This window comes from Vagococcus sp. QWL-13, assembly GCF_058683555.1.
Genome location: NZ_CM178746.1, coordinates 431,029 through 488,699 on the forward strand (window position 1 = coordinate 431,029; position 57,671 = coordinate 488,699).

The 57,671-nt window shown below is 40.1% G+C and carries 48 protein-coding genes and 1 pseudogene (2 of these 49 only partly in view); 31 read left to right on the top strand and 18 right to left on the bottom strand.

Annotated elements, in window-relative coordinates; all coding sequences use genetic code 11:
* Positions 1-162: the start of a beta-phosphoglucomutase gene (pgmB, locus tag AC4PHI_RS02135; RefSeq protein ID WP_492200683.1), read on the bottom strand. It extends 510 nt beyond the left edge of the window; only the first 162 of its 672 coding nucleotides appear in the window; it begins with the start codon at positions 160-162; its stop codon lies beyond the left edge, outside the window.
* 12 nt (positions 163-174) lie between these two features.
* Complete coding sequence (locus AC4PHI_RS02140) at positions 175-2,811, bottom strand: glycoside hydrolase family 65 protein (protein ID WP_492200684.1); 2,637 nt, start codon at positions 2,809-2,811, stop codon at positions 175-177.
* Positions 2,812-3,044: 233 nt separating this feature from the next.
* On the opposite strand from AC4PHI_RS02140, the gene treP reads away from it, so the two are divergent.
* The 4 genes from treP to AC4PHI_RS02160 all read left to right on the top strand — a co-directional run bounded on the left by treP (position 3,045) and on the right by AC4PHI_RS02160 (position 8,851).
* The gene (treP, locus tag AC4PHI_RS02145) at positions 3,045-4,997 is read left to right on the top strand and encodes a PTS system trehalose-specific EIIBC component (protein ID WP_492200685.1); all 1,953 of its coding nucleotides are present in this window, start codon (positions 3,045-3,047) and stop codon (positions 4,995-4,997) included.
* A 315-nt stretch (positions 4,998-5,312) separates the two neighbouring features.
* Positions 5,313-6,131, top strand: coding sequence for a Cof-type HAD-IIB family hydrolase (locus AC4PHI_RS02150; protein WP_492200686.1), 819 nt, complete (start codon positions 5,313-5,315; stop codon positions 6,129-6,131).
* Between the two features lie 606 nt (positions 6,132-6,737).
* Positions 6,738-8,075 carry an NADP-specific glutamate dehydrogenase gene (gdhA, locus tag AC4PHI_RS02155; protein ID WP_492200687.1) on the top strand — a complete coding sequence of 446 codons (1,338 nt, stop codon included), beginning with the start codon at positions 6,738-6,740 and terminating at the stop codon, positions 8,073-8,075.
* A 389-nt stretch (positions 8,076-8,464) separates the two neighbouring features.
* On the top strand, positions 8,465-8,851 hold the full coding sequence (locus tag AC4PHI_RS02160) for a GNAT family N-acetyltransferase (protein ID WP_492200688.1): 387 nt from the start codon (positions 8,465-8,467) through the stop codon (positions 8,849-8,851).
* A 35-nt stretch (positions 8,852-8,886) separates the two neighbouring features.
* Here AC4PHI_RS02160 and AC4PHI_RS02165 read toward each other — a convergent pair whose 3' ends face one another.
* Both AC4PHI_RS02165 and AC4PHI_RS02170 read right to left on the bottom strand, forming a co-directional pair.
* Positions 8,887-9,210, bottom strand: a complete 324-nt coding sequence (locus tag AC4PHI_RS02165) for a hypothetical protein (protein WP_492200689.1) — start codon at positions 9,208-9,210, stop codon at positions 8,887-8,889.
* Positions 9,211-9,222: 12 nt separating this feature from the next.
* On the bottom strand, positions 9,223-9,630 hold the full coding sequence (locus AC4PHI_RS02170; protein ID WP_492200690.1) for a helix-turn-helix domain-containing protein: 408 nt from the start codon (positions 9,628-9,630) through the stop codon (positions 9,223-9,225).
* Positions 9,631-9,849: 219 nt separating this feature from the next.
* On the opposite strand from AC4PHI_RS02170, the gene AC4PHI_RS02175 reads away from it, so the two are divergent.
* The 4 genes from AC4PHI_RS02175 (at position 9,850) to pepF (ending at position 15,525) form a co-directional block, all read left to right on the top strand.
* Positions 9,850-10,860 carry a YeiH family protein gene (locus AC4PHI_RS02175; RefSeq protein WP_492200691.1) on the top strand — a complete coding sequence of 337 codons (1,011 nt, stop codon included), beginning with the start codon at positions 9,850-9,852 and terminating at the stop codon, positions 10,858-10,860.
* Positions 10,861-11,019: 159 nt separating this feature from the next.
* Positions 11,020-12,294: an NCS2 family permease gene (locus tag AC4PHI_RS02180; RefSeq protein ID WP_492200692.1), complete on the top strand. Its 1,275-nt coding sequence runs from the start codon at positions 11,020-11,022 to the stop codon at positions 12,292-12,294.
* A 189-nt stretch (positions 12,295-12,483) separates the two neighbouring features.
* Positions 12,484-13,656 carry a competence protein CoiA gene (locus tag AC4PHI_RS02185; protein WP_492200693.1) on the top strand — a complete coding sequence of 391 codons (1,173 nt, stop codon included), beginning with the start codon at positions 12,484-12,486 and terminating at the stop codon, positions 13,654-13,656.
* Positions 13,657-13,698: 42 nt separating this feature from the next.
* Entirely contained in the window at positions 13,699-15,525 is a 1,827-nt protein-coding gene (gene pepF / locus AC4PHI_RS02190; RefSeq protein ID WP_492200694.1) for an oligoendopeptidase F, read from the top strand.
* 188 nt (positions 15,526-15,713) lie between these two features.
* On the opposite strand, the gene AC4PHI_RS02195 is transcribed toward pepF, so the two are convergent.
* Together AC4PHI_RS02195 and AC4PHI_RS02200 are read right to left on the bottom strand one after the other, a co-directional pair.
* Positions 15,714-16,337, bottom strand: coding sequence for a DsbA family protein (locus AC4PHI_RS02195; RefSeq protein WP_492200695.1), 624 nt, complete (start codon positions 16,335-16,337; stop codon positions 15,714-15,716).
* Between the two features lie 4 nt (positions 16,338-16,341).
* On the bottom strand, positions 16,342-16,944 hold the full coding sequence (locus AC4PHI_RS02200) for a CYTH domain-containing protein (protein ID WP_492200696.1): 603 nt from the start codon (positions 16,942-16,944) through the stop codon (positions 16,342-16,344).
* A gap of 159 nt (positions 16,945-17,103) precedes the next feature.
* Here AC4PHI_RS02200 and yjbM point away from each other — a divergent pair, with 159 nt between their 5' ends.
* From yjbM to mgtE, 4 genes are read left to right on the top strand one after another with little or no spacing between them, the layout of a single operon-like run.
* Positions 17,104-17,769 (top strand): GTP diphosphokinase, encoded by a 666-nt coding sequence (gene yjbM, locus AC4PHI_RS02205; RefSeq protein ID WP_492200697.1) that lies wholly within the window; start codon positions 17,104-17,106, stop codon positions 17,767-17,769.
* Between the two features lie 24 nt (positions 17,770-17,793).
* Positions 17,794-18,621 carry an NAD kinase gene (locus AC4PHI_RS02210; protein ID WP_492200698.1) on the top strand — a complete coding sequence of 276 codons (828 nt, stop codon included), beginning with the start codon at positions 17,794-17,796 and terminating at the stop codon, positions 18,619-18,621.
* Entirely contained in the window at positions 18,621-19,520 is a 900-nt protein-coding gene (locus AC4PHI_RS02215) for an RluA family pseudouridine synthase (RefSeq protein WP_492200699.1), read from the top strand. The genes AC4PHI_RS02210 and AC4PHI_RS02215 overlap by 1 nt, the downstream gene beginning before the upstream one ends.
* Positions 19,521-20,876 (top strand): magnesium transporter, encoded by a 1,356-nt coding sequence (gene mgtE, locus AC4PHI_RS02220; protein ID WP_492200700.1) that lies wholly within the window; start codon positions 19,521-19,523, stop codon positions 20,874-20,876. It begins immediately after the preceding gene.
* A 247-nt stretch (positions 20,877-21,123) separates the two neighbouring features.
* Here mgtE and AC4PHI_RS02225 read toward each other — a convergent pair whose 3' ends face one another.
* The gene (locus AC4PHI_RS02225; protein WP_492200701.1) at positions 21,124-21,756 is read right to left on the bottom strand and encodes a copper homeostasis protein CutC; all 633 of its coding nucleotides are present in this window, start codon (positions 21,754-21,756) and stop codon (positions 21,124-21,126) included.
* Positions 21,757-22,065: 309 nt separating this feature from the next.
* Here AC4PHI_RS02225 and AC4PHI_RS02230 point away from each other — a divergent pair, with 309 nt between their 5' ends.
* The 5 genes from AC4PHI_RS02230 to nadE all read left to right on the top strand — a co-directional run bounded on the left by AC4PHI_RS02230 (position 22,066) and on the right by nadE (position 26,714).
* Positions 22,066-22,974, top strand: coding sequence for a methyltransferase domain-containing protein (locus AC4PHI_RS02230; RefSeq protein WP_492200702.1), 909 nt, complete (start codon positions 22,066-22,068; stop codon positions 22,972-22,974).
* A 149-nt stretch (positions 22,975-23,123) separates the two neighbouring features.
* A complete protein-coding gene (trmL, locus tag AC4PHI_RS02235; RefSeq protein WP_492200703.1) occupies positions 23,124-23,642 on the top strand; it encodes a tRNA (uridine(34)/cytosine(34)/5-carboxymethylaminomethyluridine(34)-2'-O)-methyltransferase TrmL in 519 nt (172 codons plus the stop codon).
* A 106-nt stretch (positions 23,643-23,748) separates the two neighbouring features.
* Positions 23,749-24,141: a GtrA family protein gene (locus tag AC4PHI_RS02240; protein WP_492200704.1), complete on the top strand. Its 393-nt coding sequence runs from the start codon at positions 23,749-23,751 to the stop codon at positions 24,139-24,141.
* Positions 24,142-24,168: 27 nt separating this feature from the next.
* Entirely contained in the window at positions 24,169-25,662 is a 1,494-nt protein-coding gene (locus tag AC4PHI_RS02245; protein WP_492200705.1) for a nicotinate phosphoribosyltransferase, read from the top strand.
* 221 nt (positions 25,663-25,883) lie between these two features.
* Positions 25,884-26,714, top strand: a complete 831-nt coding sequence (gene nadE, locus AC4PHI_RS02250) for an NAD(+) synthase (RefSeq protein ID WP_492200706.1) — start codon at positions 25,884-25,886, stop codon at positions 26,712-26,714.
* 107 nt (positions 26,715-26,821) lie between these two features.
* Here the strand turns inward: nadE and AC4PHI_RS02255 are convergent, their stop codons facing one another.
* From AC4PHI_RS02255 to AC4PHI_RS02265, 3 genes are all read right to left on the bottom strand, one after another.
* Entirely contained in the window at positions 26,822-27,346 is a 525-nt protein-coding gene (locus AC4PHI_RS02255) for a hypothetical protein (RefSeq protein ID WP_492200707.1), read from the bottom strand.
* A gap of 70 nt (positions 27,347-27,416) precedes the next feature.
* Complete coding sequence (locus AC4PHI_RS02260; protein WP_492200708.1) at positions 27,417-28,169, bottom strand: hypothetical protein; 753 nt, start codon at positions 28,167-28,169, stop codon at positions 27,417-27,419.
* Positions 28,170-28,295: 126 nt separating this feature from the next.
* Positions 28,296-30,425, bottom strand: coding sequence for an LTA synthase family protein (locus AC4PHI_RS02265; RefSeq protein WP_492200709.1), 2,130 nt, complete (start codon positions 30,423-30,425; stop codon positions 28,296-28,298).
* Positions 30,426-30,635: 210 nt separating this feature from the next.
* On the opposite strand from AC4PHI_RS02265, the gene AC4PHI_RS02270 reads away from it, so the two are divergent.
* From AC4PHI_RS02270 to ybaK, 3 genes are read left to right on the top strand one after another with little or no spacing between them, the layout of a single operon-like run.
* Positions 30,636-31,820 (top strand): class I SAM-dependent rRNA methyltransferase, encoded by a 1,185-nt coding sequence (locus tag AC4PHI_RS02270; RefSeq protein WP_492200710.1) that lies wholly within the window; start codon positions 30,636-30,638, stop codon positions 31,818-31,820.
* A 20-nt stretch (positions 31,821-31,840) separates the two neighbouring features.
* A complete protein-coding gene (gene aroD / locus AC4PHI_RS02275) occupies positions 31,841-32,587 on the top strand; it encodes a type I 3-dehydroquinate dehydratase (RefSeq protein ID WP_492200711.1) in 747 nt (248 codons plus the stop codon).
* An 11-nt stretch (positions 32,588-32,598) separates the two neighbouring features.
* Entirely contained in the window at positions 32,599-33,090 is a 492-nt protein-coding gene (ybaK, locus tag AC4PHI_RS02280; protein WP_492200712.1) for a Cys-tRNA(Pro) deacylase, read from the top strand.
* A 141-nt stretch (positions 33,091-33,231) separates the two neighbouring features.
* On the opposite strand, the gene AC4PHI_RS02285 is transcribed toward ybaK, so the two are convergent.
* Positions 33,232-34,656: an AcpB/EbpR/MafR family transcriptional regulator gene (locus AC4PHI_RS02285; RefSeq protein ID WP_492200713.1), complete on the bottom strand. Its 1,425-nt coding sequence runs from the start codon at positions 34,654-34,656 to the stop codon at positions 33,232-33,234.
* A 249-nt stretch (positions 34,657-34,905) separates the two neighbouring features.
* Here AC4PHI_RS02285 and AC4PHI_RS02290 point away from each other — a divergent pair, with 249 nt between their 5' ends.
* The 8 genes and pseudogenes from AC4PHI_RS02290 (at position 34,906) to AC4PHI_RS02325 (ending at position 47,288) form a co-directional block, all read left to right on the top strand.
* Entirely contained in the window at positions 34,906-38,430 is a 3,525-nt protein-coding gene (locus tag AC4PHI_RS02290; protein WP_492200714.1) for a SpaA isopeptide-forming pilin-related protein, read from the top strand.
* Positions 38,431-39,873 carry a SpaH/EbpB family LPXTG-anchored major pilin gene (locus AC4PHI_RS02295; protein WP_492200715.1) on the top strand — a complete coding sequence of 481 codons (1,443 nt, stop codon included), beginning with the start codon at positions 38,431-38,433 and terminating at the stop codon, positions 39,871-39,873. It abuts the gene before it with no gap.
* The gene (locus AC4PHI_RS02300) at positions 39,870-41,720 is read left to right on the top strand and encodes a SpaH/EbpB family LPXTG-anchored major pilin (protein ID WP_492200716.1); all 1,851 of its coding nucleotides are present in this window, start codon (positions 39,870-39,872) and stop codon (positions 41,718-41,720) included. The genes AC4PHI_RS02295 and AC4PHI_RS02300 overlap by 4 nt, the downstream gene beginning before the upstream one ends.
* Positions 41,721-41,798: 78 nt before the next feature.
* A pseudogene (locus AC4PHI_RS02305) lies at positions 41,799-42,620 on the top strand (class C sortase); the annotation flags it as partial.
* Positions 42,621-43,314: 694 nt separating this feature from the next.
* On the top strand, positions 43,315-44,193 hold the full coding sequence (locus tag AC4PHI_RS02310; RefSeq protein WP_492200717.1) for an AraC family transcriptional regulator: 879 nt from the start codon (positions 43,315-43,317) through the stop codon (positions 44,191-44,193).
* 73 nt (positions 44,194-44,266) lie between these two features.
* On the top strand, positions 44,267-45,478 hold the full coding sequence (locus tag AC4PHI_RS02315; protein WP_492200718.1) for an MFS transporter: 1,212 nt from the start codon (positions 44,267-44,269) through the stop codon (positions 45,476-45,478).
* 1 nt (position 45,479) lies between these two features.
* The gene (locus AC4PHI_RS02320) at positions 45,480-46,352 is read left to right on the top strand and encodes an alpha/beta hydrolase (protein ID WP_492200719.1); all 873 of its coding nucleotides are present in this window, start codon (positions 45,480-45,482) and stop codon (positions 46,350-46,352) included.
* A 24-nt stretch (positions 46,353-46,376) separates the two neighbouring features.
* Positions 46,377-47,288, top strand: a complete 912-nt coding sequence (locus AC4PHI_RS02325; RefSeq protein ID WP_492200720.1) for an ROK family protein — start codon at positions 46,377-46,379, stop codon at positions 47,286-47,288.
* Positions 47,289-47,820: 532 nt separating this feature from the next.
* Here the strand turns inward: AC4PHI_RS02325 and AC4PHI_RS02330 are convergent.
* The 4 genes from AC4PHI_RS02330 to AC4PHI_RS02345 form a co-directional block, all read right to left on the bottom strand.
* Positions 47,821-48,030 (bottom strand): cysteine-rich KTR domain-containing protein, encoded by a 210-nt coding sequence (locus AC4PHI_RS02330; protein ID WP_492200721.1) that lies wholly within the window; start codon positions 48,028-48,030, stop codon positions 47,821-47,823.
* Between the two features lie 41 nt (positions 48,031-48,071).
* Positions 48,072-48,320, bottom strand: coding sequence for a hypothetical protein (locus AC4PHI_RS02335; RefSeq protein WP_492200722.1), 249 nt, complete (start codon positions 48,318-48,320; stop codon positions 48,072-48,074).
* Positions 48,321-48,399: 79 nt separating this feature from the next.
* Positions 48,400-48,621: a hypothetical protein gene (locus AC4PHI_RS02340; RefSeq protein WP_492200723.1), complete on the bottom strand. Its 222-nt coding sequence runs from the start codon at positions 48,619-48,621 to the stop codon at positions 48,400-48,402.
* Between the two features lie 15 nt (positions 48,622-48,636).
* A complete protein-coding gene (locus AC4PHI_RS02345; protein WP_492200724.1) occupies positions 48,637-49,230 on the bottom strand; it encodes a TetR/AcrR family transcriptional regulator in 594 nt (197 codons plus the stop codon).
* Between the two features lie 451 nt (positions 49,231-49,681).
* On the opposite strand from AC4PHI_RS02345, the gene AC4PHI_RS02350 reads away from it, so the two are divergent.
* Positions 49,682-49,957: a hypothetical protein gene (locus tag AC4PHI_RS02350; protein WP_492200725.1), complete on the top strand. Its 276-nt coding sequence runs from the start codon at positions 49,682-49,684 to the stop codon at positions 49,955-49,957.
* Positions 49,958-50,137: 180 nt separating this feature from the next.
* Here the strand turns inward: AC4PHI_RS02350 and pbp4 are convergent, their stop codons facing one another.
* The 3 genes from pbp4 to AC4PHI_RS02365 all read right to left on the bottom strand — a co-directional run bounded on the left by pbp4 (position 50,138) and on the right by AC4PHI_RS02365 (position 54,252).
* On the bottom strand, positions 50,138-52,147 hold the full coding sequence (gene pbp4 / locus AC4PHI_RS02355; protein ID WP_492200726.1) for a penicillin-binding protein PBP4(5): 2,010 nt from the start codon (positions 52,145-52,147) through the stop codon (positions 50,138-50,140).
* Positions 52,148-52,361: 214 nt separating this feature from the next.
* On the bottom strand, positions 52,362-54,035 hold the full coding sequence (gene rnjA, locus AC4PHI_RS02360) for a ribonuclease J1 (protein WP_492200727.1): 1,674 nt from the start codon (positions 54,033-54,035) through the stop codon (positions 52,362-52,364).
* 1 nt (position 54,036) lies between these two features.
* Positions 54,037-54,252, bottom strand: coding sequence for a DNA-directed RNA polymerase subunit epsilon (locus AC4PHI_RS02365; RefSeq protein ID WP_492200728.1), 216 nt, complete (start codon positions 54,250-54,252; stop codon positions 54,037-54,039).
* 338 nt (positions 54,253-54,590) lie between these two features.
* On the opposite strand from AC4PHI_RS02365, the gene AC4PHI_RS02370 reads away from it, so the two are divergent.
* Together AC4PHI_RS02370 and AC4PHI_RS02375 are read left to right on the top strand one after the other, a co-directional pair.
* Positions 54,591-56,324: an ABC transporter ATP-binding protein gene (locus tag AC4PHI_RS02370; protein WP_492200729.1), complete on the top strand. Its 1,734-nt coding sequence runs from the start codon at positions 54,591-54,593 to the stop codon at positions 56,322-56,324.
* Positions 56,317-57,671, top strand: the 5' portion of a protein-coding gene (locus AC4PHI_RS02375; protein ID WP_492200730.1) for an ABC transporter ATP-binding protein. 400 nt of this gene lie beyond the right edge of the window; the window shows 1,355 of its 1,755 coding nt (coding positions 1-1,355); it begins with the start codon at positions 56,317-56,319; its stop codon lies off the right edge, out of view. Before AC4PHI_RS02370 ends, AC4PHI_RS02375 begins: the two co-directional genes overlap by 8 nt.

The window sequence follows — 57,671 nt, forward strand, 5'->3', positions numbered from 1 at the left end:
AATCAGATTTAAAGAGTCCATCCGGCTGATGCCTTTTAACTGTTCATTAAACTTTTCATCGATGACAATATTTATTTGCTCCCCAAGCTGTTTCCATGCTTGGTAATGATATTTTGCGGTATCCGTTATGACACCGTCTAAATCAAAAATAAATCCTTTCAAATTTTTTCCCTCCTAATAGGCGATCCTTTTTTCTTTTCCTTGCTCAAGATTGATTTTTTTATCATTCACTTCTATTATTGCCCCATCTTCTGCCGTAATAGCAATTTCTTCATGGGTGACTTTTATTTTGTACTTAACAGATCTGATTTTGATAAAAAATTCAATCGATTTCCAATGTTTCGGCAAGTCAGGTGCAAAGCTTACAATATCTTTTCGAATATCTAAACCGGCAAAAGTAGTCAGCGGAATAAATAAGGTGGCTGCCATTACTCCTGCGTGAATACCTTCTGCCGTTGTGCCTCCTTGGATATCACGATAATCGGAATACAAGGCTTCTTTGTATAAATTCCACGCCATTTCTTTTTCATCGATCATTGCCGCAAGTTGTGCGTGTACGATGCGCGACAAAGTGGAGCCATGAGAAGTTCTTGCCAAATAGTAATCAAGATTTCTCTTAACATAATCCTCGGGTAAATTGTAGTTCAAATCCTCTAGAATTGTGTCCACTTGTTTTTTCGAAAGATTATAGAAAATCATCAGGCTGTCAGCTTGTTTAGCAACCTGATAATCATCTGCATTTTTTCCTTCGGCATTCAAAATTCTGTCCATTCGGTAAATATTGCCATATTTCTTTTTGTAGTAATCAAAGTCGATTTCTTTTAATTTGAAATAATCTTGATACTGGGCAATGACTCCGGCATTATCTATTTCCAACCCTAACAGATGTTGGATGTCCTCCATCCTTTCAAAAGTAGCTGGGTCTATTTTAACCTTTGCCTGAACTTCTGAAAAAATCTGTTCACTTATTTCTTGCCGTATTTTTGAGATTTCCTCAAATAACCAAATAACCATCATGTTTGTGTAGGCATTATTTTTGAATCCGCCTTTTTCAGACCATGGGTAACTTTCGTGGAATTCATCCGGTCCCATGACACCTTCAATGAAGTAGCGCTGTTCAGATTCATCCCATTTAGCCAGACCCTCCCAAAAATGGGCGATTTCTAACAGCAGCTCCAATCCGTATTGACTCAAAAATTCAATATCTTTTGTGTTGTTCCAATATAGCCAAACGTTGTAGGCGATTGCCAAAGAAACATGTCTTTGCAAGCGACTGTGATCTTCTTTCCACTCACCGCTGATGGGGTTCAAATGAAGCACTTGTGATTGCTCGCTGCCGTCTAAACCAGATTGCCAAGGGAACATCGCCCCTTTATGACCTTCCTTTTCCGCCGCCCTTTTTGCCGACCCAAGTCTGCGGTATCTGTAAAGCAATAATTCTTTCGCAGTCTCTGGAAAGTGGATGATATAAAAGGGGAGAATGAACAGCTCGTCCCAAAAAATATGTCCCCGATATGCTTCCCCGTGCAAACCCCTTGCGGTCACTGAAACATCACTATCCTTATTGCCATTAGGAGAAGCAGAAACCAATAGATGATAGGTGTGCAAATTGAGCAATTTTTGCGACATGAAGTCGCCTTCGACTTTAATTGCTGATTCATTCCACAGTTTATCCCATTCTTCCGCGGATTGAGCAAAACTAGTTTTAAAACTTTTAAAAGTCACATCTTCCAGCGTTTTGTCAGGGACTTCCTCTTCTTTGCGAAACTGTTCAACGTTTACGACACGTTCAATTTGATAAGTTGTTCCTTGAATCACATTAAGAGAAACGATTTGTTTCACATTTTTTGGATTTCTCTCAATTGCAAGATTCGACAAGTCGATTGTATCGCTGTCGATTATGGAACTCTGACGAATCATAATTTTCGACTGCTTTGTCTTACATGACAAGATGACTTTTTTATCATTCACTAAATAATTGATTTCATCCAAATGTCGGTTCGTAAGTTTTCTATATCTTTCGACATTATAATTGTAGACATCACCATCTGAACAAATAACTAATTCTATTTCGCCTGAAAAATTGACCGGTGTAAACGAGTAGCTCAAATTATATTGGCTTCTATCATACATACTCACAAATTTTTCAAATTCAAATTTAATTCTTTTCCCAAGATTTGTTTCCAATTCATACCATGCTTGAAACAATCCATGTTTTAAATTTAAATTCCGTTTGAAATAGAGGATAGAGCATTTGGCAAAATCAACCTTCTCACCATCAACCACCAGATACATTTTTTGCATATTTGGAGCATTCACAAAATCTTCATTGTAAATGTCCCTGCCATTAACATTCGAGACGGCAGTATTGTACAAACCGGCGAGATAAGTAGCCGGATAAGTCTCGTTTGATATCTCCATTTCAGGTGTTGTTCCCCTAAGACCGATAAAACCGTTCCCTACAGTAAGAAGAGACTCATGAGAATATTCGTTTTTTCCTGGTTCAAACCCGTGGTAAGCAATAGCCCATTTTTTCGTTTCAACATTTTGTTTGTACGCATCCAGAGTGCCGTAAACAAATGGAATATTTAGTTCTTCAGTCAACCAATCAGACAACTCATACAGACTGCTGTCATCTGAAATAATTATTTCACCATCACTAGAAATAATTCCACCGGTTAACTCATATTCTGACAGCTTTTTTTTCAAAGCTAATAGATCGTCTAAGCAATCCATTTTGTCAATAGAAAACTTGCTATGATTCACGGTGAGTTTATATTCATTTTCTGTTACGTGTATTTCCAAAAACATTTCTACTCCTCCAGTCTTGTATATACATGGTAAATTATAAACTATCTCATGAATAACTACAAGGACTAAATATAATCTATGATTAGTACTTGAAAATGAAATATAAATAAATTTTTGTAAAAAAACAACTTAATATTTTTAATTTTTTAATAAAACCGTTTGCAATCTGTTTGTTTTTATTGTATCATTGCAATATCTCGAACATATATATACAAGTTGAAGGAGGTTTTTTTATGGGCAAGTTCCAAAAAGATGCTGAGAAACTGTTGGAAAATATTGGTGGAAAGGAAAATGTGGCCGCTGTGACACATTGTGCCACAAGAATGCGTTTTGTTTTAAATGATCCGGATAAAGCTAATGAAAAGGAAATCGAAAATATTTCCAGTGTTAAGGGCATGTTTACTAATGCCGGTCAATTTCAGATTATCATCGGGAATGAAGTTTCTGTTTTTTACAATGACTTTGTAGCGGTATCGGGCATTGAAGGTGTTTCAAAGGAACAAAGCAAATCGATTGCAAAGCAAAATCAAAATCCAGTCCAGCGGGTTGTAGGAGTGCTGGCAGAAATTTTCACCCCAATCCTGCCTGCGATTATTATCGGGGGGCTTATCCTCGGGTTCAGAAATATTTTAGAAGCTGTAGATTTTGGTGGGGGCACGATTGCTGCAAATTCAGTTTTTTGGAACGGCGTCAATGAATTTCTTTGGTTGCCTGGCGAAGCGATTTTCCATTTTCTTCCTGTAGGTATCACATGGAGTATCACAAGAAGAATGAAGACCACGCAAATTTTAGGGATTGTTTTAGGGATTACTTTAGTTTCACCGCAATTATTAAATGCTTATTCTGTCGGTTCTACTGCAGCGGCTGATATTCCTTTCTGGGATTTTGGTTTTATGCAAATTGATAAGATTGGCTATCAGGCCCAAGTGATTCCAGCTATGCTGGCTGGTTTTATGTTGGTATATCTTGAAAAATTCTTTAGAAAACGAATTCCAGAAGCTGTTTCCATGATTTTTGTTCCATTGTTTTCATTGATTCCAACTATTATTGCTGCCCACGTTCTACTAGGACCTATTGGCTGGACGATTGGCGGCTGGATTTCAAATATCGTTAACTTTGGTTTGTCCTCTTCTGTCAACTGGCTGTTCAGCTTTATCTTTGGTGCACTCTATGCGCCTTTGGTTATTACCGGATTACATCACACCACACTTGCAATTGACTACCAGCTAATTGCAGATTTTGGTACGACGAGTTGGTGGCCGATGGTATTCATTTCAAATATTGCCCAAGGTTCAGCTGTTTTAGCTATTTATTTCTTACACCGAGGTAATAAAAAAGAAGAGCAAATTTCTATTCCTGCTACGATTTCTGCGTATTTGGGTGTTACTGAACCGGCGATGTTTGGGATTAACTTGAAATATGTTTATCCTTTTGTCGCAGCTATGATTGGTTCAGCATGTGGTTCCATGTTTATTACTGTCACCAACACGCAAGCGCTTAGTGTGGGTGTTGGCGGACTTCCAGGGTTTTTATCATTTCCATTCCAAAAATGGCCGACGGTATTTATTGCAATGGCGATTTCAATATCAGTGACCTTTATATTGACCTTTGTCCTGAGGAAAGTGTCTTTCTTGAATAAAGTTGAGCCTTTAGAAGCACGGGTTGATGATGCAATAAGTGTGGAAGCAACAAAAGAAAACAGCAATACTATCAATCAAGAAATCTCAAAAACATTAAATTTTTATTCTCCGGCAAAAGGAGAGCTTATCCCCATTGAGAAAGTTGATGACCCTGTATTTGCTCAGAAAATGATGGGAGACGGATTCGCTGTGATACCGGCTGCCCCGACGATTTACTCTCCAATTGACGGAACCATTGTCAGTATTTTCCAAACAAAACACGCCATCGGGTTACAGGCGGATAATGGTGTAGAGGTGCTGGTTCATATGGGACTGGACACAGTTGCTCTAGAAGGAAAACCATTTGATGTTTTGATAAAAGAAGGGGATAAAGTACTTGCAGGTACACCGATTGCCACGATGGATATACAAAAAGTGATTGAGCTTGGTAAAAAAACAGATGTTGTGGTTGCAATCACAAACTCTGAAATCGTTCAGGAATTTGATTTTTCTTCAACAAATCTTGTAGATTCAAAACAGCCTGTTGGCACCATCATTCTGAAATAGTATAAAAAATCTCTTTTGTCTCTACTTTGAGACAAAGAGATTTTTAAAATACAAAGGGAATGATTGTGTCGTCAAATAGAAAATCAATTTGTGGGAAATAGCAGCCATCTGTGTGGAAATATATCAAAAATTTCAAGATGCTAGTAACGATAGAATTAGTAATCATCAGAGAAAACTAATTTCTATAATTATTTCAAAATCCTCACCAAGTAGGATAAACTTAGAGTAGGAGTAAATAGTCATTAAATCCAAATCAAGGGGGGTTAACAGTTCCCCTGATTTACATAAATATTGATATAGAATGGAGAGGTTGTAATGAGTGCTAATCCACACAATATTAAGTTGGTTGCAGTAGATGTGGATGGAACCTTTGCCCGCAGTGATTATACCTATGACATTGAAAGATTTAAGTCTGTTTTGTCTAGGATGCAAAAGGCGGGGTGTCAATTTGTCGTTGCCAGTGGCAATCAGTATTACCAACTGCGTTCTCTTTTTCCTGATTACTACAATGAGCTGAGTTTTGTAGCTGAAAACGGTGCTTTCGTGAAGGATAAGGAAGAGCTCGTTTTTACAGCGGATATTCCTCAGCAGACGGTTTTATCCGTTTTAGAGTTGTGCAAAAGATATCCTCAAGTAAAAAATGTTATGTGCGGGCTGAATAGTGCCTATTGTGAACGGGGGACCGTGAGCGAGGATTTTTTTAAGATGACAAACATCTACTATCACAAATTAAAATGGGTGGATGATTTTTCACGAGTCGAAGACCAGATTTTGAAATTTGCTCCCACAGTTCCAGTGGAAGAAACAGAGTATTACTGCGATGTGTTTCGCGATGAATTAAACGGGTTGCTAGTTCCTACCAGCAGTGGACATGGCTCAGTTGATTTGATTATCCCCGGTTGCCATAAAGCATCAGGCTTGAAAAGATTAATTCAGCGTTGGGGAATTACTCCTGAACAATGTGTGGCTTTCGGTGATGGGGGAAATGATTTGGAGATGTTGGGATACTGCGGTATCGGCTACGCTATGGCTAACGCGCCAGATAATGTTAAGACGGTTGCGGATTATGTTTGTCCGTCAAATGATGATGACGGAGTCCTGGTAATGTTAGATCAGTTATTTCCGCTGAAATAAACAACAGATTTTTTTAAATGCACATTTAAATGGAAAAAATGTGTTGATATCAAAAAATTCTCAATAAATGCATGCGCAAAAACTGTTGAAGCATCAGATGTTTAAAGGGATGTTTTTTGTGATGTGCAAGGAAATATTTATTACAAGCTAATTTGACAAATCATATTTTTAAAAAGTGACCGGTCAAACACAGAGATTCATTTTTCCGTGTTTACCCGGTCATTATTTTTGACTCAACTTCAAAGAACAAGGCCACGGATTGAAAATATTAAACTAAATTAATATCAAAATAAATAGACTTATTTTTTTAAAATTATTTTTTAGTTGTTTTATTTTGTGAAAAATAGGGTATAATGGCAAGAAATAGTCAAAATAAGTAATACTAAAAATTCCTGAAGTTTTAGCTCTTAAAGGATACGACATAAAATCTCTTATTCGATACATTAACCTGCTTGTCAGGCAGAATAATCAAAGAAAAAAAGGTAGTTAGATTTTCTGGGGGATTGGAGGAGCGATCATTTACCGTTTCTTAAATAAACGGGAGATGCTTTTTGATTTTCAAGGAGAAGTTTTGCTTATTTTCGAACGTACAAATGGAGGTATGTTATGGTGTTAAATGTGGAAAAATTCATGGAAAACTTGGTTGAAAAAAATCCTTATGAGGTAGAGTTCCATCAGTCGGTGCGTGAAGTGTTGTATTCGATCGCCCCATTTATTGAAAAAAATCCAAGATATGCGGAAAATAGTTTGCTGGAAAGATTAGTGGAACCTGAAAGAACAATTATGTTCCGTGTGCCTTGGGTAGACGACCAAGGTGTGGTCCAAGTGAACCGGGGATGGCGAGTGGAATTCAACAGTGCCATCGGGCCTTACAAAGGCGGCATACGTTTTGCGCCTGACGTGACTTTAGGAACCGTTAAATTTTTAGGTTTCGAAATGATTTTCAAAAACGGTTTAACCACACTTCCATTGGGAGCAGGAAAAGGCGGTGCCGATTTTGATTGTGTAGGTAAATCTGATGGAGAGGTTATGCGTTTTTGCCAATCTTATATGAGTGAATTATTCCGCCATATCGGTCCGAACACAGATATTCCAGCGGGTGATATAGGTGTGGGTCACCGCGAGATAGGTTATATGTTTGGCCAATATAAACGTTTGACTAACGAATTTACAGGAGTGCTGACCGGTAAAAAATTCTCCATGGGAGGCAGCTTGATTCGTCCAGAGGCGACGGGGTATGGTGTCACATATTTCGCAGAAGAAATGCTGAATACAATCGGCAATTCTTTGGAAGGTAAAACAGTAGCAATTTCAGGTTACGGTAATGTTGGTGCATTTACCGCAGAAAAAGTCGCTGAAATGGGTGGAAAAGTTGTCACAGCTTCCGACCAATATGGTTATATTTACGACCCGGAAGGTATCGTTGGAGAAAAATTGGCATTCTTGAAAGACTTATGGGTAGTTCACCGCCGTCCAATTAAAGATTATGCTGATAAATTCGGTTGCCAATACATTGAAAACAAACGTCCGTGGGAAGTTCCTGTGGATATCGCAATCCCTACGTCTAGACAAAATGAGTTGGACGAAACAGATGCGGCAAAATTATTGAAAAATGGCGTGATTTGTGTGGTGGAAGCTGCCAATATGCCTTGTACAGAAAAAGCGATCAACTTATTCCATGAGGCGGATATTTTGTTTGCACCGGGGAAAGCAGCAAATGCTGGCGGTGTGGCAGTATCTGGTTTAGAGATGGCGCAAAACAGCATGCACTACAGCTGGTCAGCTGAGGAAGTGGATCAAAAATTGCGGGAAATCATGGGCTTGATTCATGACACTTGTATCGAATTTGGCAAAACAGATCAAGGAGTCAACTATGTCAATGGCGCAAACATTGGCGGTTTCGTTAAAGTGGCAGATGCCATGATAGATTTAGGCGTTATTTAAGAAAATCGGAACAAAATCATAAAAAGTAAAACCGCATGAAATCTGGTGTTGCGAACACTGGATTTTTGCGGTTTTTTACTATCTTTTTATCTTGAGTCGTGATTGAAATAACTAATGTTTTTATTGCAGCATACTTTGACGACATGTTATGCTCAAGTTGACAAAAATGCCATAGTATTGTTATCAAGAGGAATGGCGGAGAGCTGTAACGTGGTAATTTTTTTGAAATTAAAAGGGAGAGGAAAAGATGACGATTAAACAATTAGTTATTAGAGAAGCATTGCCTGAAGATGCACCGATGATTTTGAGCTTTTTAAAAACCGTTACAGCTGAAACAAGTAACACCCGATGATATTTTAAATATGAGTCTTTATGATGAAGAAAAGATATTGAAAAAATCACTGGAAAGTCCCAGTGATATAATTTTAGTTGCTATCAAAGATAAAGAGGTGATAGCAACTGCAAACCTGCAATCTTTTTCCAGAACAAGAATTCAGCATAGAGCTACTTTTGGAATGGCAGTTTTTGAAAAATACTGGGGAAAAGGGATAGGACGTCAATTATTGAACGAGATAATCAGGCATGCCCAGTCTAATCATTTAGAAATATTGGAATTAGAAGTGCGGACCGATAATCTTTCAGCCATTCATCTCTACAAGAAATCTGGATTTAAAGAATACGGTTTGTATAAAAATTTTATGTTGGTAGATGGTCAATATTATGATGGCGTTTTGATGAGTTTAAATTTAAAGGATGAATCTGAAAATATTTATTAGTTGAATTTTTCCAGTAGATATAAACGCAGCTCCGTTTATCCCCGAATAAAAATAAAGTCGGCAATCAGCAATAGTCCCATAATCAACAGTGCACTAAAAAAAGAGAGAGTGGTTTTTTTCCTTCTATCCATCAATTCTTGATCAGAAGTTCCCATGTTGAGGGGATAGTTTCTTCTGCCAATCAAATACAGCAGAAGCCCGCTGCCGTTTTGTCCGCCTGACGAAAAAACAGCCCAAAATCTTGGATGTTTTAATCCTCTATTTTTTGCATCTAATTCAATCATTTTATACATTTGATACCAAAGTGAAATGACAGTTCCTAAAATCAAGACTATCAGAACGATTTCATACCATGTCATGGGTATTCCTCCTTAGATTTTTTTAATCAGTTGATAAAATACAGCTCCTGAGTTCAAAAAAATAATGGTGAAACAAATAAAAAGTAATGTTTTATTTTCAGAAATAGGACTGTTGAAGATGATAAACAATAGGATCATCAAAACGTTTAAAACAAGGGCTGTCAGCAATTTTTTGTTGCTTTTGATGATATTGGTACTTTCATCTAGATGTTTCATCATTTTATCATCTCCTTTCAATAAAACATCCAAACTGACACCATAGAGATCACTGAGAAAAATGACACTCATGATATCAGGAAGATTCTTTTCATTTTCCCAATTTGAGATAGTTTGTCTTGATACCCCGATTTTTTCTGCCACTTCTTCTTGTGTCATGCCTGAATGCGAACGGGCAGTTTTTAATTTTTTTCCAATGTCCATGATAACCTCCTCTTGGTGTCTAATTTCAGTGTAGCATGTTAGAAGGGCATGTCTATCGAAAAAGTTTTGCAACTGCGTGAAATAGCCTGTCAAACTTTTTTGACAGCAGTAAAATGTCCGACTGTAAGAGAAACAAGAAAGATAAGCAAAAAAAATAAATTTTTTGTTTATTTTTTTTGGTCTTGTTCTATAATAGAATGAGATGAAAGAAGGGGTTTTGTGGAAAAATTAAAACAAATTTTACCGGGATTTATTAGTTGTCTTTTGATTGCTGTCGTTGCACAATTTGTCGGTCAATTCATTCCTCAGCTGGGGAGTGCGTTCATCGCAATTATTTTGGGCATTGTTTTAGGGAATACGGTGCTGGTCCATCCTAACTTGGGCACAGGCGTGAAATTCTCGGAAAGCAAGCTGCTGGAAATATCCATTGCTTTAACCGGACTGACACTAAATTTGCAAGACGTGATGTCTATCGGTTGGCAGGGGATTTTATTTATCGCAGCACAAATGACGCTGACGATTTTATTCGTTTACCAACTGGGAAAGATGCTTCAATTTGACAAATCTTTTTCACTGTTGATGTGTGCCGGAAATGCCGTGTGCGGGTCTTCCGCCATCGGGACTGTGGCACCAATCATTGAAGCAGATGAAAAAGATAAGGGAATTTCCATCACGACGGTAAATTTGACCGGCACGGTGTTGATGATGGTACTGCCTATTTTAACCGGCTGGGTCTATCACCATCAGTTATTGCCCACAGGAGCTATGATCGGGGGGACTTTGCAATCCATCGGACAGGTCGTGGCTGCAGGGAAACTGGTAAACGATGATGTGACTCAGGTGGCGACTATCTTCAAAATTTTGCGTGTCGTCTTTTTAGTGGCGGTGGCATTTGCCTTTTCAAGGATGAATTTGGCAGAAGGACAGGCATTATTTGAAAAAAATACTCAACAAAAACATATGACTAAACAGGCGGGGATACCTTGGTTTATCATTGTTTTCTTTGTCTGCAGTCTTTTTGTTACCTTTATCGTGTTGCCGACAGTGATTCCACACACAGCTAAAGCTATCAGCAACCAGTTGGAAGTAATTGCTTTGGCGGGAATCGGTATGCGGGTGAAGTTTTCTGATTTGATTAAAGAAGGACCCAAATCCATGCTGTATGGTTTGCTGACCGGTACAGGACAAGTTCTTCTTGCAGTTGTGCTGATACGGTTATTGCTGCTCTGACGGCAATGTTTGTTGCATTAGACGTGAAAACGTGGTAGAGTGGCATGAGTAGAGCAACACATTGACAATCAAATAAAAAAAATCGTTATGTATAGGTGGGTGGGCGCAATGCTACCCGTCTGTACTTTTTTTGTGTTCGGGGCAGAAAGGAGACAGAAAATGTTGAACCAATGGAAACACGTAGATTTAAAAAAGGAAATAATCGGAGGGGTGACATCATTTTTTGCGATTTCTTATGTGATCGTGGTCAACTCTCTCATCTTGGCCGAAGCAGGCATCCCGCCGGAATACAGTGTCTTTGGAACTATCTTTATCTCTGTGATTGGGTGTCTGGCCATCGGTTTGATTGGGAATGCTCCTATTGTCATCACCACAGGGATGGGAGTGAATTCGTTTTTTACCTATACGCTGGTAGTCAGTTTGAAGCTGACATGGCAACAGGCTTTGGCAGTCAGTTTTACTGCCAGCTTAATTTGTTTGCTGATCACATTGACGCCCATCGTCGATAAAATGAATGATGCCATTCCGGATAGTTTGAAACACGGCATTACTTCAGGTATCGGTATTTTTCTTGTGCTGGTAGGCTTGGAAAAAGGAGAAATCATTGTCCGCGGCGAACAAACATTTATGACCTTGAATAATTTCAGTTCGCCGGGGTTGTTGTTGACCTTGGGGGCGCTGACCGTCACATTGTTTTTATTTTTAAATAAGATTCAAGGAAGTTTTTTTATTGGAATCATACTAGCAACAGTGGTTGCTAATCTGCTTCAACTCGTGGATCCGAAACAAAGCAATTTCAGCTTGTCAGTCATCAATGATTATGGTTCTATTGTGGGCAAACTGGACTTTTCAGCATTTTTTTCCATCGAATTTTTTCTAGGCGTTTTTTCTTTAGCTATGATTTTGATTTTTGAATCGATTGGTTTGTTTAACGGTTTGCTGCCCGGTTTGACGAAGCAGCAGTTCAGGAAAATGTTTGTGGTCAACAGTGTGGTGATGATGTTGTCCAGTGTTTTGGGTACCAGTCCGACAATTCCGGCTGCTGAAAGTTCTACCGGGATTCAAGAGGGCGGGAAAACTGGCATCATGGCTGTCACGGCCGGTCTGCTTTTTTTTGCTGCCACATTTATGATCCCGCTCCTTGGTTTTATTCCTTATTCAGCGTTGGCCCCTGCCATCATCATCACCGGGTGTCTGATGATGGGGAATATCGGACTGATTGATTTGACAGACTTTACAGAATGGTTCCCGTCATTTTTAATGATCGTGATGATGGCTTTTTCCATGAGCATTTCCGACGGACTGGCTTTCGGGTTTGTTGCCTATCCAATCGTAAAGTTGTTTGGCGGAAAACGCAAAGAAGTGTCCGCCATTGTTTGGGTCATCTCTCTTTTATTTGCTTTTTATTTGCTGGCAAAAGTTTGGATATCTTAATGGCAATCAGAGAGATTTGTGTTTAGTACCTATTATTTATTCAATGAAGTTAAGCGACCCAATAAAAGGGGAAAATAAAATATTCCCCTCATTAATTTTTTCCGATTTCTCACTACCAGAGAAGTGCTTGATAGTTTCGAGCACTTCTCTTTTTTTATCGAACTTTGTTTTAAAAAGGGGATGAGTTTTATGCTGGTAGGAAAATCTGCTGACGGGAGAGTCGTCAACTTGTTAAACCACACTAAGGATGAGGCAGAGCTATTGCGGATTCAGAATTTCTATTGTCCCAGTTGCGGCTCGCTGTTAATTTTAAAAAATGGGGCGGTCATGCGGCCCCACTTTGCCCACAAACATTCGATGGATTGTTCAAGTTTTAGTGAAGGGGAAACGGAGGAACATTTGCGGGGGAAAAGCTTGATTGCTGAATGGTGTGAGGGTTGGGCGATTGACTATGAATTAGAAGCTTATTTGCCAAACTTGCAGCAGCGTTCGGATGTTTTGCTTGAAGGGAGACGTGCCATAGAATTTCAATGCAGTCCTTTACCGCTGGCACGGATGCAGGAACGAACAGAGAATTACCAGCGGCATGGGTATCAAGTTTTTTGGCTGCTGGGCAGCCGATTTTTTCTAAAAAATAAAATGACCGGTTTTCAACGTTTATTTTTAAATAGAAATACCAAACTGGGGTTATTCCTTTGGGAGTTAGATGTGGCACAGTCCAGTCTGAGATTGTCCTATCACATTGAACAGCTGTCTTTTCTCCCAGAAGTGTATCATAGTCAAAAAAGCTGGAGAAAAAACAACGGCTCTTTGTTAGAAATTCTCTCCTATCCAGAAAAAGCAAAACTATTTCTCCAGCGGCATTATGAGTTGCTACCCCTTTACGAAAAACAAAAGAGTATTATTCAAAAAAATTTGATTGCTAAAAATCCTTTATTTATGAAAACACAGGAACAACTCTATATGCTTGGGACCAATTTTTCTTTGCTGCATCCGATTTTTTTCCTGCCTCCTGTAAGTTTTGGTCTAGAGAACGGGGGTGTGTTGTATTGGCGAGTCAAGTGCTGGCTTTGTCTGTCAGACTGCCAAACAATCAACTATAAAAAACTCGTCAGTCAGCTTTTAGCAGAAAAAAATAGCATGTATGGAGTAGATCATCAAATAGTGCAAGAAGAATGGGAAGAGATGATTTATACTTGGCTGAAAGTGTTGGCGGCGTTCAACTATATTTCAATAAAAAATGGTTGCATCCGCTGTTTGAAAATGTTGGACATCAATAGCGATGAAGAATCACAGAGTACTTTTATTGAAAAAATGATGAGAAATAAGACTTACATCAGCCGTCTGCCTAAACAAATATGATATCATGAATATGTATCAAAATGGAGAGGGGTTTTATACAATATGAGTACACCAAAACAATTACCAAAGCGTGAAGAATTACCCGAAGCCTTCACATGGGACTTGACTAAAATTTTTGAAAATGACGAGGTCTTCGAAGAAAAAGTTGCTCGTTTTGAAAATGACATCCCAAAGGTCAAAGAATTTCAAGGAACCCTCGCTGAAGGACCGGAAAAATTTTTACAAGCAATCGAAGGTATGCTGGCTTTGATGCGTGAGCTGGAAACGATGTATGTGTACGCCCATTTAAAAAACGATCAAGACACAGCAAATACAAAATATCAGGGCATGTATGGCAAGATGAGCAGTCTGGCAGCAAAAGCTTCAGAGGCGGTATCTTGGTTTGAACCGGAGTTGCTGCAGTTGTCAGATGAAGCCGTTTGGTCCTATTTCGACCAGGAACCTAAACTGGAAGTTTATCGTCAAATGATACGTTCTGTCTTGGAGGAACGTCCTCACGTGTTATCAGAAAAAGAAGAAGCTTTGCTCGCTGGAGCAGGAGAAATTTTCGGTGCTGCAGGAGATATCTTTTCAATTTTAAATAATGCTGATCTGAAATTCCCGGTAATCGAAGGAGAAGACGGTGAGCCGGTTCAACTGTCCCACGGTGTTTATGGCAAGCTGATGGAAAGTGTCCAGCCAAAAGTCCGTGAAGAAGCCTTTAAAGGTCTTTACAGTGTGTACGAACAATTTCAGCACACCATGGCAAGCACTTTGTCCAGTGATGTGAAGGTTCATAATTTTCGGGCGTCTGTCCGTAATTATCCGTCTGCCCGGGCTGCTGCACTGGCGGGCAATCGTATCCCTGAAGCAGTTTACGACACATTGATTGAAGTAGTGCGTAAACATTTGCCTTTGCTTCACCGGTATGTGGCACTGCGCAAAAAAATTCTTGGTGTAGAAAAATTACATATGTATGATATGTATACGCCGATTTTGGGTGAAGCACCTATCCGCTATTCTTACGAGGAAGCAGTGGAGAAAGCAAAAGTTGCATTGAAGCCGATGGGAGAAGAATATGGTGCCATCGTAAAGGAAGCTTTTGAAAACCGCTGGATTGATGTGATTGAAAATCAGGGGAAACGAAGCGGTGCTTATTCTTCAGGAGCTTATGACACTGCGCCTTACATTTTAATGAACTGGCACGACAGTCTGGATCAGCTCTATACATTGGTGCATGAGATGGGACATAGTGTTCACAGCTATTTTACCCGCAACAATCAGCCTTATGTCTACGGTGATTATTCCATCTTTTTGGCAGAAATCGCATCCACGACCAATGAAAATATTTTGACAGAACATCTCTTGGCAACAGAAACGGAACCAGAAGTGCGCGCTTTTATTTTAAACCGCTATTTGGACGGCTTTAAAGGAACGATTTTCCGCCAAACTCAATTTGCCGAGTTTGAACATTTTATGCATGTGGAAGATGCTAAAGGCACACCGTTGACAAGCGACTTTTTGAATGAGAATTATGCTAACCTGAATGCTGAGTACTACGGTTCAGAGGTAGAAAAAGATCCGGAAATCGCACTTGAATGGTCGCGCATCCCGCACTTCTACCTGAATTACTATGTATTTCAATATGCCACAGGTTTTGCTGCCGCTTCAGCCTTGGCAGATAAAATCTTAAAGCAAGAAGAAGGGGCATTGACCGCCTATTTAACGTATTTGAAAGCTGGGCGCAGCGATTATCCAATCGATATCATGAAAAAAGCAGGCGTGGATATGACCAAGCCGGATTATTTAGAAGATGCCATGAGCGTGTTTGAAGCACGTTTGGATGAATTCGAACAATTGATTGATACATTGAACTCATCAGAAAAATAGTCGCAAAAATTGAAAATTTTAAGCAAACTAAAAAGAGTCAACCGTGATTAAGAGGTTGACTCTTTTATGTTACCCGAAAACAGTTATGACGGTGCATACGTTTGACGACCATTCCTGTGTTTTTCTTATAATTTCTGTTAAGTGTTTTTACAGCTTAAACCAGAGTTGTTTTCGCGCAGGCCACTCTTCTAAGAATCAAATAAGTCATTGTAAAAAATATCAGAAGTCACTTGATGCAGATACTGATTTAAGTTGTCAAGATTATGGAACAGTTTTTCCACCGAGTTGCTGGATGGATTTACCACTAATACGCCAAAATCTTCATCGTTGCCATAATTGAATGTTACGATAGAAGGACGTTCCACCACACCCATTTCGAGAGCCAAGTGCTGCTCTCGTAAAAATATATTTTTGACTTGTTCGGAAGAGCGGTCAGAATAAAACATGTCAACATTTGCCTCTACTTTGTTTAAAGATTCCAAAACCATTTCTTTTGAATATGGTTGTTTGTCTAGTAAAATAGCTTCCTGTAAATTTAAAAGAAAATCCATTCCTTTTTTCTTTCCTTGAAGCTGAACGGCTTTATAGTCCATTGCTGTAGAGTAATTGATGCTAAAAAGATCGTTCCTTGCAGCCAAATTGGAAGGAAGCTGGGTCAACTGGATAAATCGCCTGAAACTTTTTAAGTTTAGTAAAGGGATAAAACTTAAAGTGATACGTCGTTCATGTTGATGGATTAGTTCCATGATTTTTTTTTCTACTTCTAAACAGTTGAGGCAGAGAGGATGCATAAAAAAATAAATTTCGATCATGTGCTCACTCCTGTGCTCTATACATTTCATTTTGCTGTGTTTTTACAGCACGAAAAATTTTATTTTCTGTTTTACGCATAGGTATTTGATGTTGCTTTAAAAAATCAATAAAAAATCGTTTTCCTTCGGTATAATCACTAACTTCAAGTTCAAGTTCGAAGTCATGTTGTCCGTGGTACCAATTTTCGTCTAAAACAAGAAGGATGCCTTTTGTCAATTGTTTTTCGGCTCTTCGAGTCTTGAGAGAGGCAATCAGCTGCAACTGATTTTCAGAGAACTTCAATTTAGGGATTTTTGAAAAAATACGACTGGATTGCGGGAATTTCTTATCAGATTTAAAAGCATCGGCCTGTTGAAGAGACAGCGGTTCGTTGGTTTCTAAAAGCCCTTCTTGCAAGGGCGTCTTTAAGGTGATCTCATTTGCATTTGGTTTGAGGCGGATTCTCAAGGCAGCATCCATTGTTTGGATTTTTCGATCAGAGGTATCAAAGTAATAATTTTCTTGAGTAAAAAAAAGCTCATCGGAGACATTGTAGTATGCTTGCAACTTTAAAAATTCAGTTTCAGTCAGGAGGTTTTTAAATTCGACCTCGATAGTTTCTTCCATAGATTCCCCCTTCCCCCGTCCATCTTTATTTTCGCTTATTTTGTCTAATTAGTCAACGAATTGCCTTGTGAATACATTACAGCTATGCGACTAACTTTTTTGAGGCAAATATGCTAAAATGTAGGTTGTATGATTGCTAGACGGGAATGAGGGATTGTAATGACACAAAACTGGGACGACTTTTTAATACCTTATGAGCAAGCTGTTTCTGAGCTGAAAATCAAGCTGAAGGGGATTCGAAAACAATTTCGCGATCAGGGGGAAGCTTCTCCGATTGAATTTGTGACAGGCAGGGTCAAACCTAAGCAGAGTATCATCACAAAGTCTAAAATAAGAGGCATCAATCAGGAAAATATCGAGCGTGAGATGCAAGATATTGCCGGCTTGAGAATCATGTGCCAGTTTGTTGATGATATTTATACAGTGGTGAAGCTGATCAGCCAAAGAAACGATATGCGGGTAATCCAGGAACGGGACTACATTGCTAATAAGAAGGAAAGCGGCTATCGTTCATATCATTTGATTATTGAGTACCCCGTACAATCGGTTTCAGGCGAAAAGAAAATTTTAGCAGAAATTCAAATCCGGACACTGGCGATGAATTTCTGGGCGACGATCGAACATTCGCTGAATTATAAATATCAGGGAGATTTTCCTGATGAAATCAAACAGAGGTTAAAAAACGCCTCTGAGGCGGCTCACTCCCTGGACGAAGAAATGTCGCTGATCCGTGAGGAAATAAAAGAAGCCCAGCATCTTTTTTCCCATGGCAAAGGACAGGAGATAGACGAGTATTATCAGCAGTTTGTCAAGGAGGAGCCTTAATAGATAGACAGAGAGGGAGAACACATGTGTATTTCTATCATTTCGAATAGAACAGGACATTCACAGAAAAAAAAGCGGGAGCTGGAAGATCTGATCAGAAAAAAAGGTCTGACTCTCAGTGAAAAAAATCCCAAAATCGTTATCAGTATCGGCGGCGACGGGACGCTGCTAGGGGCCTTTCACCGCTATGTCCATCAACTGAATCAAATTCGTTTTATTGGTATTCACACAGGACACTTAGGTTTCTACACTGACTGGCGGGATTATGAGTTAGAAGAGCTGGTGGACAGTTTAGTTGCTGACGTGGATAATTCAAATTCAAGTGTCAGCTATCCTTTGCTGGATGTGCAAGTGAATTATACGGACCAGCGGGAGTCAAAACACTTTCTTGCGCTGAATGAATGTACGATTCGCCGGGTGACCGGCACGATGGTAGGCAATGTTTATATCAAAGGGGAATTATTTGAAAATTTTCGCGGCGATGGTTTATCTGTTTCTACACCGACAGGTTCTACCGCCTATAATAAAAGTATCGGCGGGGCAGTGATTCATCCGCAAATCAATGCATTGCAGCTGGCAGAGATTGCGTCGATCAACAACCGGGTCTACCGGACACTGGGATCCCCCCTGATTATTGCCAGCAACGAATGGATCTCCATTCAGCTGGAGAGTCATAATGATCATATACTGTCAGTGGATCAATTGATATTGTCAGAAGAAAATATCAAACAAATCGACTATAGAATCGCAGACGAACGGATTCATTTTGCTTCCCACCGGCACACGAATTTTTGGAGTCGTGTGAAAGATGGTTTTATTGAAAGTACAGAGTTGAAGGATGACATGATGTAATGGAATTTAGTTGGATATACTCAGCAGGAGAGCCGGAATTGCTGCGGACTTTTTTGCGTGGCAAAGGAATCTCTAGAGGACTGCTGGCCAAAATCAAATTTCAAGGAGGATGCCTCCGAGTCAACGGCAACGTTGAAAATGTTTTATTTACGTTGACTGCGGATGATGTGGTCAGCGTCAAGATTCCTGACGAAACAGGCCATGAGACTTTGGCAGGGGAGTTTGCGCCGTTGTCTATTGTTTTTGAAGATGAGCACCTTCTGGTCGTGAACAAACCCAGCGGTGTTCCTTCCATACCGGCACAATATCACCCCGCAGGAACGATGGCCAATCGGGTGAAAGGTTACTATCAGAAAAAAAATTACGCTGATCAAGTGGTTCATATCGTCACTCGCTTGGACAAAGACACCACAGGCTTAATGTTGTTTGCCAAGCATGGCTACGCCCATGCACTGATGGACAAACAGCTGAGAAATCGGACCTTGATTAAAAAATATCAAGCACTGATTAGCGGACAGCCAGAAGTTTTGAAAGCGCATGACACCATCGAATTGCCGATTTTACGAGACACCGCTTCCCTTATTAAACGTAAAACCGGACCGGAGGGTGTGGAGGCGGTGACGGAATATTGGCTGTCAGCAGTTTTTAAAGAGTATGCTTTGGCGACTGTTCAGCTGCATACAGGCAGGACCCATCAAATCCGGGTCCATTTTGCTGCATTAGGGTGTCCGCTGGTAGGTGATGATCTGTACGGCGGAGATATGACTTTGGGTATTTCCCGTCAGGCACTCCATTGTTCTGAACTGGAATTCACCCATCCTTTTACTAATGAAAGATTACATTTGAAACAAGGACTGCCCCCCGATCTGAATCAATTTGTGATGTTAGGAGAGCTGTAGATGGACGAGGAAATGTTGGTGAGCTTTGCCCCTTTATTGGACTGTTTAAAAAAAGACCAGCTAAGCGAATTCAGGAAAATCTTTTTTGATTTACATATTTATGAGCAAGGACAGTTTTACTTATCTTTAGATGCTGAAAATCGGCAAAAGTTATATACGTATCTTTCCCCTCAAGAAATGGCGAATATGTTTGATGTCATTGAGGAAAATCAAGAAGATGTGGATCAGCTGCTGAAAGAAATGGATCCGAGTTATGCCGCAGACATGCTGACGTTCATGTTTACTGACAATGCTGTCGATACGCTGAATCAGCTCGATAAAAAAGATGTGGCCATGTATTTGAGTATCATGGAACCGGAAAGCGCCAAAGAAATCAAAAATCTTCTGCATTATGAAGACGATACAGCCGGTTCAATCATGACCACGGAATATGTGGCGGTAAAAGCAGAGCAGACAGTTCAATCTGCATTGCTTTACTTAAAAAAAGTCGGACGGGAAGCTGAAATCATTTATTATATTTTTGTAATAGATGAAGATGGTTTTTTGGTGGGGGTCATTTCCCTGAGAGACTTGATCGTGAGCGACGAAGAAAAATTGATTAAAGAAGTCATGAGCGAAAGGGTAGTTTCTGTAAAAGTCGGGGACGATCAGGAAGATGTGGCCCGGATGATTCGGGACTACGATTTCCTTGCCATGCCCGTGACAGATTACCGGAATCGTTTGCTTGGGATTATTACAGTTGATGACATTATTGATGTTATTGATGAAGAAGCAGCTAGTGATTATTCTGGACTTGCCGGGGTCGACGTAGAAGAAGTGGCAGATAATCCGTTTCAATCGGCAGCTAAACGTTTGCCGTGGCTGGTGACTCTGCTGGTTTTAAGTATGTCCACGGCAACATTAATCGGACATTATGAAGCACTTGTCAGCAAGGCCAGCATTCTTGCAGTGTTTATTTCTTTGATTACCGGAACCGCCGGCAACGCAGGAACACAGTCGCTGGCCGTTGCGGTTAGAAGATTGGCATTGCAGGCAAATGACCGCAGTTTTTTCAGATTGATTATGGCGGAGATTTTGACGGGGTTAATCACAGGGTTAATCACAGGATTTACGATTTTCGTGATCGTAGGCGTATGGAAACAAAATTTCACCCTAGGTTTTGTGATTGGCTTTGCAATGATGTGTGCCATTACAGTGGCCAATTTAGCCGGCAGTTTGATTCCTATGGTCATGGACAGGTTGGGCTTTGATCCGGCAGTTGCCAGCGGTCCTTTTATCACTACTTTGAGTGACTTGACCAGTGTTTTGATTTATTTTAATATTGCCGGCATGTTCATGCAGTTTTTTATTAAATGACGATTGCCGGATTTTTACATCAAACTGCTCTTTGAAGAATAAATCAAAGGGCAGTTTGTTGTATGCTCATAAAAAAGACCGTCAGAGTTTTCTGCCAGCCGTTAAAATAAATGGAGAATATGCTTTACGAAACGTTAATTCATATCTCAAAACTTGATAGATGAAAGAAAATATCGTGAAGAAGTGTCTGTAATTCTTTGATGTTTTTTCCCGCATACAGAGAATCCCAGTTATGTTTCCTTAGACTTTAAACAATCTTGGTACCGTGGGCCTCCAAAACACCTAATGCATCAGCGACTTCTTGCAGATTCTCCTTGGTGATGCCTCCTCCCGGTAAAATAATGAGGCGATTGCCGGCGTAAGCGATTAATTCTTTTAAGTGGGCAAAGTTTTCATTAATCAGAGTGCCCTTGGCTCCTCCGTGGGTCAGAATCCTGTCCACACCATTTTCCGCCAGCCAGTCAATGGCTTTGAACTGTTCTTCGTTAGATAAATCATCAAAAGCCATGTGGAAGGTGATTTGCAATCCTTCTGCTTTATCGATGAGACGCTCAAGAGCATCGGTATCTAAGGTTTTACCGTCCTCAGTCAAACAGCCGAACACCACACCATCGGCACCGATTTTTTTTGCTTCTAACAAATCTATTTCCATCATTTTTAATTCGGTATCATTGTAGTAGAAATCTCCGCCCCGCGGACGGATCATGGCCATGACGGAAACATTTTTTTCGTGGCAGTAATCAACGGTTTCCGCCATCACTCCTGTGCTGACAGAAGTCCCACCAACATGGAGATTGTCACAAAGTTCGATTCTTTTTGCTCCATTTTCAACTGCTTGAGGAATATCAGTAAAGTTTTCCGCACAAAATTCTTTAATCACAGTAAAACCTCCCATAGTTTTCTCCAGTGTAACATAATATTTTAGAAACCGTCACCCGGCGAAAAAAATTATAAATTGTGCTATGATAAAAAAGAAATAAAGGTCTTTCTCTTATATTGAAGACAGAGCCGACAAAACATCACTGTCCGCCAATATTAGCTGATGGGATAAGGCTCTGGATTCAACGATGCTAGGCTTGTTTTTTATTTATTTTCAACAAGCAATATCAGAGCATAGGCGAAGTTGAGAATGGGATCTTTGAAAAAATGGGTTAGGGAAAGAACTAAGGGGGAACTAAGGAGGAACTAAATGTTACAAAAGAAAATCGACCGGTCAGCTGGTTTTATTCAAAAACAGGGGCAGCTGCTTCGTTGCCCGAAATGTCACGATGAATCGGTTGAATTAAAGGGATATAGCATTGTTTGCAATCAGGGACATGTCTATGATTTATCAAAAAAAGGGACGCTGTATTTACTGGATAAAAAAATTGATACAGAGTATAATCGGCAAATGCTGATTCATCGTCAGAAAATGATTAGTACGGGGATGTATCACCCAATACTGGAAAAAATTGCAAGCTTTCTGAAAAGTGATCACAGTCAGTATTTACTGGATGCAGGATGTGGCGAGGGCAGTTTTTTGAGTCAGTTGGATGCTTTGGGGGTGCCGGGGGTGAAAATAGGTTGCGATATTTCAAAGGATGGTATCGAATTGGCAACTAACCATGAAATGTCAGCACTTTGGCTAGTGTCTGATTTAACCAATCTGCCGATTGCCGACCATCGTCTTACCCATGTGCTGAATATTTTTTCGCCCAGTCATTACGGCGAGTTTGAGAGAGTGCTTCAAAAGAATGGCAAGGTAATCAAAGTGATTCCGGAATCAGGTTATTTAAAAGAGCTTAGGGAATTGTTTTTAGGAGAGACAAACAAAACTGCCTATTCTAATCAGAAAGTTTATGAACATTTCCAAGAGGCCATGACAACCGTTCATGAGGAACGGATTACTTACAATTTCCGTATTCCGGAAGAACACTATGAAGACTTTTTAAGTATGTCTCCTTTAAGCTGGCAGGCAACAGAAGAAGCGAAAAAGAGAGCATTGATAGACCCGATCAATGAGGTGACCGTGGACGTGCTGCTTTTATCAGGTGTTTTCAGAAATTCGTACAATAATTACCGAAAATGCTCTTGCAAAAAACTAGACGTTCTGATATAGTATGTTTAGTTGTTTTCATTGGTTTTTATCAGATTCCTGTTCTGATAAAAGTTAGTGAAAAGGCATCACTAACGTAACGGACTCGCCGTGAATAAACACCGAGCCGATACGTTTTTTTTTATTTTTACTGATAATCGGAGGTCAGTGCCATGACAAATCATATCGTATTGTTTGAACCGCAAATTCCTGCGAATACAGGGAATATCGCCAGAACCTGTGCGGCGACAAATGCCCCGCTCCATTTGATTGAGCCTTTGGGATTTTTGACAGATGACAAACACTTGAAACGGGCGGGCTTGGATTACTGGCACGACGTAGCCATTTTCTATCATGAGTCGCTGCCTGCTTTTCTCAAAACGGTCCAAGGAGGACAGCTTCACTTAGTCACGAAATTTGCCAGAAAAACTTATGCAGATGTCCAGTATGCAGACGGACGAGACCATTACTTTATTTTCGGAAAAGAAACGACCGGTTTGCCGGAGTCATTCATGAGAGAATATGAAAACCAATGTCTGCGGATACCTATGAATGATGAGCATGTCCGCTCTTTAAACCTTTCCAACGCAGTTGCTCTGGTTTTGTACGAGGCACTGCGCCAGCAGGATTTTCCCCAGCTGGAACTGACTCACGTTTATGAAAATGATAAACTGTCTTTAGAAGAAAAATAGATTTTTTTTGATGAGATGATTTAAGAGAAAAAGCTTTGATTGGTGAAATTTTTATCAATTTTCTTGATGTGTAGTATAATGAACAAAGACGGGTGGAGATAGGGCAATGTTTGGTCTAAGTGAAGAAATTATTCGTTACCTGATTGTGGGGGTGTTGACGACCCTCGTCAATTTCTTCGTTCATTTTATTTGCCGCAGGGCACTTAAAATCAACATGAATCTTTCAATGATTATAGCTTGGTTCTTTTCAGTGTTGTTTGCCTTTGTGACGAACAAATTTATCGTCTTTCAAAATTACAACACAGCGTGGCAGAGTTTGCTGAAAGAAACCCTTCTTTTCTTTGGTGCCAGAGTGGCTTCATTAGGCGTAGAAGTGGTGATGATGAATCTGCTGGTGGGAAAAATGAAAGCAAAAGAAAGTTACGCCAAGGTTGCGACGCAATTCTTTATCGTCGTCATCAATTATGTTTTTAGTAAAGTGATTATTTTTAAAAAGTAAGACAATTATAGCGAGAAGGAAAGAGAGATGAAGGAAGTGGCAAAGCTGTTTGCTGATGATAGTACTACGCTGCACACTGATTTATACGAGATCAATATGATGAAAACTTACTGGGAATTGGGCAGACATAACCGCCGAGCAGTTTTCGAATGCTATTTTAGAGAGATGCCTTTTAAAAATGGCTATGCTGTTTTTGCCGGCTTGGAACGGTTGATAAATTATTTAAAATCCTTAAAATTCAGCGAGTCTGATATTGAATATTTGCGTGAAGTGGAAGGCTATCCGGAGGACTTTTTGGATTATTTGAAAGAGTTCCGCTTTAGTTGTACTGTCCGCTCTGTAGTAGAGGGAGAACTGGTTTTTAATAATGAACCGCTTATTCAAATCGAAGGCCCTCTGGCGGACTGTCAACTGGTGGAAACTGCTTTATTGAATATTGTGAACTACCAGACCCTGATTGCTACGAAAGCTTCCCGTATCAGATCAGTTATCGGAGACGATCTGTTTATGGAGTTTGGTACTCGCCGGGCGCAAGAGATGGATGCGGCTATTTGGGGCACGCGGGCGGCATATATTGGTGGTTGTGATGCTACCAGCAACGTGCGGGCAGGAAAAATTTTCGGCATCCCGACTAGCGGAACTCACGCACATTCGCTGGTGCAATCTTATTTAGATGATTACGAAGCATTTAAAGCCTACGCTCAAACACACCGAGACTGCGTCTTTTTAGTAGATACTTATGACACATTAAAATCTGGTGTGCCAAATGCTATCAAAGTGGCCAATGAGTTTGGGGATAAAATCAATTTTCTTGGAGTACGGATTGACAGCGGGGACATGGCATATATTTCTAAAAAAGTCCGCAAACAATTAGACGAGGCAGGCTATCCTGACGCTAAAATCTATGCTTCTAATGATTTAGATGAAACTATGATTATGAACTTGAAAATGCAAAAAGCCAAAATTGATGTTTGGGGCGTGGGAACTAAATTGATTACGGCTTTCGACCAGCCGGCTTTGGGGGCTGTCTTTAAACTGGTGGCGATCGAAAATGACCAAGGAGAGCTGGTGGATACGATCAAACTTTCAAGTAATGTGGAAAAAGTCTCAACTCCTGGAAAGAAACAAGTTTGGCGCATCACTAGAAAATCCAATCAGAAATCTGAAGGGGATTATGTGGCACTGTGGGATGAACGTCCTGACTTGCAGGACGAAGTCTTTATGTTCCATCCGGTCCACACGTTTATCAATAAAACAGTCAGAGATTTTATCGCTCGTCCGCTGCTGCAGGAAATTTTTGTAGATGGAGAATTAGTTTATGACCAGCCTACGCTGACTGAAATCAAGGCCTCTGCTACCAGAAATCATGATTCGCTGTGGGAGGAATACAAACGCGATCTTAATCCGCAGATTTATCCCGTCGATTTGTCTCAAGCTGCTTATGACAATAAATTAGCTATTGTTGAGAAAGTAAGAGAAGAAATGAAAGAGTTGGTAGTTGATCAGGGAGAAAAAAAATAAAATAATTGACTCCGTGAGTTGGGAAGGTCTTCTCAACTTGCGGAGTGTTTGTCTTGCCTGTTTGAACAAAGTTGCCGACTGAAAATCATCACCATTACTTTTGGGCGAGTATGAAGTTTTATAAGTTAGAAATTTTCTGGCGGAAACAAAGAAAATTATTGAAAAGTTTAGTCACAAACGCTACTGCTTAATAAGCAGATCATTATAATGGAGGGAAAATCATGGGATCGCTACAAAAAGAAATCATTCAAAAACTTGGTGCTAAAGCATCAATAGACCCGGAAACAGAAATTTGCAAGCGGGTGGATTTTCTGAAAAATTATTTGTCAGCCCATCCATTTTTAGACACTTATGTTTTGGGAATCAGCGGTGGACAGGATTCTACTCTTGCTGGACGTTTGGCACAAATGGCTGTCACAGAACTGCGGGAGGAAACTGGCAGAAAAGCGTATCGTTTTATTGCCATTCGCCTTCCTTACGGCACACAGGCAGATGAAACAGACAGTCAGCAGGCCTTAGAATTTATCCGTCCCGATGAACGATTGACGGTCAATATAAAAACCTCTGTTGACAGTTTAGTGGCGGAGTTTGCCGCACAAGGGGTTGCCATCGGAGATTTTAATAAAGGAAATATCAAAGCACGCCAGCGGATGATCGTTCAGTACGCGGTAGCAGGAGAAAGAAAAGGCGCAGTTATCGGCACAGACCATGCGGCCGAATCTATCACTGGTTTTTATACAAAATTTGGTGACGGTGCTGCAGATTTATTGCCTCTTTCAGGATTGAATAAAAGACAGGGAAAGGAGCTGCTGATGCATTTAGCTGCTCCGTCAAGCTTATACGAAAAAATCCCCACAGCAGATTTGGAAGATGATAAACCTCTTGTGGCTGATGAAGATGCATTGGGTGTCAGTTATGAAGCCATTGACGATTATCTGGAAGGAAAAGAGATTGCAAAAGAGGCAAGGGGCAGAATCGAACAGCTATATCAGCAAAGCGAACACAAGCGTCATTTACCTGTCACTCTTTGGGACAATTTTTGGAAAAAGTAATACTGAAAACGAAAAAAGCTGTCCGTGAGCCCTTTGGATAAGACACAGCTGAGTTTAAACACAAAAACCTGGGAGCGTAAGGAAGTTTCCGTGCTCTCAGGTTTTATTTATTCAAAAGCCGTGTATTGAGCCATATATGCTATTTCTTTATTGGAAGTCAATAAAATAATGGTTAACTGCTCTTCAGCGGCGATTTTTTCAAGGGCTGGGAAAAGATCCAGCCAAAATTGCTTAATGATGATTTGTTTGGAGTCTTCAAAGGCGATTACCTTTTTTTTCTGAGCGACCGAGTGAATAAAATTGATTAGCAGCAGCTGTTCCGGACTTAATTCTTCCGGCGTCTCTTCCAAAAAATCTTTATCCAACCGGAAATATGTCCACCATTTTTTTAAAATGGTTGAATATTCTTTCCGTCGTCTGAAAGAAATGCTTGAAAATAATTGCTGTTTGATAGATAAATAGGGCAACAGTGTGCCGTTATCGCGGATAATATGCCCTTTTTTTCGGACCTGTATAGAGGTGGGGGAATCCTTTTGGCATAGAAGAACATAGAATCCCTTATCAAGTCCATCTATACCTTGTGCTTTTATTCCTGTCTTGTCCCCGTTTTTGTTTGAGTTCAGGACTTTCAATGCTAATCCCCCTTTCTATTTAAAAATTGTCAGTATTGATGGTATAAAAGTCGTAATAATCAAGTTTCTGTCAATGTTTTTTTGCGGAAAAGATGGTGTAGGGAAGCGTAACTGCCAGTATGGTGCTCAAAAGAGCCAGTGTCAAAAAGAAATATTTCTTAATCAGCACAGTAATGAAATACCTTACAGTTAACTGACGGTTGTTTGGGCGTATACCAAATCCCCTTTCTGGATGCAGGGAAAACATCAGCTTTTCTTCTTCTTTTTCAGTGTCGGGAAGTTGGAAGTTTTTTTCCTGTTTTTCCAAATTGACGATGAGTGTGTCGTCAAAGACTGTTTGACTTTGGTCATAAACTTTTAAGAGAATCGAATTGAAAAAAATAAAGCACAGAACAACCGTTAAAATAAAACTGATAAACAGTGTTGCAGACCATGTGAAAAATGATTGGGCGATGATTGTTCTTTTAGGAAAGCCGAGATTAAAGGACGCAGTGATTTCTTTTTTTTGTAAAAAGGTGATGGCGGCAACTAGTATCACCAGCAAGCACAAAATTATTATCCAGATTATTATGTTTAGGCGGGTGTACTGATTTTGAATGTCTTGGTAGCTTGTATTTATCAGTTTAATGACAGGATGGCGTGGGTCAGTGATTCCCACACTTTCCCATGATTCTAATTTGTTTTGCCGATTCCAGCGATTGACGGCGGATAGCAGACTAACATAGCCTAAAGCAATAACACTGAACATAAAAAAAACAGTTAGTGCAAAAGCCATTTTCTTATGGTATTTAATTTTTTTAAAAATCAAGGTCAGCTTACCCATATTATCCCACCCTTTGTCTGTAAGTGTACCCTTTAATTGTGAATAAAATGTGATAAAATCATTGAAATTGAGCGAAATAAAAAGACTGGAGATTTCTCTCCAGTCTATGTGCTGTTCAAGCAAATTTTAATCGTTATCTTCTTCGCTGACTGCTTCAGGATGAAGTTCATGATAAGATTTCACTTCATACAAATCAACAGTGGACTTATTGCCGTTCTTAGAATAAAGGCTGGTAGACTTATCGCCTTTTTCTTTTTCTATTTTCAGCATTTGTTGCATTTGATTTTTATAGTTGATATCATCGACAGCTAACTCTTTCAATCCGCTGTTTGTGTAGTAGCGCAGCAAATCACCGTTGGTCAGAGCGTCTGAGATATCCAGCTGTAAGGAAGCTTTTTCCCGCAGGCTGTCTATTTTCAGCTGTTCTTCTTCAGTAGTTTCAAAAATCAATGATTCGGTATCGTTGCGGTAAACATTTTCACCTATAACAGTATAATCTGGTGTCATAAAGTTTCCATTACGGAAAACTACGATTTGCTCATTTTCTTTAGAAAACAAATCTTGCCCCAGCATCATGTATTTAGAATTATCGATTCCTAGCAGATGCAGTAAGGTCGGCAACACATCGACTTGACCGCCAAAGGTATGGTCTACTGTTCCGCCAGACTGGCCAGGGATATGGAACATCAGCGGTACACGCTGCATTTGTGCATCATCATAGCTGTCCCAAGTTTCTTTTGATTTACCTTCAAGCAAATCTGCCAAATCAGGGTTACGGGAATCGGAAATTCCGTAATGGTCCCCGTAAAGTATGATTAATGAGTTTTCATACAGACCGGAAGCCTTTAGATAGTTGAAAAATTGTTCAACTGCCTGATCCAAATAATTGGCAGTGGCAAAATAACCATTGATGGTAGTATCTTTTGTATTCGCTAGAGGGAACCCGCCTTCTTCCCCTTCCATTTCAGAGTAAGGGTAGTGGTTGGATACAGCAATCATCTTAGTATAAAACGGCTGTTGTAAATGCTCTAGGTACTGAACGGACTGCTGGAAAAATGGTTTGTCATGAAGTCCGTACTGGAATGAATTGTCTTCATTGACATCATAGTAGCTAGCATCAAAGAAGTAGTTATATCCAAGATTTTTGTACGTCTCATTACGATTCCAGAATGTTCCGCCATTTCCATGGAAGACCGCTGAAGTGTAGCCGGCTTCCTGTGCCAAAATATTCGGTGCTGCTTGGAACGTATTTTTGTTCCCTAATTGAGTGAACAAAGGTCCTTGATCCAAACCGAAAAACGAATTTTCCAATAAGGTTTCAGAGTCGCTGGTTTTTCCCGAGGCGACTTGGTGGAACGAATTATCAAAACTGTAAGTTTGTTTGTCATGGAATAAACTGTTTAGGAAAGGTGTGACTTCATGTTCAACGCCTTCTTCATCGAGCAGTTTATAATCAATGATGAACTGCTGCAGGCTTTCCAAGTGCACATAGATTACATTTCGGTCTTTAGCAATCCCAAACATCGTTTCATTTGCCGGCACAGCATGTTCTTTGACGTAATTTTCTACATCTACTAAGTCGTTCTCACTAGCTTGAGCACGGATTTGGTTTGTTTGATAAGTTTGTACGCCGTCATAAGCGGTAAAGACATTCAGTCCTAAATACTTGACGATATAGTCTTTGGAAAAAGTCCGTTTCAACAATTCCGGACGGTCTGCTTCTGCTAACGTCAGGTTGATGGAAAAAATCAAGAGCGATAGGGAGGTGACCGCAAAAGCATATCTGCTACGGACATAACGTTCTTCCATTTTGATTTTTTTAAAACCTAACAGACAGCTTACGATGACGATGTCGGCAATATAAAGCAAATCATAAGGTCTGAAAAGTCGTACGGCACTTTCACCTAAGCCAGAGGCAACTTTTCCGGCTCCCAGCATAGTATTGATGGTGATAAAATCTGTAAACTCACGATAATAGACGACATTTGAAAACAACAGTAGAGAAATTAAGCCATACAAAATCATCGTCGTCCAGTACGCCCGCTTCTTACTTTTTATATAAAGAGCGATGGACAGAATGAAAATAGTAGTCGCTAAAGGGTTGATAAACAAAATAAAGTACTGTTGCGGGCTCTCAATGCCCAAATTAAAGTCGAATAAATAAGCAAATATTGTTTTAGCCCAAAATAAAACCGTAAGCAAACAGAAAAATCCCATTCTCTTATTGACCCAGCTCGGAGTATAAGATTTTTTCATTTGGTAACATCCTTTCTGATGGCTCAACTTAACTCAAAATGTTAAGCCACATTAAGCTATCGTTAGTATTTTACAGCGAACCCATAATAAAGTCAATTTATTGTAGGATAAATCATACTTTAGCAGTAGGATATTTTCCAATAAAAACATTCAAGGGAGGGAAAGTGTGCTAGAATATTCTCATGAAAGACTAAGAAAGGTAAATGAGTGATGGAAAAAATAAAAATTTGTTCCAAAAGTGCAGAAAAACTTCGCAAAGGCTATCCGCTGATTGCAGCAAAAGATTTGATGGATACCCGTGATCAGGAAAAAACAAAACAATGGGTATCATTTGTGACACAAAATAATATGTATATAGGCACTGGTTATATAGGAAAGCAAAATAAAGGCATCGGCTGGATTCTCAGCAGAGATAAAGAAACAGCTTTGAACAATCGTTTTTTTAAAACCATTTTCGAAAAGGCCAAAAGTAAACGGTCCACCTTTTTTCAAGATGATGAAACCACAGCTTTTCGCTTGTTTAACGGTGAAGGGGACGGGATTGGCGGCATCACGATAGATGCCTACGGTGATTTTGTGTTAATCACATGGTACAACGAAAGTATTTATTTCTTCAAAGAATTAATAATGGAAAGCTTTTTAGCAGTTTTCCCTGCATGTCGGGGGATATACGAAAAAAACCGCTTTGAAAATAAACATCTGCCTGAGAGCCGGCACATTTACGGAGAAACTGCACCAGAGCCGTTATTGGTCAAAGAGAACGGTGCAATATTTGCCACCTACTTGAATGAAGGCATGATGACCGGAATTTTTTTAGATCAAAAAGAAGTTCGGGGGCAGCTGATTAACGGCATGGCTAAGGGACTGGATGTGCTGAATACCTTCAGCTATACGGGTGCTTTTTCTGTTGCTGCAGCCCTTGGCGGTGCCAAGAGTACTGTCAGTGTAGATTTGGCAAAACGAAGCCGGCCAAAAACGGAGGAAATGTTCGAAGTAAATCAATTATCCCTGGCTGATCATCACATCATCGTCATGGATACTTTCGATTATTTTCGATACGCTAAAAGGAAAAAAATGTCCTTTGATTTAGTGATTTTGGATCCTCCAGGATTTGCCAGAAATAAAAAAAGAACTTTTTCCGTGAGCCAAAATTACGGAGAGCTGGTAGAAGATGCTGCCGGGGTGATTAGAAAAAATGGTTCTTTGCTGGCCTCTACGAATGTGGCTAATCTGGATTATGGCAAGTTTGTCAGCATGGTCGAAAAAGGATTGACAGCTGCCGGACGAACCTTTGAAATGGTAGAAAGGTATCGTTTGCCGGCGGACTTCAGCGTATCGAATGATTTTCCAGAAGGGAATTATTTAAAAGTTTTGATATATCGTTTGACAAATTAGAGAAGATGGAGGGGTCGTGAATGAGAAAATTATTGGGGTTGGAAAAAAGCGGATTAGAAGGTAAACCATTGATATGTGTTCCCTTAACAGGAAGAACTCAAGAAGAGATTGAAGAACAGGCACGCACTGCGGCTGGGACAAGTGCGGATATAATAGAATGGCGGGCAGATTTTTTTGATGGTCCGTTGACCCGTGAAGTTTTGACTGCTGTGTTGGAAAAAATTCGGGAAGTCATTAAAAACAAGCCTCTGTTGTTCACTTTTAGAACCGCAGAGGAAGGCGGAGACAAAAAGTTATCTCTCGGTGACTACGAAAATCTCTACTATATTATTATGGATACGGAACTGGCAGATATTCTAGATATTCAACTGCAAAAAGTGGCAGATCGTTCTGCTTTGATTCAGACAGCCCATGAAAAAGATTACTTGGTGTTAATTTCTTATCATGATTTTCAGCAGACACCGGAAGCTTCCGAATTAATGGCGTTACTAGCCCGCATGGCAGAGGCTCAGGGAGACATCTTTAAATTTGCTGTCATGCCAAAGGATAATTTAGATGTCTTGAAAGTGTTGACAGTATCCGAACAGGCACAACAACTCTACTCTAAACCGCTGGTGTGTATCTCCATGGGCGCTGTGGGAAAAGTCAGCCGGATTGTCGGGCATAAATTTGGTTCAGCCATGACGTTTGCCAGCCTATCAGAAGCATCAGCACCAGGGCAAATCCCTGTGGAAGAACTGGCACATTTAATCGCGGCCATTGGTTAGGATTGAGAAATATGGCAAAGAAAAAAGTCGTGAAGACTAATGCATTACGTTTATTAGAACAGAGAAAAATCAATCATCAAGAACAAAGTTTTGAAATTGACGACACCCAGCACTTATCTGCCGCAGAAGTTGCCGAGCGCTTAGGTGTCCCGGCAAAAAATATTTTTAAAACATTAGTGGCCCAAGGGAATAAAACGGGCTATCTGGTGGCTGTAATTCCAAGCAATCAAGTGTTGGATTTAAAAAAACTTGCCAAAGCAAGCGGCAATAAAAAAGTTGAGATGCTTCCTCTTAAAGAGCTGGAGTCAGTGACCGGATACATCCGCGGTGGCTGTTCGCCGATAGGTATGAAGAAACAATTTCCCACCTATCTTCACCAATCTGCTGAAACACTGGCAATCATTTATGTATCTGCTGGAAAAAGAGGCTTGCAAATGTCGGTAAACCCCCAGGACTTAAACCAAGTTATTGGCGGATATTTTGCAGATATTATTCAGGATTAAAGATAGTAAAGAACTTTTTGACTCTGCTGAGAGAAAAAATGTTTTGCATAACATACCCTTAGATAAGTGCTCCTGCTCAGGAGTTTTTTATCTAAGGGTATTTATTAAGGCTTAAAAAAGAATTATCAGACTCTCTTGGTTTCAAGGATTGTCGATTGGGGAAAGAATATCAATAAATTTTTGTTTGTCCAGTCCAGTAAAGTCATCATTAATCAGAAATACGGGAAGCGGACTGTTTGGTATGGGTTGATTAGAGACGATTAAATCAAAATTTGAAAAATTATATTGTGATAACAGAGCAGTGTATGTTGGAATAACCCGGATGTTTATTTTTTGGAATGACAGGCCATTAGAAATATAGGTAGCTAAAATCTCTGCATGTTGAAGGCCTAAGTCGCTGACAGCCAGTATTTTTTTGGAAGAAAAATACTGACCAAATTCAGGTTTTCCAGTTAAAAACCAGTAGACATAGATAGAAAGATGATACTTTAAGTCTGTTCCGAGCACATCTGAAAAAAATTCCAAATCATTTTGAAGGAGAGAAAATAAATTCCCATCATTATATTTTATTTGTTGTGCAAAAATAGAAATTCTGTGAGTCAATTTAGATGTGTGAAAAGGAAAGGATTTATTAAATAAATATATGGTAGAAATAAGATTGCAAAGAAACTTACTGTGTTCCCTATCGAAATTTAAAAAAGTAAAAAAATGACTTTTTCTTATATTTTTTTCAATTAAATTTTTCACACGGATCTGCTCTGATTTAGAAGACCATTGCAGCAAATCTTTCTGAAAAAAAGTGATAATATTGTTGTACATTCCATGAGTGAGACCAGTCATCCTCCTTTTGAAATAACTCCACCCCGAATTTTGCGTCGAAGGTGTGTTTTTTTTGTATCGAGAAAGCTCATGTCCTTGAATTTCTCTTATTAGATGAACAGTAAAAAGCATGACGAAAAAAACATGTTCGAAAGTATTTTCTTCATTGAGCCAGTTCAACTTACAGTTATTTTTTTTAAGTATATTTTTTACTTTATTTGGTTCGAGTGAAAAGGGAAGAGCATTGTGTCCGTAGAACTCTAAGAAAAAATATGTAACAAAAACTCGCAATTCCTTTTCATTTTCCCCGAAAAGCTGATAGCCTTTGTTAACAGAGAGATGAATATTGTAGGGCTCAAGGATTTGGTTGCATTGTTTAAGTTTACGTGAAAACGATGAACTACTGATATTAAGGGTCTCACAGTAGTCTTCAATGTTTTTTCCGGGATAGATGATGATTTCGTGAAGCAATCGGCTAACAGTGGAGCCGTTGGTCATATCTTTTATGATGTGTATATAATCGGAAATGTTAAAACTTTTGATTCGATACCCCATCTTTTTTGATGTTTCGATCTTCAGAGAGTCTCCCCAAAGTGATTTGATTTCCTTCATGTATCTGATAAATGTTGATTCAGAACAGCCAGCATACTCAGCTAGCTGTTTTTTTGTTTTCCAATCATCAGAAAAATAAAGCATCTTAATAATTTTTATCATTTTTTGATAATTTCCTTCAAACCATTCAATCATAAAGAACCCCCCCTTAAAAAGAATGTCTTTTTAATATGAGGATACATCAATAAATGAAAACAAAATCATCACAATTGAAACTATATGGTCTCGTTGTTGGTGTTATAACGATAATGCAAGCTCGTATAATGATATTAAGATGGGCATACTATTTATGGAAGGATTAAAACACCTACTACAGTTCATTTATAACATGTTTAATGAAAAATAGTAGTTGATTATATTTGCTCATTGAGAAGGAGGAGAAATATGAATAGGCAAATGTGGCGTAGGGTCAATGCAGTTTTCGCGGTACTAATTCTAATTATATCTTATGCTTTGCCGGTTGCAGCAGCTGCTGAAACCATTTCCGCTGCAAACACTGATAAACTGACTTTATTATCAGCCCAAACGAAGCTTGATGATTCGGGAGGCCGATACCTTGAATTAAAGGCGAAAGTGTCTAATCAAAGTCAAGAATCAGCTGTTCAGGATATCACAGTAGCGGGCAACCAGTTAGCGGAAGTGCCAGCTCCATTAGAGAAGGAAGGCGTCTCGTGGGCAGTCGGTAATGGTACTATCTCACTGACTATCCCACCAACGACTCAAAAAGAAGTAGAGTTGCATTTCTCTGTGGACGGCACGCAGTGGGTTGAGGGGCAAGGTATGAAACTGATTGCTGGTGATCAGGAACTGATTGTCGATGAGACACAAACAATTGACAGCACCGGACCGATACCAGAAAGTGGAACTGGCACAACGGAAGCTGAAGCAACCGCAGAGACAGAAACACAGGATGAAATAAAGGACGAAGAAACAGAAGACACTGAGGAAGATGGGACTTACAACCCATTTATAGAACCAAGATTTTTTAACAGCAGAACTGCCAGACAGGAACACACGCTGATTAAGCCGGGATATACGACAGATGAAACAGGCAAATACCCAACGGCCAGTTGGCAGCCTACTGGTCAGGAAAATGTCATCAACCATCAAGGAAATATAAATGGCAGCAATCAGTGGGACGGCGTCACGAAATGGGACGGTGAACCAACTAATCGGACCAACTCATATATTGAGTATGGCGGAACTGGTGACAAGGCAGATTTCGCTATCCGTAAATATGCAAGACAAACAACCACGCCCGGTTTATTTGATGTGTACCTAAATGTCAAGGGAAACTATCAGAAAGCTGTTAAACCTATGGATATTGTCTTGGTAGTGGACTGGTCAGGCAGTATGAATGGGGACCGCATCAAAGAAGTAAAAAAAGGAGTCAATAGTTTTGTTGACACTCTATCTGCAAGTGGGGAAAATATTACAGATAATATAAGACTGGGATACATCGGGTATTCTTATGATGATGGGAGCAATGACAGCATCCAACTTAGTAATTTTAATCAGGGATTGGCTAAAAGAATCAAGGGCTTTACTCCTGAAACAGTACAGGGTGGAACATTTACTCAAAAAGCGCTAAGGGATGCCGGCAACATGTTGAGTGGTTCTGGAGACAGAGAAAAAATCATCGTCTTGTTGACAGATGGCGTGCCAACATTTTCTTATCATGTAAGCGAAGCCGGTGTGATAGCACGAGAAGGTGAAACCCTACAAGGAAGTGAATATTATGCTAATGCATATGAATACAGAAGGATAGATAAAGGTTATGATACTTCAAGATTAGATGGAGGAAATGTTGGATCTTGGTTGTTCCCGGTATACAGAACAGATGAATATAGAGTTAATAAGACAGGAGGCGGCGATCAGGCTTTAATAAAAGACACATTTCCTGCCACAATTGGTGAAGCAATCAAATTGAAAAATAACAACGTGCAGATTCATGGCTTGGGAATTCAACTATCAGCGGATTATGTTGATAAAAGTTTGTATCTAACTAAAGCTCAGGTAGAAGCACGAATGAAACAAATTGTGACAAAAGACATTGATGGCCACCACTATTATGAATCCGCTGAGGAAGCGGCTGATATAGCAGATTATTTAACCAAAAAAGCAATTGGCTTTTCCGGAACAGTTGCTGACGGAAGTATCACTGACCCAATTGCAGAGCCATTTTCTCTTGCTTCACCTGTGACACCTAAACCTTTCGGAAACGGGACTATTTTACCAACAGTTACTGAAGAAAACGGTACAATCAAGGTAACCAATATCAATCTAGTAAAAGGTCAAGAAATCCAGCTTCACTATCAAGTACGTTTGAAAACAGAGGGCGCTGATTTTCGTCCGGATTATTGGTATCAGATGAATGGTCTGACGACGTTTCAGCCGAAACCTTCGGAGCCGAAGTATGAGTTTGGTGTTCCATCAGGGAAAGCACCTGGTGTGAAACTGAATCTGAAAAAAGTCTGGGATGAGTTTGATGGAGACCGAAGCGGTCGTCCAGATCAAGTGACCTTCGAAGTAGGGAGAGAACACACAACAGACGACAATTCGTGGAAGAGCGGTTACGTTCGTATCGACAAACCGGCTAATGACACAACAGATAATTGGGAGCGGACGGGAATTGAAAAACTGTCAGCAGATGGTGTTAACTACGATGAAACACTATATCTGCCAAAGTATAATAATAACGGTGTTGATTTCAACTATAAAGTAGTCAATGAAGTCGAAGTTGACGGCTACACATCTGAAATAACAAGCACTGTCGTCACAAATACTAAAAAATTCAAACCGTACGGCTTGACAATCAAGAAAAAATCATCCGCTAGTAATGGCTGGTTGAAAGGTGCAGTCTTTAAGCTGACTGGCGACGGACTGGATGTCACACTAACCGATAACGGTGATGGTACATATACATTGCCGGCTGATGTGACTTTAGATAAAGGACAAACGTACACACTGACGGAAACGCAAGCACCAGACGGTCATGAGTTGTCAGGAACAACAACATGGACAATCGTTGTTGCTAAAAATGGTAAAGTGACGATTGATGATAAACCAGCAACGATCGCTAACCAGCAAATCGAACTGACGATTACGAACGCGTTCAAAAAAGTACCGGTTGCTGTTTGGAAATATCGACTTGATACAGGAGATAAGCAAACTCCTTTAGCAGGTGCGACTTTCGAACTGCAAAAGAAAAATGCCAAAGGAACCTACGAGAAAGTTTCTGAGGGAACATCTAAAGCAGATGGCCTTGTTACTTTCGATTCTATTGAACCGGGAGACTATCAAGTAATCGAAACAAAAGGTCCTAAAGGTTACGATACACGTTCGGACAATTATGAGTTCATCGTGGATGCTTACGGAAAGATTACTTATGGCGGAACGAATGTAAAAGCTGATGAAGAGGTCTGGACATTCACTCACGCGAACAAATTAAAACCTTTTGATTTGACTGTCAATAAGCTGGATGATGATAAGAAAGCGCTGAAAGGTGCGAAATTCAAGCTGACAGGTCCAGGACTAGGGGAAGGTGTAGAGCTTCCAGCTGATGGAGCTGAGTTGGACACATTCCACTTCAAAGATTTACAACCGGGAACGTATGAGTTGACGGAGATATTCACACCAGAAGGCTATCGCGGACTGGAAAAACCTGTTTCTATCACTATTCACGAAGACGGATCAGTCACCATCGATGATAAGAAATCTGACGATTTTCTAGTTGAGGGAGCTGGCAACAACCAAGTTGAGCTGGATGTCACAAACTATGCCAAGATAAAACTGCCTGACACAGGCGGCAATGGACGTTTGTTGATTTATCTCTCAGGGGCAACTACATTAATTGTTGCGGCAGGGTACCTGCTTTTTCGCTTCTCACGCCAAAAGGAGGTGGGCTAAATGACTAAAAAAGTAACGGTCTTTGCATTATTGGTGATGCTCATGTCATTTATCACAGTGCCAAGTAAGGCGAGCGCACAGGGAACATCGCCGGATAATGTTCAATTAGTCCTCCATAAATTATTGTTTGATGAAGAGAAAATGCCTGAAGAAGTTCTTAATGACGGAAACGAAGGAACGCTTCTGACTGATTACGAGGGGCTGAACGGGGTAACGTTCGAAGCCTACGATGTCACGGAGTCATTTTATGAGCTGCGTGATGAAGGCAAAACAGTAGAGGAAGCTCAAAGCCAACTTGCTGTCGACGGAGTCACTGGATCGACCAATGTTGCCACTCAGGTGACAGCTACAAGAGGGTCAGAAGATGGCGTGGCAGTATTCAATTTGCCGGCTAAAGATAGTGAGCAACGTGATAGAGTTTATCTGTTTGTTGAATCGGATGCTCCGGAATTTGTAAAAGAGCGTTCGAAAAACCTAGTAGTTGTTCTTCCAATCATAGGCAAAAATGGACAGGCGTTGACTACTATTCATCTCTACCCTAAAAATGAAACCAGTTATGTGGAACCGCCATTTGAAAAAACAGTGCAGGACCACCCAGCTGGAGTTGCGATAGGTGAACGTATCACTTATCAACTGGAGATAGAATTACCTGAGAGCTTTGTGTCATACAAAAAATTTGTCATTCAAGACACAACAAACGAGCAATTGAAATTTGATGAGAGCAGTCTGGAGATTTTTGTAGAGGACGTACAGTTGACTAGCGGTTTCCGACTTGCACCTAAGACTAATGGCTTTGTGCTGACGTTTGATCTGCCTGCCTTGAAAAAGCACGCCGGAAAAACGTTGACAGTGACTTACCAGATGATTTTATCTCCTTCTGCTATACCGGATGAGCCTATTACGAACCAAGCGATTTTGGACCTTGGACACGACCCAATCATCAGTACGGAACAAGTTCGTACAGGTGGGAAACGTTTTGTTAAGGTTGACAGCAGTAATAAAGGGAAATCCTTAGCTGATGCAGTCTTTGCAGTGAGGAACGAGCGTAACGAATATTTGAGTTACAAGGGTGACAGCTACTTCTGGGAAAAGACCCCATCAGACGGGTTAGTAAAATTGGTGTCAGATAAGAACGGTCAATTTGAAATTACCGGCCTGAAAGATGGCGAGTATCAGCTGGAGGAATTACAAGCACCAAAAGGTTACGTTCTGACGAAATCGCTGATACCATTTAAAATCGAAAAGGGTTCTTACCAAGAACAGGGAACACCTACGGCAGCCTTGCATGTGATTAACAAAAAGAAGGCAGACCCTCCTAAGAAGAAACCAATTTTACCGCAAACAGGTGAAGCAGCCGGTCCAGGATTGGCGATTATTGGAATAGTTTTGCTTGGTGTTGTTTGGTTTATTATGAGAAAACGGAAAGAAGGAGTAAGAAAATGAAACAGTTAAAAAAGGTTGGAGTGTTTATAGGTATCTTGATTTTATCCTTGCCTATGTTTTTAAATATAGGCCTTGCGAAACCGGTAATAGCGGCAGAAGGAAAAGCAAATGTTACAATCCATAAGAAAAAGATGACGACATTGCCTAATGACCCCATTCAAAATACTGGTAATGTGATGACAGAGTTCGACCAGTATCAAGGGTTGGCAGATGTTGAATTCAAGGCATACGATGTGACAGCTGAGTTTTATGAAAAAAGAGAAGCTGGTATGACCGTCGATAAAGCGAAAGAGGAAGTAATAGGCTTGACCCCAGGTAGCGCTGTAGCCACAGGTACGACTGACAGCAATGGCAATTTGACACTGGAGCTCCCTAAAAAGAGCGGCGGCAAAGATGCAGTGTACACTATTGTGGAGACAGCTAAAGATGGAGTGACAGCTGGTGTAAATATGGTTATCGCATTTCCAGTTTATGAGATTCTTGAAAACGGAAGCTACGGCGATGTTGAGCTGAACGATATTCATCTGTATCCGAAAAATGAAGTAACAACCGCCGGCTCTTTGACAGTCACGAAAATAGGAACTGGCGCCAACGAATTATTAGATGGTGCAGTATTTGCTATTTTGAAAGAGGAAGGCGGCGTCACTAAGTATATTTCTGGTGCCAAAGATGGCTTGTATACTTGGTCAGAGGACAAAACTAAGGCATTTAAGTTCATCACAAGAAATAATTACAGCCCAAGTGATGCTACAATTGCAGGAGCACCTGGTTCAGAAGGTATTTTAAATGTTTCTGGTTTAGAAGTTGGAAGCTATATCCTTGAAGAGACTAAGGCACCAGCTAATGCAGCGATGATTGATAAAGAAACTAAAAAAACTTTTGAAATCACTAAAAACCAAACAGCAGTTGAGGTTACGGTTAAAAACGACACGTCAAAAGTTGAAAAAACGACACCAAATTACAACGGCAAGGACTATGCCATCGGTGAAGAAATTGACTTTGAAATCTCTGTCAATATTCCGTTAGGGATTGCTGACAAAGTTGGAACAGATAATAAATACACTCAGTTTGATTTGATTGATAGTCATAGCGAAGCGTTGACATTTGTTAATGACACGACGAAATATGGTTTGTTTGACGGCGATACAGTAATCAATGTTGCAAACTATACGGTGACAGAAACAACGAACGGCTTTACGGTGGCAGTCAACCCAGCTTATATTCCTTCATTATCACCGGGCGGCACATTGAGATTCGAGTACAAAATGTATTTGAATGACAAAGCGGATCCGACTCAAGGTTATAAAAACAAAGCTCAAGTTGAAAACGGACATACGGATGATAAAACACCACCTGAAGTAGAAGTAAGAACAGGGGGTAAACGATTTATCAAGATTGATGGCGACGTCACCAAGGAAGACACACCGTTAGCAGGTGCAAAGTTTGTCATCCGCAATGCAGATGAAGATACTGCTAAATATCTGAAAATCGACACTGACAAGAAAATTTCATGGGTCGATGCACTAACAGATGCCACTGAATTTACAACAGGTGCAGACGGTCTATTGGACATCACCGGATTGAAATACGGTACTTACTTCTTAGAAGAAACAGAAGCACCAAACGACTATGTGAAGTTGACAAAACGAATCGGGTTTACCGTGGATAAGAATTCTTACGGCGATACGCAAGCATTATTCGATCCACAAAAAGTGCCGAACAAGCACAAAGGAACCTTGCCTTCCACAGGCGGCATGGGCATTTATTTCTTTATCGGCGGCGGATTGCTTCTAGTTGCAGTCGGTGCAGTATACTTCAGTAAACGCAGAAAAGAACTTCAAGCATAAGAACACAACCTATTTGGAATAAAAAGAAATCTCCTCGAGGTTTCTTTTTATTCTTTTGATGAAAGATGAGGTCAGATCATGGTTCGAAAGAAAAAACGTATGCTCGCGGACATTTTAATGTTTGTGTTGCTTCTGGTCGGAATTAGTGCTCTGGCCTATCCGTTTGTCAGTGATGCTTTGAATAATTTTTTAGATCAGCAGATTATCTCAAGCTATCAAAAACAGGCCAGCAAAGAAAATCAGCGGATAATGGAAAAGCAGCGCCAAGAAATGGCTGAAAAAAACAAAGAACTGGCAGACAAAGACGGCAATCCGGGAGCGGACCCCTTTGATGAAAAACCCAAAAAGAAAAAAAAGGTGGAAAAAAATTATTATCAGAAACACACAATCGGTGTGATTACGATCCCGAAAATCAAAGTTCAGTTACCTATCTTTGACAGCACGACAGCTGTTCTATTAGAGAAAGGGAGCTCCCTGTTATCGGGAACGTCATTTCCTACGGGAGGAGAAAATACCCATGCGGTAATCACGGGACATCGGGGGCTTCCTCAAGCCAAGTTATTTACTGATTTACCCAAGCTTGACATCGGGGATGTTTTTTACATTGAAATCAATGATGAAACTCTAGCGTATGAGGTGGATCAGACGAAGGTTATCGAACCGACTGACACGAAAGATCTGTTTATCGAAGACGGAAAAGATTTGGTAACGTTGCTGACTTGCACGCCGTATATGGTCAATAGCCACCGTTTATTGGTCCGAGGGCATCGTGTCCCCTATCAGGCGGAAAAAATGGCTAAAGACTTGTCATCCGTGCGGAAGTGGCAGCAACTATTCTTGTGGTCGCTGTTGGCACTGGCACTGGCAATTATTTGTTTTTTGGTGTGGTTGGCTCACCGTTTGTGGTCTATGAATCAAATCAGTCGCCGGACGTATCAGTTGAAAGTACAATTTATTAATCCTGCGGCACAGCCGCAATCGGATAAAGTCTTTGGCGTGTACACGAGCAACGGCAAATATCCTGTGATGCAGGACCAAAAACCTGTAACTGGAGTGACAGATGAAGCGGGCAGGTTGGTTATTCCAGACTTGAGCGGAGGAAAATATGTTTTGAAAAGTGACGATGGTTCGACTAAGTTGAAGATTTTTATCAAACGCCGTAAAGATACCTGTTTTTCGCTGAAAAAAGGCAAGAAAAAATCTGTCGTTGTAAGAAATAAAGGAAGTGCTGGCGGGAAAGTAACACTGCTTTAAAAAGAGTTATCAGGGAAGCTAGAGTTGCCATTTGTTTTAGTTAAGAACTTTTTTTAAAATGTAAGAGATGGTAAAAACGGGATAGAAATGAACCAATCGGCGGAGAATTTTTCTCTGCCGGTTTTTTTATGCTCAAAAGGAATCTCGGGGCTAGATAAAAGATTTCTGTTAATAAATTTTAAATTAGTGATTTTCCAGTGTGTTGATTCATGAGACACATCCCTATAAATAGTATACTATATACCAAGCTTGTAATTAAGACTTGCAATAAAAAATCACAGAAATTCATCTGCCAATCAATGCTATAATAATTTCAACTATAAAAACGGGAGGGACACAGATGTTTGAACACGAAATCGTAGACGTGACGGAGGATGATCTTCCTTTTAAGGTAATTCTTCATAAGAGTACTACCGCATTCATCCGCAGACATTGGCACCGGTCTTTTGAGATAAGCTACACGATGAAAGGTGAAACTAAAGAATTTATTGTCAACGGACATCACTACAATCCCCAGGCAGGGACTATCATCCTTGTCAATCCAAACGAGATTCATTCTGTCCTTGGCGTGACAAAACCCCATGAGGAAAATCTGGTGCTGTCTATTCTGCTTCCTTATGATTTTATGGAAGAATGGATTCCTGATTTCGCCTACCGTTATTATCAGATTCCAGACGACCGTCAAATGACAGAACAGCAGCTGAGAGATCATCGCCAGTTACAGTTTTTATTTACGGAGATGTTTCATTCTGCTGATAAAGAGAAGTCGCTTGAAAATCTTTATATCATGGCTCTGATGTATGAGGCTCTTTATTTGCTGACACGTTCATTTTCCACCATGCAGACGACGAAAAATAATTTATACACTTCGGCTGCAGAGTTTGATTGGATAGACAAGGTGTTAGTCTATATCAGGCAAGAATTAGCCAGTTCTCTTTCAGTTTCTGAACTTGCAGCGAAATTTCATCTGAATGAGAGTTATTTTTCACGGAAATTTAAAAAATATATGGATATGCCTGTGATGGATTATGTGGCAAAACTTCGTCTGCAGGAAGCCTATCAGCTTCTCACCAATACCGACATCTCAGTACAGGCGATTGCTGATCAATGCGGGTTCCCGAATCATAAGTCGCTGACCACGAGATTTAAGCAGAGATATGGTCTGACACCACGTAATTATCGGAAAAAAATAAACGAAAGTCATAAAATGACGAAATAATAGTCATAATTTCGCCTTTTCATGTAACCGCTTGCCGATACAATAGGCGCATGAGAAAGGTAGGTTTGATAAAATGAAAACAAAAGAACAATCTGCAATGTTTAAAATTTCCCTCTTGTCGATTTCGGTTTTATTGATGACAGCACCTGTAATTTCCGCCGCGTTGCCTTTGATGTTCGCAGAATTTACAGATCAATCCCAATCCGCTGTGGAAACGTTATTGACGGTTCCTAACTTTGGTATAATCTTGGCTCTGTTAATCAGCCCCCTTTGTATTCGTGTAATCGGTAAAAAGAAAACAGTGATGTTGGGGCTGTTTATTGCATTGCTCAGCGGGTTGATTCCGATAGTTATTTCCAGTTACCCTGTGGTATTTGCAGCGAGATTTGCTTACGGTGCCGGTATCGGTTTATTCAATTCACTCGCGGTCAGTTTGCTGGCAGAATTTTTCCACGGTGATGAGCTTTCCACCATGATGGGCTATCAGTCAATGGCAGGATCATTGGGGAGTGCCACGCTGTCTTTTGTCATCAGTTATTTGGTTACGCTAGGATGGCGTCAAACATTTCTTGCTTATCTAGTGATAGTACCAGTAATTATCCTATTCGGTTTATTTGTAAAAGTTGACGACCGGAAAAGCGGAGGAACAGATGAAGTCGCCGCACCGGAAAGGATCACGGTCAATGGCCCTGTAATCGGTTTGTCACTGTTGATTTTCTTCCTCTTTGCCTTTTTTATGACACTGGTAATCAAGTTGCCGGAATATATCGTGTCAAGCGGTATCGGCACCGCCAGCAGTGTTTCTATTGTTACTGGTCTGAGTACGCTAGTCGGCATTCCAATCGGTATTTTTTACGGGAAAATTCATAAAATTTTAAAGCAAGCAGTCTTGCCAATCGGTTTGTTCATTGTTACTGCCGGCTTTTTTATCATCGGTCTCGCCCAGTCGATGCCGGTGTTAGTGATTGGTGTGGTTTTGGTTGGCTCCGGGTTTGGTCTTTCCATGCCATTCCTTTATACTTGGACTGCTATAGTGGCACCAAAAAACGCGATAAACTTTTCATACACTTGTCTGATTATTGCCACCAATATCGGCGTTTTCTGTTCGCCGATAATATTGAATACATTTGGCAATTTATTTGGAAATAATAGTGCAGGATTCAGTATGATGGTTGCCTCTGGCGGATTTTTAGCCATGACCATTGTGATGGCGGCAATATTAACACTAACAGGAAAGACAGAAAAAATTGCCGAAAAAGAGAGTTTAAGAGATGGAGGAAGGTAAAATGATGGAAATAGATGTGGCTGCGATGCGGGAACAATTCAGCAAAGGAGATGCCAAGCGTGATGCAGGATTGAAAGAGTCGGAGACAATAGTGAAAATCAAAAATCTTTCCTATGGTCCCCATGGAGAAGAGAATAAGTTTGATATTTACTATCCAAAAAACACATCAAGGCCTTTACCCACAATTGTCAACATTCACGGCGGGGGATTTTTTTACGGGGATAAGGAACTGTATCGTTTTTACACGATGTTTTTGGCAACACAAGGATTTACTGTTATTAATTTTAATTACCGTCTAGCACCTGACAGCAGCTATCCGGCACCGTTAGAGGACACTAATGCTTTGATGCACTGGTTGATAAAAAATGGACATGATTACTTTGTGGATTTGGACAACCTGTTTCTTACCGGGGATAGTGCAGGCGCTCAGCTGGTAGAGCAGTACGGGGCAATTATCAGCAATCCGAACTATGGGGCAACTTTTAACTTTGATGTTGCACCAGTGAAGGTGAAAGCTATTGCCGTGAGTTGCGGTGCGTTCTTTATCGGTCAGAATAATCCGATAAATCATGACTTTCCATTTTATTTTGGAGAAACGGTACCTGAGAGCACCAAGGCACAATTCCCGGTGGAAAATTATATCACAGGAGAATTTCCTCCAGCATCTATTGTCACATCAACCCATGATTTTCTGAAAAACGAAGCAAAATTATTTGCAGACTTGCTGCAATCAAAAGGTGTCTTGACTGATTATAAATTGTACAGCAATCCGGATGGGTCGGAATTAGGTCATGTGTTCAACATTGATCAGAAAAGCGAGATTGCCAAAGAGTGCAATCTGGCACAATTGGATTTTTTTAAACAATTCATTTGAGACTGTGGTGAAGGAGCAGAAACTATGAATTATTTAAGCATCGATGTGGGAGGTACATTTACAAAATACGGTTTGATTGACCACTCCGGTAATTTCATTGAAACTTGGAAAGAACCCACAGCCAAGACTTTAGAGGGATTCAAAGAAATGATTGGACAACAGATATGCACACAGAAAAACTCCGTTAAGGGGATTGCTATGAGTTGTCCTGGCAGAATTGATCCTGATAAAGGTTACATTCATACGGGCGGAGCATTGTTGTTTCTCTATGACTTCGCCATTAGAGAATGGATTGCGACACTGACGAAGCTTCCTTTTATTGTTGTTAATGATGGAAAAGCGGCAGCGTTGGCGGAATGGTGGATCGGTAATTTGAAAGGAATCAAAAATGGCGCCGTCGTCGTTTTAGGAACGGGAATCGGGGGCGGTCTGATTTTAGATAATCGCTTGTATCAAGGGCCGCATTTTCAAGCAGGTGAATTGAGCTTTTTATCATACCGTACGGATAACAAAAAAGAACCACAAGTCTATGGGCATCATGGGTCCGCAGTTCGCTTTATTAAAAAGGCTGCCGACTTGCTAGAAAAGCCTCCCGATGACTATCAGAGCGTTTTTGATGCTTTAGCGGAGGACACATCTGCTGAATTGACTGAACATTTTAATAACTATTGTCGGGATATTGCTCTTTTAATAACGGATATGCAAGTACTTTTAGATTTAGAAAAAATCGTGATAGGCGGCGGCATTAGTGAGCAAGCCCTGCTGATTGACACGATCAAAAAACACTATCAGTTACTTAGAGAAGCAAGTCCTTTTTTACAACAAACTTTTGCTCCTATTGAAATTGACGCGTGTGCTTTTCGTAATTCTTCTAATCTGCTGGGCGCACTTTATCAAATGTTGCTGATGCTTGACGAAAATATCCCACGCACATAATCAGTTGATTTTTATGGAAAGACAATATTTCGTCAAGCACTGATAGTAAAAACTAAATTAAGTGAAAAACGTCAAAAGTCTACCTAGGCAGACTTTTTAAATTATTAATCAATAATTTAAAAAATGACCAGAGTTTCGTTAATAGGGACTTTGGTCATTTTTAAGTAGTTGGAAATCAATGATACTTTTACAAAATAGTGAGTGCCCTCACTTGCTAGTTATTTTGTAATCACGGGACAGCTTTCAGCACGTTTAAGCCAGAAAGTGTAAAACTGCTGGCAAGTGTCAAAAAACAATCCCAGCCATATCATCGAAGTGTGCCTCTGCTTACCAGTTCGGGGCAGAGGTTGTTTGGTTTGTAAATGTTATTTTAATGTTATATTTTTGAAGACATCTTTTCTAAAGCTGTTGTGATTTTTGTAACCGAGGGCGATACCTTGCTCTTGAAAATATAAAAATTGTGCAGGTTTGATTTGATGCATTGCAGATAAAAAGAGCCAATAACTTAACAAGAGGTTTCAAGTCTTGATAGTTACTGGCTCTGCGTCTTAGCGTCCGGCTCTTTCATAACAGTCATTTTTAATTTTTTCAGGCAGATCAGGTTCTCCTGCTTGCACTTTGGACAGTAAAGCGGAAAATTTATCAGCTCTGTATCTAGCCGGATTTTATTGCGCGTTTTATTGTGACAAACCGGACAATATAACCAAGTCATAAATTCACTCACAAGTATCATTCTCCTCATTAAAAATCCACAAAAACAGCAGTCATCAGGATTTTATGCTCTTAATCAAAGTGTTTTAATTGGGAGCCGACGAAGCAGGCGCCTAAAAGACTCAATCCACCCAACACGGCAACTTTCTTATAAGGTGTTACCATGCCTACTGCCAGACATGCCACCCCCGTGGTCACATTTAAAACTTGCGTGTGCTTTAGATGGCGTTTGCTGGGTCTAGGAAATTTGATAGAAACACCCAGTGTGTCATTTGCCTTTTCGCAAGCAAAGTCCATCACATCAAACATTCGTAAAATCATTTTTTTCTTCCTCTCTTTCATTCAAAATCAATAATAGATTAGTATTTTTAGAAATTGGAACACAAAGTCATAGGCAACTTTAGAAAATCAGGTAGCTGACAATACTGGTGGATACTGCACCAACAACTAAAAGTCCAGCGATAATAAAACAAGCAGAATACATCGTTTTTTTCGTCGGATGATTTTTAAGCAGCCACAGTCCCACTAAAAATAAAATACAGCCTAGGATAATATTGGTCGCAATGGAGACAGGTGCGGTTTTTTTCAACATATCTATGATGATAAAAAATAAATTTTTCATTTGTTTCCCTCCTTTTTAAATAAAAATGTCATTTATCAGATGATAAACCATAAATTGAAAGGCACTTTTGAAGTCGCAAGATTTGGACAGCATGTCTTTGGATGACACCGTGGATAACAAGATACTAAAAACAGAAAACGCAATTTCTTCAGAACATTTAAGTTTCAAGTTTGCATGTGCAATGGCTTGCCGAAAATAATCACTGTTATCATTTTCCAGCTGTGCTTTGTCCTTGTCTGAAAGCTTGTTATAAAATGCCAGAAAATCCACCGTCTTACTGTCGTATAAAAAAGGTTTGCTTTCATATTCGTAATATAAATTTTCAATAGCTTCCACAAAACCATTTTTCGAAGGTGAGTGCTTCACATCCTCGATAAATTGTTCGTTGACAATAGTCTGGACTTCTTTTAATGTTTCGAGAAACAAATCTTCTTTGGAACCGTAAAGATTGTAAAAAGTACCAGTAGAAATATTAGCGCTTTTGCAAAACTCGCTGATACTTGTTTCTTTGTAGCCTCGTTCGACCCAAAATGCACAGCATATCCCACGTAATTTTTCTTTTAATTTCTTTTTATCTTCCGATGAAAAATTTTTACGACCGCTGGACAAAATCAACCCTCCTTCCGATGAGAAATATTTTTTATGAATATTCGTATTAAATATTCATAAACTTATCTTACAATGATATCTCTGTATTGTCAACAGAGATCAAGACAATTTAAATATCTCGGATGTGTAATTTGGCTTAAACCTGTAATTATTTAGTACCCTAATGGTAATTTCTTTTTAAAGGTATTGAAAATAAATTTATATGATTGGCAGTTTAGTCTTGAGTGTTTTCTAGTCGTAATTTACAAGTTGAATTTATCACAAGTGTTTTATTTGTTTTGCAAATTTATTTTTAAATTAGAATATTTAAACCCCTGTACCTTTTTAATACTGATGCTATGCTTTTATTTGGAACATTGGCACGGAAAAGAGGTTGTGAAATAGCTAATTATCTAGTACAATTTTTATATAAGATGAAATGTCACTATAATAAAATGGGGGTTGGGTTGAGATGAGTAAAAAGTATTTGAACTATGTTGGCAACATCGTCATTGATTCTGAATACCATGCGTTGGGAGAACCAAAAGATTATATTGAAGTTCACGTGGACGTGGATCTTCCGTTTAGACTTTACTGCAGCAGTCATAAAGAGGACTGGGAAGAGGTATCGGAAGAAGAACGGTCGGAGTTGATCGCTCAGCTGAAGGATAAAAAAATCAAATATTCCAAGAGCGATTACCGTTATTACATCATTGATTTTCATTTGGCAAGCTTGGGAGCTTTATAATCAGGCATCATTATTATCGGAAGCATTTTTTGTTCAAAGAATTAATTATCTGAACGGAAAGTTCAAAAGAATGAAAAAACAACCGTTTAAGACTTTTCGCGAAAAATGTCTTAAACGGTTGTTTTTTGTTGCGTATTATTTTTATTTAAAGAGCTGCTCTCAAAATTTTTCGGCTGTATACTAGCGGTTTTGGAGATAGTTTAAAACCTCTGGTGCCCTTTGTGTAGCAGAGTCATCTCCTTGTCTGCCCTCAAGCATGGAAACCAGCAGATAGCTGCTGTTATCAGGGTCAAAAGCGAATAAAAAGCTATTTTCTTTCCCTTTTTCATCTTGTGCGGTTTTGAGTTCCGCTGTTCCGGTTTTAGCAGCAATGGCAAACCCCAAAGTGTTTAGCGAGTGAGCCGTTCCATTTTCATTTGTTACGACTTCTTTCATATTTTCTTTTATCAGAGTAGCTGATTCCGTACTGATGACGTCGTTTTTAGTTTTAGTTTCAGCTGTCATTAATAATTTAGGATAAACTAAAGTGCCGTTGTTTGCAAAAACTGAATAGAGAGCGGCTTGCTGGATGGGATTGATTAACAGCTGCCCTTGTCCATATCCGGTGTCCGCCAAGAGGATTTCAGAATTAAACTGTTCCTCATTGGAAATTTGTGCTGGACTCATAGCAATCGGCAAATCTAGTTTTTCACCAAAAATAAATTTGTTGAGTCCCTTACGGAAAGTTTCCTCACCCATTTTTAGTGTTGCCTGAGCCATATAGATGTTGTCGGAAAAGATAAGAGCCTTCTTTAAATCAACCGGTGTCACATCTGCTACCCGTGTGACTTGATAATCTCCCCATGAAGAATTTTTTTGCCATTTCAGTCCGCTGATAGCTATTTCTTCATTTGGATCGATTGTGCCGGCATCCAAACCGATAGCGGCAGTGACCGTTTTAAAAGTAGAGCCGGGAGCGTAGCCAGTAGCAAAGCGGCTGATAAAAGGCTTTGCTTCATTTTTTTCATAAGCATCGTAGTCTTTTTGAGAGATGCCATGGGTCATCTTATTAGGATCATAACTTGGCGAACTGACAGTTGCGAGCAATTCTCCTGTCGTCGGCTCCGTGATTACAGTAGCACCTGGGTTGTTTTCAAGGGCGTTGAAAGCGAGCGACTGTGCTTCTGAGTCAATGGTCAGCTGGATGTTTTCACCATCTTTCTTTTTCTTTTCCAGCAGGACGGATGTTTCGTGGCCATTTTCATCTGTGATACTGATTTTTCCTCCGTCTGTGCCTCGGAGTTTTTGATCGAAGGCTGCTTCCAACCCTCCGCGTCCGATATTTCCTGTACTACTTAATTCAGGATTTTTTTCTATATCTTCTGCAGTGATAGTCCCCACATATCCGGTCAGCTGGGCTGCTGCTTCGCCTAGGGGGTACACACGCCCTGTGGTGTTTTGAAGGGCAGCACCGGCAGGCATTTCCGCAGGCGCGGGGTCAGTTAATATTTTTAAAGGTACAAAATGGTCCGGCTGAACCCAAGCTTGGTCCAAGGCTTGCAAAATATTTTTTTCTTCAAGACCAAACTGTTCTGCAATCGTTCGGACATTATCTTCCTTGACCGCTCCTTCACCAAGCGCGTTGGGGACGACTCCCAGTTGTTGAATGTCTCCTTCACCCGCTAAAAGATTTTCATTTCGGTCCAGCAAACTTCCACGGACGGCCGAATCTGTCGTGATGTTGACTTTGTCTCTTCCTGACATTTTTGGAAAAATCAGATTGGGCTGCCAGTGTATCCCCATGGTTTCTTCTCCATCATCAATGGTTCCGTGGTAAGACAAATCTTTTATTTTTCCCAGAGAAGTCGTCAACGAAAGATTGTATGAAAAGGATAGTTTCTGGTCTTCTTCTGTCACTTGGAGAGATTTAAAATCGAGATTTTCTGCACCGATACCAGTGAAAATATTTTGATATTTCTCAACGATTTCTTCGTCAGAAAAGCCGCTTTTTTCTTCTGTTTTTTCGGAAAGCAGTGGAGTTAATTCGTTAAATTCTTTGTTTTTCAACACATCGGTAAAATTTTGCACTAATTTCTTTGCCTCTGTCAAACGCTGATGTTTTTGGTAGGCTCTAAAACCGAAAAAACCGCCGACGAGTATGATTAAAATAAGTGCACTCAAAATCAGAGGGAAAGCTTTCTTTTTATTCATCATTGCACCACTTTCTTAAATGTTAGGTTACAGTAATTATACTTGAAAAAAACAGAAAAACCAGCGTTAGTAAATAAGAAGTGCCATCGGACTATAAGATTGATTTTTCAAGTATTATAAATTGATAAGATAGATTAGGCTTCCCGTTTGCCATTGACAAGTCTTGTACACAAAAAAGAGCCAGCTGTTTTGACATAGCTGTCTCTTGAATCGTCTATTCTGCTTCCAACACCATCGGTAAAATCATCGGGTACCGCTCGGTTTTTTCAACAAGAAAAGGTTGCAATGTTGAGATGATTGTTTCTTTGAGTGCCGCTTCGTCACAATCCTTTTCCTTTAGTCTGCGGCTGATGGCCCGATCCAACAACTTTTGACATTGGTTGATCAGGTCGCCGGATTCACGCATGTAAATAAAGCCTCTTGATAAAATATCCGGTCCAGCCATGATGATTTTCTTTTTAAAGTTCACTGTTGCAACCGCAAGGACCAAACCTTCCTCAGAAAGTATTTTACGATCACGCAGGACGATATTGCCGATGTCGCCAATACCGCTGCCATCCACATAAATATCGCCGGCCGGGAATTTCCCAGCTCTTCTGGCACTGTCATTGGTTAGTGCCAGCATATCGCCATTATCTAAAATAAAACAATTTTCAGGTTTGACACCAGTATCTTGGGCGAGTTGCGTATGGATTTTAAGCATCCGGTATTCCCCGTGAACAGGCATAAAGAATTTTGGTTTCATCAAACTTAACATCAGTTTCTGTTCTTGCTGACCTCCGTGTCCGGAGGTGTGGATGTTGTTGACTTTTCCGTGGATCACTTCAGCACCGGCTTCCGACAACAGGTTGATTACCCGATTGACAGACAGAGTGTTCCCAGGAATCGGAGAACTGGAAAAGACGACGGTATCTCCTGGCTGAATACTGATTTGTCGGTGGGTTCCGTTTGCAATCCGGCTTAAAGCTGCCATAGGTTCACCTTGGGAGCCAGTGCATAGGATTAATATTTCATTTGCCGGGTATTGATTGATTGAACGGGCATCAATAAAAGTATCTTTGGGTACTTCGATGTAGCCTAGTGCTTGCCCGTTGACGATGGCATTTTCCATACTACGGCCGAAGACAGCAATTTTCCTGCCGGTTTCCACTGCGGCCATTGCCGTTTGTTGTAATCTAAAAATATTTGAAGCAAATGTGGCAAATATGATCCGTCCTTCGATTTTTTCAAAAATTCTCTGGATGGATTCGCCGATAAATTTTTCTGACTTAGTAAAATCTGGTATTTCAGCGTTGGTACTGTCTGACAGAAGACAAAGGACGCCTTCTTCGCCGATTTTCGCCATTTTTTGAAGGTTAGGCGGTTCTCCCACGGGAGTGAAATCAAATTTGAAATCTCCAGTACAAACGATATTGCCCGAAGGAGTCTTGACGACGACCCCAAGTGCATCTGGGATACTGTGAGTCGTTCTGAAAAAAGAAATAGTTGTTTTCCGGAATTTGATCACAGTGTCCTCAGCGATTTGGTGAAGTTCGGCATCACGCAGCAGACCATGCTCGTCTAATTTGTTTTTTATCAGCGCCAATGCCAAAGGTCCCGCATAGACCGGGATATTCGCTTCCTTCAGCAAGTAAGGGATTCCTCCGATATGGTCCTCATGTCCATGGGTGATAATCAATGCCTTGACTTTATTTAGGTTTTGAAGAATGTAACTGTAATCCGGAATCACATAATCAATGCCAAGCAAATCATCTTCCGGAAATTTGATTCCTGCATCTACAATGATGATTTCGTCTTGGAATTGAATCCCATAAGTATTTTTTCCAATTTCACCAAGTCCGCCAATACTAAAAACGCCGGTTTCATTGTTTTTTAAATTTACTTTCATGCTACTTAAACTCCGTCAATGAAAAATCCGCATGCTCTTTTTCATAAGCCAGATGCTTCTCATCTAAAAATTGCAGAAATTCCAGATTATAAGAAGTATTGGTCTCAAACAAACGGCGTGCTTCCACTTCATTGTCTGCCTCTAGATAGAGGGATTTTGTTTGTTCCCTTTTGGGGTTTTGATGTTTTGTTTCTTGGTAATATGCTTTAAATATCATATATACGCTCCTTTTGTTGTAATTTTTTTCATACTAAAAACAGGTGGTCTCCACCTTTAAATTTGTCTATAACACCACGCTGAAATCATGCTGATTTTTTGTGGAATGAAACCTCGTCTTCGTTTCATCGGCTTTATGTTTCGTTAGTATTTTCAGTGATGCTTTGTTCAATCATAGTACCTGTTCATAAAAGACAAGACAATTCTACCATAATTCCAAGAATAAGTATAGAAAGTGCTTCGATTTCAGGAGTGCCAAGCAAGAGAATTCTTGTCATTTGCCTTAATTTTATGGTATATTGAAAGAATCATTAAATGGTAGGGGGAGAGGATGATAAGATGAAATTGATGTGGCATTATACCGTCAAACACAAGAAATTACTGCTCTTAAATTTCTTAAGTGTTTTTGGGTTTATTATCATCGAACTAGGATTGCCAACACTTTTGGCTAGGATGATTGATCAAGGTGTGGCTCGGCAAGATTTTGACTATGTGAAAAAAATGGGCTTCGTCATGTTAGGTGTGACGATTGTAGGAAGTATTTTGAACTTATTCTTGGCTTATATCGGTGCGAAACTGACGATGAAAATTATCGTGGATGTCAGAGACGATATGTATCGCAACATCCAAACTTTTTCCCATAGCGAATATGAAAAAATTGGTGTTTCTTCCTTGATTACACGTATTACAAATGATGCCTATCAAGTGATGCTTTTTTTGGGTCAAGTTTTACGGACCGGATTTATGACACCTATGATGTTTATCGGCAGTTTAGCAATGATCGTTTTTCAAAATGCTTCACTAGCTAAATATGTTCTTTACAGCATCCCGATTTTGTTGGTGGGGATTTATTTGATTGCAAAATATTCGGAACCAATGTCTCAGAGACAGCAAAAAAGTTTAGACAAAATCAATCGTATCGTACGGGAAAACCTTTCAGGTTTACGCGTGATTCGTGCCTTTGTCAATGAAAGATTTCAAGAAAAACGATTTGGAGAAGTCAACGAAGTCTATGCTAAAAATTCCATCAATTTATTCACATTGATGTCCAGTGCCCAGCCAGTCTTTTTTATTTTTTTCAATTTTGTTATTGTGCTGGTGGTATGGGTTGGTGCAAAACAGATCGAAGTAGGCACTTTGCGTGTAGGTGAGTTAGTGGCGTTTATCGAATATATTTTCCATGCCTTGTTCTCTTTCATGATGTTTGCGGGAATTTTTATCATGTATCCAAGAGCCGCTGTTTCAGCTGACAGAATTCAGGAAGTGCTGGATACAGAAACGACAATCCTTCCAAATGAAGAGGGAACGACGGAAACTGAAACCCAAGGATATGTTGAGTTTAAAGATGTAAGTTTTGCTTATGATGACACGGAAAGTCCTGTGTTGCGCAACATCAGCTTTTCGGCTAAACCGGGACAAATCGTTGCATTTATCGGAAGTACCGGCAGCGGCAAATCAACGCTGATTCAATTGCTGCCGAGATTTTATGATGTGACGAAAGGGCAGGTGTTGATCGACGGGGTAGATGTGAGAGATTACAATATCGACAGCTTGCGCAAGAAAATCGGTTATATTCCGCAAAAAGCACTTTTGTTCAGCGGGACAATCCGGGATAATTTGTTGTTCGGAAACCCTGAAGCTGCTGCTGAAGATTTTGATTATGCCTTAGATATCGCTCAGGCCGCAGAGTTTGTTTCCCAAAAAGAAAAGGGATTGGATGAGCCGGTTTCAGAAGGCGGCTCAAACTTTTCTGGTGGACAAAAACAGCGCTTGGCAATTGCCCGTGCGCTGATTCGCCGTCCGTCTATCTATGTTTTTGATGATAGTTTTTCGGCTCTGGACTATGCAACAGACGCCAGACTGCGGAAGCGCCTAGGCGAGGAAATAACAGATGCGACTGTATTTATCGTGGCACAACGGGTCAGTACCATCATGAATGCAGATCAAATCATTGTGCTGAATGAAGGAGAAATCGTCGGTCAAGGCACACATCAGGAATTGTTGAAGTCTAATCAAATTTATTACGACATCGCTTCGTCTCAATTGTCAGAGGAGGAGTTGGCCTATGAATAATTCAGTGAGATCTTTAAGAAGGTTGTGGCGGTATTTGAAAGGGTACAATGTCACTTTTTTCCTGGCGGTGTTTTTTGAAATAGTAGCCACGTTGACAAATGCGACATTTCCTGTGGTCATGGGGCTGCCCACCACCAGGATTAAGGAAAATATTGAAACAGGACAGCCAATCGATTTTGATTATATTTTTAAAATCATTATTATCTTGATCATTATGTCTCTCATTTGTAATGCCGGATTTTTCGGGTCGAGTGCTTTGATGTCTCGGGTCGTGCAACGTGCCATGCGGGATTTGCGTACAGATATTTCTGAAAAAATCAACCGTTTGCCCGTGTCATATTTTGACACTCATCAGCGGGGGGATGTTTTATCGCGGATGACTAATGACGTGGATGCTTTGACAAATGCTTTGCAGCAAAGTCTGCTTCGCATCATATCAGCTTCTATCGGGATAATTTCTGCTATTATCATGATGTTTAGAATCAATGTGATTTTGGCGGTGGCTTCTATGCTGATGATTCCAGCTTCATTGATTATTTCTAAATCTATTGTGGCTGTCTCTCAGAAATATTTCAGACAGCAGCAAAAAGCTTTGGGAAATCTGAATGGCTATGTTCAAGAAAACATGACCGGATTTTCTGTTCTGAAATTGTTCAGCCGTGAAAAAGAAAATTATGGCGAGTTTGAACGATTGGTTCATGAGCTGGGGAATTTCGGTTTCAAATCAGGTTTTATTTCCGGATTGATGATGCCTTTAGTTCAATTGACCGCCTATCTGACCTATATCGTCGTAGCAGTAGCAGGCAGTTACTTTGTTATCGCGCGGACGATGACGATTGGTAACTTGCAAGCCTTTATTCAATACGTTTGGCAGGTGAATCAGCCGATGGGACAGGTGACACAGCTGTCGGCAGTCATTCAAAGTGCCTCGGCTTCAACCCAGCGTATTTTTGAAGTGCTGGATGAACAAGAAGAACAGGAAAATGCTGCAGATATTTCTCTGCAAGGACCTGTGGAAGGACAGGTCACATTTGAAAATGTGTCTTTCAGTTATTCACCGGATAAACCTTTGATAGAAAATTTGAATTTTGAAGTTTTGCCCGGACAAACGGTGGCTATCGTTGGACCAACAGGAGCCGGAAAGACCACGCTTATCAATTTGCTGATGCGTTTTTATGATGTGACTGAGGGCGCCATAAAAATTGATGGCGTGGACACCAAAGCTATGAACCGAAAAGAAGTGCGTTCATTGTTTGGAATGGTCCTTCAAGATGCGTGGCTGTATCATGACACCATCATGGAAAACATCCGATTCGGCCAATTGGAAGCTACCGATTATGAAGTGGT

Bases quoted from the DNA above. Each gene is read 5' to 3' on its own strand.
- AC4PHI_RS02170 (WP_492200690.1), bottom strand. From the start codon at position 9,630: ATGGACATTGGAAAAAAATTAAAAACTGCCCGTTCGCATTCAGGCATG.
- AC4PHI_RS02260 (WP_492200708.1), bottom strand. From the start codon at position 28,169: ATGGGTAAGCTGACCTTGATTTTTAAAAAAATTAAATACCATAAGAAA.
- AC4PHI_RS02320 (WP_492200719.1), top strand. From the start codon at position 45,480: ATGATGGAAATAGATGTGGCTGCGATGCGGGAACAATTCAGCAAAGGA.
- rnjA (WP_492200727.1), bottom strand. From the start codon at position 54,035: ATGAAAGTAAATTTAAAAAACAATGAAACCGGCGTTTTTAGTATTGGC.
- AC4PHI_RS02300 (WP_492200716.1), top strand. From the start codon at position 39,870: ATGAAACAGTTAAAAAAGGTTGGAGTGTTTATAGGTATCTTGATTTTA.
- AC4PHI_RS02315 (WP_492200718.1), top strand. From the start codon at position 44,267: ATGAAAACAAAAGAACAATCTGCAATGTTTAAAATTTCCCTCTTGTCG.
- mgtE (WP_492200700.1), top strand. From the start codon at position 19,521: ATGGACGAGGAAATGTTGGTGAGCTTTGCCCCTTTATTGGACTGTTTA.
- AC4PHI_RS02215 (WP_492200699.1), top strand. From the start codon at position 18,621: ATGGAATTTAGTTGGATATACTCAGCAGGAGAGCCGGAATTGCTGCGG.
- AC4PHI_RS02140 (WP_492200684.1), bottom strand. From the start codon at position 2,811: ATGTTTTTGGAAATACACGTAACAGAAAATGAATATAAACTCACCGTG.
- AC4PHI_RS02270 (WP_492200710.1), top strand. From the start codon at position 30,636: ATGGAAAAAATAAAAATTTGTTCCAAAAGTGCAGAAAAACTTCGCAAA.
- AC4PHI_RS02195 (WP_492200695.1), bottom strand. From the start codon at position 16,337: ATGATCGAAATTTATTTTTTTATGCATCCTCTCTGCCTCAACTGTTTA.
- gdhA (WP_492200687.1), top strand. From the start codon at position 6,738: ATGGTGTTAAATGTGGAAAAATTCATGGAAAACTTGGTTGAAAAAAAT.
- pbp4 (WP_492200726.1), bottom strand. From the start codon at position 52,147: ATGAATAAAAAGAAAGCTTTCCCTCTGATTTTGAGTGCACTTATTTTA.
- AC4PHI_RS02180 (WP_492200692.1), top strand. From the start codon at position 11,020: ATGTTGAACCAATGGAAACACGTAGATTTAAAAAAGGAAATAATCGGA.
- AC4PHI_RS02365 (WP_492200728.1), bottom strand. From the start codon at position 54,252: ATGATATTTAAAGCATATTACCAAGAAACAAAACATCAAAACCCCAAA.
- AC4PHI_RS02330 (WP_492200721.1), bottom strand. From the start codon at position 48,030: ATGAGGAGAATGATACTTGTGAGTGAATTTATGACTTGGTTATATTGT.
- trmL (WP_492200703.1), top strand. From the start codon at position 23,124: ATGACAAATCATATCGTATTGTTTGAACCGCAAATTCCTGCGAATACA.
- AC4PHI_RS02370 (WP_492200729.1), top strand. From the start codon at position 54,591: ATGAAATTGATGTGGCATTATACCGTCAAACACAAGAAATTACTGCTC.
- AC4PHI_RS02310 (WP_492200717.1), top strand. From the start codon at position 43,315: ATGTTTGAACACGAAATCGTAGACGTGACGGAGGATGATCTTCCTTTT.
- AC4PHI_RS02295 (WP_492200715.1), top strand. From the start codon at position 38,431: ATGACTAAAAAAGTAACGGTCTTTGCATTATTGGTGATGCTCATGTCA.
- AC4PHI_RS02325 (WP_492200720.1), top strand. From the start codon at position 46,377: ATGAATTATTTAAGCATCGATGTGGGAGGTACATTTACAAAATACGGT.
- treP (WP_492200685.1), top strand. From the start codon at position 3,045: ATGGGCAAGTTCCAAAAAGATGCTGAGAAACTGTTGGAAAATATTGGT.
- AC4PHI_RS02165 (WP_492200689.1), bottom strand. From the start codon at position 9,210: ATGACATGGTATGAAATCGTTCTGATAGTCTTGATTTTAGGAACTGTC.
- AC4PHI_RS02265 (WP_492200709.1), bottom strand. From the start codon at position 30,425: ATGAAAAAATCTTATACTCCGAGCTGGGTCAATAAGAGAATGGGATTT.
- nadE (WP_492200706.1), top strand. From the start codon at position 25,884: ATGGGATCGCTACAAAAAGAAATCATTCAAAAACTTGGTGCTAAAGCA.
- AC4PHI_RS02185 (WP_492200693.1), top strand. From the start codon at position 12,484: ATGCTGGTAGGAAAATCTGCTGACGGGAGAGTCGTCAACTTGTTAAAC.
- AC4PHI_RS02350 (WP_492200725.1), top strand. From the start codon at position 49,682: ATGAGTAAAAAGTATTTGAACTATGTTGGCAACATCGTCATTGATTCT.
- AC4PHI_RS02245 (WP_492200705.1), top strand. From the start codon at position 24,169: ATGAAGGAAGTGGCAAAGCTGTTTGCTGATGATAGTACTACGCTGCAC.
- pepF (WP_492200694.1), top strand. From the start codon at position 13,699: ATGAGTACACCAAAACAATTACCAAAGCGTGAAGAATTACCCGAAGCC.
- AC4PHI_RS02240 (WP_492200704.1), top strand. From the start codon at position 23,749: ATGTTTGGTCTAAGTGAAGAAATTATTCGTTACCTGATTGTGGGGGTG.
- AC4PHI_RS02150 (WP_492200686.1), top strand. From the start codon at position 5,313: ATGAGTGCTAATCCACACAATATTAAGTTGGTTGCAGTAGATGTGGAT.
- ybaK (WP_492200712.1), top strand. From the start codon at position 32,599: ATGGCAAAGAAAAAAGTCGTGAAGACTAATGCATTACGTTTATTAGAA.
- AC4PHI_RS02285 (WP_492200713.1), bottom strand. From the start codon at position 34,656: ATGATTGAATGGTTTGAAGGAAATTATCAAAAAATGATAAAAATTATT.
- aroD (WP_492200711.1), top strand. From the start codon at position 31,841: ATGAGAAAATTATTGGGGTTGGAAAAAAGCGGATTAGAAGGTAAACCA.
- AC4PHI_RS02230 (WP_492200702.1), top strand. From the start codon at position 22,066: ATGTTACAAAAGAAAATCGACCGGTCAGCTGGTTTTATTCAAAAACAG.
- AC4PHI_RS02200 (WP_492200696.1), bottom strand. From the start codon at position 16,944: ATGGAAGAAACTATCGAGGTCGAATTTAAAAACCTCCTGACTGAAACT.
- AC4PHI_RS02210 (WP_492200698.1), top strand. From the start codon at position 17,794: ATGTGTATTTCTATCATTTCGAATAGAACAGGACATTCACAGAAAAAA.
- AC4PHI_RS02335 (WP_492200722.1), bottom strand. From the start codon at position 48,320: ATGATTTTACGAATGTTTGATGTGATGGACTTTGCTTGCGAAAAGGCA.
- AC4PHI_RS02340 (WP_492200723.1), bottom strand. From the start codon at position 48,621: ATGAAAAATTTATTTTTTATCATCATAGATATGTTGAAAAAAACCGCA.
- AC4PHI_RS02290 (WP_492200714.1), top strand. From the start codon at position 34,906: ATGAATAGGCAAATGTGGCGTAGGGTCAATGCAGTTTTCGCGGTACTA.
- yjbM (WP_492200697.1), top strand. From the start codon at position 17,104: ATGACACAAAACTGGGACGACTTTTTAATACCTTATGAGCAAGCTGTT.